This window comes from Roseivirga spongicola (genome assembly GCF_001592965.1).
GTDB lineage: Bacteria > Bacteroidota > Bacteroidia > Cytophagales > Cyclobacteriaceae > Roseivirga > Roseivirga spongicola.
Genome location: NZ_LRPC01000001.1, coordinates 865,072 through 922,742, shown reverse-complemented (window position 1 = coordinate 922,742; position 57,671 = coordinate 865,072). Strand labels below are relative to the sequence as shown.

General features: G+C 40.3%; 55 protein-coding genes (2 of these 55 only partly in view). 28 read left to right on the top strand and 27 right to left on the bottom strand.

Annotation, left to right across the window (positions count from 1 at the left end; all coding sequences use genetic code 11):
* Positions 1–246, bottom strand: partial view of a pyridoxal phosphate-dependent decarboxylase family protein gene (locus AWW68_RS04165; protein ID WP_317038744.1) — the start only. Its footprint begins 1,287 nt before the window's first position; the window shows 246 of its 1,533 coding nt (coding positions 1–246); its start codon is at positions 244–246; its stop codon lies off the left edge, out of view.
* On the opposite strand from AWW68_RS04165, the gene AWW68_RS04160 reads away from it, so the two are divergent.
* Genes AWW68_RS04160 through AWW68_RS04150 form a run of 3 tightly spaced genes read left to right on the top strand, consistent with a single transcriptional unit; the run spans position 218 to position 2,068 of the window.
* Positions 218–811 carry a LemA family protein gene (locus AWW68_RS04160; RefSeq protein ID WP_068216889.1) on the top strand — a complete coding sequence of 198 codons (594 nt, stop codon included), beginning with the start codon at positions 218–220 and terminating at the stop codon, positions 809–811. The genes AWW68_RS04165 and AWW68_RS04160 overlap by 29 nt on opposite strands.
* The gene (locus AWW68_RS04155) at positions 811–1,251 is read left to right on the top strand and encodes a TPM domain-containing protein (RefSeq protein ID WP_068216887.1); all 441 of its coding nucleotides are present in this window, start codon (positions 811–813) and stop codon (positions 1,249–1,251) included. The genes AWW68_RS04160 and AWW68_RS04155 overlap by 1 nt, the downstream gene beginning before the upstream one ends.
* A 1-nt stretch (position 1,252) precedes the next feature.
* On the top strand, positions 1,253–2,068 hold the full coding sequence (locus AWW68_RS04150; protein ID WP_068216885.1) for a TPM domain-containing protein: 816 nt from the start codon (positions 1,253–1,255) through the stop codon (positions 2,066–2,068).
* Between the two features lie 238 nt (positions 2,069–2,306).
* Here the strand turns inward: AWW68_RS04150 and AWW68_RS04145 are convergent, their stop codons facing one another.
* Both AWW68_RS04145 and AWW68_RS04140 read right to left on the bottom strand, forming a co-directional pair.
* Positions 2,307–2,975: a LytR/AlgR family response regulator transcription factor gene (locus tag AWW68_RS04145; protein WP_068216883.1), complete on the bottom strand. Its 669-nt coding sequence runs from the start codon at positions 2,973–2,975 to the stop codon at positions 2,307–2,309.
* Positions 2,972–4,489, bottom strand: coding sequence for a sensor histidine kinase (locus tag AWW68_RS04140; RefSeq protein WP_068216880.1), 1,518 nt, complete (start codon positions 4,487–4,489; stop codon positions 2,972–2,974). The genes AWW68_RS04145 and AWW68_RS04140 overlap by 4 nt, the downstream gene beginning before the upstream one ends.
* Positions 4,490–4,649: 160 nt before the next feature.
* On the opposite strand from AWW68_RS04140, the gene AWW68_RS04135 reads away from it, so the two are divergent.
* On the top strand, positions 4,650–5,066 hold the full coding sequence (locus AWW68_RS04135; RefSeq protein WP_068216878.1) for a VOC family protein: 417 nt from the start codon (positions 4,650–4,652) through the stop codon (positions 5,064–5,066).
* Positions 5,067–5,103: 37 nt separating this feature from the next.
* On the opposite strand, the gene AWW68_RS04130 is transcribed toward AWW68_RS04135, so the two are convergent.
* From AWW68_RS04130 to AWW68_RS04120, 3 genes are read right to left on the bottom strand one after another with little or no spacing between them, the layout of a single operon-like run.
* On the bottom strand, positions 5,104–5,802 hold the full coding sequence (locus tag AWW68_RS04130) for an ABC transporter ATP-binding protein (RefSeq protein WP_068216876.1): 699 nt from the start codon (positions 5,800–5,802) through the stop codon (positions 5,104–5,106).
* Between the two features lie 11 nt (positions 5,803–5,813).
* Positions 5,814–7,289: a DUF5687 family protein gene (locus AWW68_RS04125; protein WP_068216874.1), complete on the bottom strand. Its 1,476-nt coding sequence runs from the start codon at positions 7,287–7,289 to the stop codon at positions 5,814–5,816.
* Positions 7,290–7,299: 10 nt separating this feature from the next.
* Positions 7,300–8,205 (bottom strand): M20/M25/M40 family metallo-hydrolase, encoded by a 906-nt coding sequence (locus AWW68_RS04120; RefSeq protein ID WP_084375565.1) that lies wholly within the window; start codon positions 8,203–8,205, stop codon positions 7,300–7,302.
* A gap of 135 nt (positions 8,206–8,340) precedes the next feature.
* On the opposite strand from AWW68_RS04120, the gene AWW68_RS04115 reads away from it, so the two are divergent.
* Together AWW68_RS04115 and AWW68_RS04110 are read left to right on the top strand one after the other, a co-directional pair.
* A complete protein-coding gene (locus tag AWW68_RS04115) occupies positions 8,341–9,342 on the top strand; it encodes a hypothetical protein (protein WP_068216872.1) in 1,002 nt (333 codons plus the stop codon).
* Between the two features lie 81 nt (positions 9,343–9,423).
* A complete protein-coding gene (locus AWW68_RS04110) occupies positions 9,424–10,968 on the top strand; it encodes a M20/M25/M40 family metallo-hydrolase (RefSeq protein WP_068216871.1) in 1,545 nt (514 codons plus the stop codon).
* 267 nt (positions 10,969–11,235) lie between these two features.
* On the opposite strand, the gene yjjX is transcribed toward AWW68_RS04110, so the two are convergent.
* From yjjX to AWW68_RS04095, 3 genes are all read right to left on the bottom strand, one after another.
* Positions 11,236–11,769: an inosine/xanthosine triphosphatase gene (gene yjjX / locus AWW68_RS04105; RefSeq protein WP_068216869.1), complete on the bottom strand. Its 534-nt coding sequence runs from the start codon at positions 11,767–11,769 to the stop codon at positions 11,236–11,238.
* Entirely contained in the window at positions 11,756–12,931 is a 1,176-nt protein-coding gene (locus AWW68_RS04100; RefSeq protein WP_068216867.1) for a UDP-N-acetylglucosamine--peptide N-acetylglucosaminyltransferase SPINDLY family protein, read from the bottom strand. The genes yjjX and AWW68_RS04100 overlap by 14 nt, the downstream gene beginning before the upstream one ends.
* A gap of 261 nt (positions 12,932–13,192) precedes the next feature.
* Positions 13,193–16,498, bottom strand: coding sequence for a WD40/YVTN/BNR-like repeat-containing protein (locus AWW68_RS04095; RefSeq protein ID WP_068216865.1), 3,306 nt, complete (start codon positions 16,496–16,498; stop codon positions 13,193–13,195).
* Positions 16,499–16,684: 186 nt separating this feature from the next.
* Here AWW68_RS04095 and AWW68_RS04090 point away from each other — a divergent pair, with 186 nt between their 5' ends.
* Entirely contained in the window at positions 16,685–17,734 is a 1,050-nt protein-coding gene (locus tag AWW68_RS04090) for a PA0069 family radical SAM protein (protein WP_157717521.1), read from the top strand.
* Between the two features lie 153 nt (positions 17,735–17,887).
* Complete coding sequence (locus AWW68_RS04085) at positions 17,888–18,136, top strand: ribbon-helix-helix domain-containing protein (protein WP_068216863.1); 249 nt, start codon at positions 17,888–17,890, stop codon at positions 18,134–18,136.
* Between the two features lie 14 nt (positions 18,137–18,150).
* Here AWW68_RS04085 and AWW68_RS04080 read toward each other — a convergent pair whose 3' ends face one another.
* The 3 genes from AWW68_RS04080 to AWW68_RS04070 form a co-directional block, all read right to left on the bottom strand.
* Positions 18,151–20,574 carry a hypothetical protein gene (locus tag AWW68_RS04080; RefSeq protein ID WP_068216861.1) on the bottom strand — a complete coding sequence of 808 codons (2,424 nt, stop codon included), beginning with the start codon at positions 20,572–20,574 and terminating at the stop codon, positions 18,151–18,153.
* Entirely contained in the window at positions 20,561–21,085 is a 525-nt protein-coding gene (locus AWW68_RS04075) for a hypothetical protein (RefSeq protein ID WP_068216859.1), read from the bottom strand. The genes AWW68_RS04080 and AWW68_RS04075 overlap by 14 nt, the downstream gene beginning before the upstream one ends.
* Positions 21,086–21,148: 63 nt before the next feature.
* On the bottom strand, positions 21,149–22,693 hold the full coding sequence (locus tag AWW68_RS04070) for a glycine--tRNA ligase (RefSeq protein ID WP_068216857.1): 1,545 nt from the start codon (positions 22,691–22,693) through the stop codon (positions 21,149–21,151).
* A gap of 293 nt (positions 22,694–22,986) precedes the next feature.
* Between AWW68_RS04070 and AWW68_RS04065 the strand changes: the two genes are divergently transcribed.
* The gene (locus tag AWW68_RS04065) at positions 22,987–23,532 is read left to right on the top strand and encodes a DUF2911 domain-containing protein (RefSeq protein ID WP_068216855.1); all 546 of its coding nucleotides are present in this window, start codon (positions 22,987–22,989) and stop codon (positions 23,530–23,532) included.
* A 49-nt stretch (positions 23,533–23,581) separates the two neighbouring features.
* Positions 23,582–24,061: a hypothetical protein gene (locus AWW68_RS04060; RefSeq protein WP_068216848.1), complete on the top strand. Its 480-nt coding sequence runs from the start codon at positions 23,582–23,584 to the stop codon at positions 24,059–24,061.
* A gap of 10 nt (positions 24,062–24,071) precedes the next feature.
* On the opposite strand, the gene AWW68_RS04055 is transcribed toward AWW68_RS04060, so the two are convergent.
* On the bottom strand, positions 24,072–25,280 hold the full coding sequence (locus AWW68_RS04055; RefSeq protein ID WP_068216846.1) for a bifunctional alpha/beta hydrolase/OsmC family protein: 1,209 nt from the start codon (positions 25,278–25,280) through the stop codon (positions 24,072–24,074).
* A gap of 311 nt (positions 25,281–25,591) precedes the next feature.
* On the opposite strand from AWW68_RS04055, the gene hemH reads away from it, so the two are divergent.
* On the top strand, positions 25,592–26,611 hold the full coding sequence (gene hemH, locus AWW68_RS04050; RefSeq protein WP_068216844.1) for a ferrochelatase: 1,020 nt from the start codon (positions 25,592–25,594) through the stop codon (positions 26,609–26,611).
* 590 nt (positions 26,612–27,201) lie between these two features.
* On the opposite strand, the gene AWW68_RS04045 is transcribed toward hemH, so the two are convergent.
* The 4 genes from AWW68_RS04045 to AWW68_RS04030 form a co-directional block, all read right to left on the bottom strand.
* Positions 27,202–27,504, bottom strand: a complete 303-nt coding sequence (locus AWW68_RS04045; protein ID WP_068216842.1) for a hypothetical protein — start codon at positions 27,502–27,504, stop codon at positions 27,202–27,204.
* Positions 27,504–28,643 carry a cysteine desulfurase family protein gene (locus AWW68_RS04040; RefSeq protein WP_068216840.1) on the bottom strand — a complete coding sequence of 380 codons (1,140 nt, stop codon included), beginning with the start codon at positions 28,641–28,643 and terminating at the stop codon, positions 27,504–27,506. Before AWW68_RS04040 ends, AWW68_RS04045 begins: the two co-directional genes overlap by 1 nt.
* A gap of 10 nt (positions 28,644–28,653) precedes the next feature.
* Positions 28,654–30,039, bottom strand: coding sequence for a phosphoglucosamine mutase (gene glmM, locus AWW68_RS04035; protein WP_068216838.1), 1,386 nt, complete (start codon positions 30,037–30,039; stop codon positions 28,654–28,656).
* An 81-nt stretch (positions 30,040–30,120) separates the two neighbouring features.
* A complete protein-coding gene (locus AWW68_RS04030; RefSeq protein ID WP_068216837.1) occupies positions 30,121–30,351 on the bottom strand; it encodes a hypothetical protein in 231 nt (76 codons plus the stop codon).
* A gap of 85 nt (positions 30,352–30,436) precedes the next feature.
* On the opposite strand from AWW68_RS04030, the gene mazG reads away from it, so the two are divergent.
* The 4 genes from mazG (at position 30,437) to AWW68_RS04010 (ending at position 34,685) form a co-directional block, all read left to right on the top strand.
* On the top strand, positions 30,437–31,246 hold the full coding sequence (gene mazG, locus AWW68_RS04025) for a nucleoside triphosphate pyrophosphohydrolase (RefSeq protein ID WP_068216835.1): 810 nt from the start codon (positions 30,437–30,439) through the stop codon (positions 31,244–31,246).
* Positions 31,243–33,012, top strand: coding sequence for a chloride channel protein (locus tag AWW68_RS04020; RefSeq protein ID WP_068216833.1), 1,770 nt, complete (start codon positions 31,243–31,245; stop codon positions 33,010–33,012). The genes mazG and AWW68_RS04020 overlap by 4 nt, the downstream gene beginning before the upstream one ends.
* Before the next feature lie 636 nt (positions 33,013–33,648).
* The gene (locus AWW68_RS04015) at positions 33,649–34,062 is read left to right on the top strand and encodes a TlpA disulfide reductase family protein (RefSeq protein WP_068216831.1); all 414 of its coding nucleotides are present in this window, start codon (positions 33,649–33,651) and stop codon (positions 34,060–34,062) included.
* A gap of 11 nt (positions 34,063–34,073) precedes the next feature.
* Entirely contained in the window at positions 34,074–34,685 is a 612-nt protein-coding gene (locus tag AWW68_RS04010) for a thioredoxin family protein (RefSeq protein WP_068216829.1), read from the top strand.
* Positions 34,686–34,732: 47 nt separating this feature from the next.
* Here the strand turns inward: AWW68_RS04010 and AWW68_RS04005 are convergent, their stop codons facing one another.
* The 5 genes from AWW68_RS04005 to fumC all read right to left on the bottom strand — a co-directional run bounded on the left by AWW68_RS04005 (position 34,733) and on the right by fumC (position 40,906).
* Positions 34,733–36,268 (bottom strand): GH3 auxin-responsive promoter family protein, encoded by a 1,536-nt coding sequence (locus tag AWW68_RS04005; protein WP_068216828.1) that lies wholly within the window; start codon positions 36,266–36,268, stop codon positions 34,733–34,735.
* Positions 36,269–37,000 (bottom strand): LPS export ABC transporter ATP-binding protein, encoded by a 732-nt coding sequence (gene lptB, locus AWW68_RS04000; protein ID WP_068216826.1) that lies wholly within the window; start codon positions 36,998–37,000, stop codon positions 36,269–36,271.
* Between the two features lie 10 nt (positions 37,001–37,010).
* On the bottom strand, positions 37,011–38,714 hold the full coding sequence (gene recJ, locus AWW68_RS03995) for a single-stranded-DNA-specific exonuclease RecJ (protein ID WP_068216824.1): 1,704 nt from the start codon (positions 38,712–38,714) through the stop codon (positions 37,011–37,013).
* Between the two features lie 87 nt (positions 38,715–38,801).
* Positions 38,802–39,458 (bottom strand): hypothetical protein, encoded by a 657-nt coding sequence (locus AWW68_RS03990; RefSeq protein WP_068216822.1) that lies wholly within the window; start codon positions 39,456–39,458, stop codon positions 38,802–38,804.
* Between the two features lie 47 nt (positions 39,459–39,505).
* A complete protein-coding gene (gene fumC / locus AWW68_RS03985; protein WP_068216820.1) occupies positions 39,506–40,906 on the bottom strand; it encodes a class II fumarate hydratase in 1,401 nt (466 codons plus the stop codon).
* A 291-nt stretch (positions 40,907–41,197) separates the two neighbouring features.
* Between fumC and AWW68_RS03980 the strand changes: the two genes are divergently transcribed.
* The 3 genes from AWW68_RS03980 to AWW68_RS03970 all read left to right on the top strand — a co-directional run bounded on the left by AWW68_RS03980 (position 41,198) and on the right by AWW68_RS03970 (position 43,988).
* On the top strand, positions 41,198–41,914 hold the full coding sequence (locus AWW68_RS03980) for a LiaF transmembrane domain-containing protein (protein WP_068216819.1): 717 nt from the start codon (positions 41,198–41,200) through the stop codon (positions 41,912–41,914).
* A gap of 281 nt (positions 41,915–42,195) precedes the next feature.
* Positions 42,196–43,251 carry a sensor histidine kinase gene (locus AWW68_RS03975; RefSeq protein WP_068216817.1) on the top strand — a complete coding sequence of 352 codons (1,056 nt, stop codon included), beginning with the start codon at positions 42,196–42,198 and terminating at the stop codon, positions 43,249–43,251.
* Positions 43,248–43,988: a LytR/AlgR family response regulator transcription factor gene (locus AWW68_RS03970; protein ID WP_068216816.1), complete on the top strand. Its 741-nt coding sequence runs from the start codon at positions 43,248–43,250 to the stop codon at positions 43,986–43,988. Before AWW68_RS03975 ends, AWW68_RS03970 begins: the two co-directional genes overlap by 4 nt.
* 163 nt (positions 43,989–44,151) lie before the next feature.
* Here the strand turns inward: AWW68_RS03970 and AWW68_RS03965 are convergent, their stop codons facing one another.
* Positions 44,152–45,162 (bottom strand): Fic family protein, encoded by a 1,011-nt coding sequence (locus tag AWW68_RS03965; RefSeq protein ID WP_245660205.1) that lies wholly within the window; start codon positions 45,160–45,162, stop codon positions 44,152–44,154.
* A 284-nt stretch (positions 45,163–45,446) separates the two neighbouring features.
* Here AWW68_RS03965 and AWW68_RS03960 point away from each other — a divergent pair, with 284 nt between their 5' ends.
* The 8 genes from AWW68_RS03960 (at position 45,447) to AWW68_RS03925 (ending at position 52,838) form a co-directional block, all read left to right on the top strand.
* Positions 45,447–47,612 carry a TonB-dependent receptor gene (locus tag AWW68_RS03960; RefSeq protein WP_068216812.1) on the top strand — a complete coding sequence of 722 codons (2,166 nt, stop codon included), beginning with the start codon at positions 45,447–45,449 and terminating at the stop codon, positions 47,610–47,612.
* 11 nt (positions 47,613–47,623) lie between these two features.
* Positions 47,624–48,058 (top strand): DUF2141 domain-containing protein, encoded by a 435-nt coding sequence (locus AWW68_RS03955; protein WP_068216810.1) that lies wholly within the window; start codon positions 47,624–47,626, stop codon positions 48,056–48,058.
* 185 nt (positions 48,059–48,243) lie between these two features.
* Positions 48,244–48,888 carry a tetratricopeptide repeat protein gene (locus AWW68_RS03950; protein WP_068216807.1) on the top strand — a complete coding sequence of 215 codons (645 nt, stop codon included), beginning with the start codon at positions 48,244–48,246 and terminating at the stop codon, positions 48,886–48,888.
* 15 nt (positions 48,889–48,903) lie between these two features.
* Entirely contained in the window at positions 48,904–49,593 is a 690-nt protein-coding gene (locus AWW68_RS03945; RefSeq protein WP_068216805.1) for a hypothetical protein, read from the top strand.
* A gap of 20 nt (positions 49,594–49,613) precedes the next feature.
* Positions 49,614–50,648, top strand: coding sequence for a sensor histidine kinase (locus tag AWW68_RS03940; RefSeq protein WP_068216803.1), 1,035 nt, complete (start codon positions 49,614–49,616; stop codon positions 50,646–50,648).
* Entirely contained in the window at positions 50,645–51,403 is a 759-nt protein-coding gene (locus tag AWW68_RS03935) for a LytR/AlgR family response regulator transcription factor (protein WP_068216801.1), read from the top strand. Before AWW68_RS03940 ends, AWW68_RS03935 begins: the two co-directional genes overlap by 4 nt.
* A 41-nt stretch (positions 51,404–51,444) precedes the next feature.
* The gene (locus tag AWW68_RS03930; RefSeq protein WP_068216799.1) at positions 51,445–52,173 is read left to right on the top strand and encodes a hypothetical protein; all 729 of its coding nucleotides are present in this window, start codon (positions 51,445–51,447) and stop codon (positions 52,171–52,173) included.
* Positions 52,174–52,229: 56 nt separating this feature from the next.
* Complete coding sequence (locus AWW68_RS03925) at positions 52,230–52,838, top strand: YkgJ family cysteine cluster protein (protein WP_068216797.1); 609 nt, start codon at positions 52,230–52,232, stop codon at positions 52,836–52,838.
* Between the two features lie 52 nt (positions 52,839–52,890).
* Here AWW68_RS03925 and AWW68_RS03920 read toward each other — a convergent pair whose 3' ends face one another.
* Genes AWW68_RS03920 through AWW68_RS03910 form a run of 3 tightly spaced genes read right to left on the bottom strand, consistent with a single transcriptional unit; the run spans position 52,891 to position 56,099 of the window.
* Positions 52,891–53,109, bottom strand: coding sequence for a hypothetical protein (locus AWW68_RS03920; RefSeq protein WP_068216795.1), 219 nt, complete (start codon positions 53,107–53,109; stop codon positions 52,891–52,893).
* A gap of 56 nt (positions 53,110–53,165) precedes the next feature.
* Positions 53,166–55,502, bottom strand: a complete 2,337-nt coding sequence (locus AWW68_RS03915; RefSeq protein WP_068216793.1) for a M1 family metallopeptidase — start codon at positions 55,500–55,502, stop codon at positions 53,166–53,168.
* Positions 55,503–55,517: 15 nt separating this feature from the next.
* Positions 55,518–56,099, bottom strand: coding sequence for a HupE/UreJ family protein (locus AWW68_RS03910; protein WP_068216791.1), 582 nt, complete (start codon positions 56,097–56,099; stop codon positions 55,518–55,520).
* 95 nt (positions 56,100–56,194) lie between these two features.
* Between AWW68_RS03910 and AWW68_RS03905 the strand changes: the two genes are divergently transcribed.
* Complete coding sequence (locus AWW68_RS03905; protein WP_157717519.1) at positions 56,195–56,686, top strand: DUF6702 family protein; 492 nt, start codon at positions 56,195–56,197, stop codon at positions 56,684–56,686.
* Positions 56,686–57,528, top strand: a complete 843-nt coding sequence (locus AWW68_RS03900; protein ID WP_068216787.1) for a DUF3298 and DUF4163 domain-containing protein — start codon at positions 56,686–56,688, stop codon at positions 57,526–57,528. Before AWW68_RS03905 ends, AWW68_RS03900 begins: the two co-directional genes overlap by 1 nt.
* Here AWW68_RS03900 and AWW68_RS03895 read toward each other — a convergent pair.
* Positions 57,506–57,671, bottom strand: partial view of a 2'-5' RNA ligase family protein gene (locus AWW68_RS03895; protein ID WP_068216784.1) — the 3' portion only. It continues 389 nt past the right edge of the window; 166 of the gene's 555 nt are visible here — the last part of the coding sequence; its start codon lies off the right edge, out of view; its stop codon occupies positions 57,506–57,508. The genes AWW68_RS03900 and AWW68_RS03895 overlap by 23 nt on opposite strands.

The window sequence follows — 57,671 nt, the reverse complement described above, 5'->3', positions numbered from 1 at the left end:
TTGCTTCAGAATATCTCCAGGTTTTACCTGAGACATTACTGGGTAATCTTCAACCGACTCAAAGTAATCGGCCATCCAGTCTACCAATTCGTGTGCATGTTTTCTGAAAGATTGAGTATCCATTTCTCTACGCTTATCTGTCATATTGTCCGATAACAAAGTTAGCACATATGTTGCAGGCTGTAAGCCGTAATTTCTATCAAAACCTAAATAGACAATGAAGAAAAAATGGATTGTGCTGATCATTCTAGTGGTGCTAGTTTTGATCGGTTATTCGAGTATAAAAGGCACGTATAATACAATGGTTCAGCAAGACGAGGGAATTGGAGCCGCTTGGGCTCAAGTTGAAAACCAATATCAAAGACGTTCTGACCTTATTCCTAACCTTGTGAATACCGTAAAGGGTTATGCCGATTTTGAGCAAGAGACACTTACTGGAGTAATTGAAGCTAGAGCAAAGGCTACTTCCGTAAATGTGGACCCTTCAAACCTTACTCCTGATGCTATTGCTAACTTTGAGCAAGCACAACAAGGATTGAGTGGTGCTTTAAGTAGACTTTTAGTATCTGTTGAGCGTTACCCTGACTTAAAGGCGAGCCAGCAGTTTCAGCAATTACAAGTTCAGTTAGAAGGAACGGAAAACCGTATTGCGGTAGAAAGAAGAAACTTCAACGAGCAGGTAAGAGGCTACAATACTTACATCAGAAGCTTCCCGAAAAACTTGTACGCTAATATGTTTGGCTTCGACCAAAAAGGATATTTTGAATCTACTGCAGGAGCAGAAACAGCACCAGAAGTAAGTTTTGACTAATGGCAGAAGCACATTTTACATCAGATCAGAAGAAGAGAATTAAAGCAGCCATTGAAGAGGCTGAGCTAAATACCAGTGGCGAAATTCGCGTGCATCTAGAAAACCATTGCAAAAAAGACAATGTGTTGGACAGAGCGGCTCAGGTTTTTGCTCAGCTTAAAATGCATGAGACCGAAGCCAGAAATGGCGTGCTCATCTATATGGCTATTAAAGACCATAAGTTTGGCATTATTGGCGATGGCGGTATCAACGCCAAAGTGGAGCCAGACTTTTGGGACATCACCAAAGAGAAAATGGTGAAGCACTTTAAGGATGGAAAGTTTACCGAAGGCCTAGTGGATGGCATTCTATGTGTTGGCGAAAGGCTGAAAGAATTCTATCCTTACCAAAAAGACGACATAAACGAATTATCGGACGATATCTCATTTGGCAAAGACTAATATGCGGAACTTACTAGTAATACTTCTTATATCCATCAGCAGTTTAGGCTTTGCACAAAGCGGAATTCCAGATGCACCAAACCCTCCAAGGTTGGTCAATGATTTCACTAATAGTACGCTTTCTCAACAAGAGCTTCGTGCCTTAGAGAATAAGATGTTGGGTTATGAAGACTCTACTTCTACCCAGGTTTCGATTCTAATTGTTCAGTCTTTGAATGGTTACGAAGTTGTTGATTTTGCTCAAAGAACAGCCGAAAAGTGGAAAGTAGGTACGGCCAAAGACAATGGGATTTTCATTGTTGTTTCTATTAATGATAGAATGGCGGCCATTGTATCTGGCTATGGAATGGAGGGCTCTATAACCGATGCAGCTACTTATACCATCCGTGAGGAGTACATGAACCCTAGATTTAAAGAAGGCAATTTTTATAAGGGTTTAGACGATGCTACCGATGTCATTTTTGAATTAGCTTCTGGCGAATATACCGCAGAGCAATTTGCTCAAAATAGAAGAAGAGGTAATGATGGAGGAGGCGGTGGCTTCCGCTTCTTTATTGTATTTTTCTTCTTAGTATTTATTCTTCCGGCAATTTTTGGTAGAAGAAGAGGCAGAGGTATCGGAACTCGTGGTATTCCATGGTGGGCCTGGATGATGATGGGTAACTCCATGGGCAGAAGAAGAGATGACGACTGGGATAACTTCCGCGGTGGCGGAGGAATGTTCGGTGGTGGTTCTGGCTTTGGCGGTGGAGGCGGAGGCTTCGGTGGTTTCGGAGGCGGCTCCTTTGGCGGAGGCGGTTCCGGAGGCAGTTGGTAAGCCAGTCCATTCGTTGATCAGGAAATTAGTTATTAGGGCTTCGCTGAATAGTGAAGCCTTTTTTGTTTCCCCCTATGGCAAAAAGTGCTTACCCTTAAGAATGTTGAGCCTGATGACCTTCCGTCTATGTCATACCGAGTGAGGCTAGAATCCTATCGATGTAGAAGGACAAGTATAGCTTGATCAGATGCTTCCCCCGATACTTCGGGGCCTCAGCAAGACTTACTGGAACGGTTCTTTACTTGATAACTAGAGCCCTCAACCTGTCGTAACCTTCAGTATTAATTGGCACTTGGTGTTGCCCAATTTTAGCCTGGTGCTTTTCCAGCTTTTCCACGAGCTGAGAGTTAATGATAAATGACCGATGCACCTGAATGAAGCTCTCTGGTATTTGGCTCAAAACTTCCTCAAAAGTCATTCTGGTGAGTGTGCTACGCTCCTTTTCCACCAACTTGAGATAGTTGCCTTCTCCCTTAATAAAAAGCAAATCCTGAAAGTTGATGCGTATGTACTCGTAACCAGACTTTACAAAGAAGTAGTCTTCCTTCGCCTGTTTTAGACCCTCTTTCACTTTCATAACAGCTTTCAGAAAGCGACCAAATTCGAAGGGCTTGAGCAAATAATCTGCTGCATTGTGTTCATAGCTTTCTACAGCATATTCGGAATAGGCGGTTGTAAATACGATTTGAAACTTAGCATCGGTTGCTTTTAGCAAGTCGAGGCCAGAGATATCTGGCATATTGATGTCTAAAAAGATCAGATCTACTTTATTGTTTTGCAGAAAGTCCAAAGCGGCAAAGGCATCGGTAAATGACTCTTCTAGTTGCAGGAAAGGGATTTTGGAAGCATGTTCTTCCACCACCTTTAAGGCAATAGGCTCGTCATCTATAGCAATGGCTCTAATCAATTGAGTTCAATTTTAAGGTTGGCTTCAAAGCTTTCTTCATTCTCAAATAGCTGGAAAAGGTGCTTGTCTGGATAGAGCATGGTAAGCCTTTGCCTTACATTCTCCAGCCCAATACCGCTCTCTTCTTCCGTAGATTTCGATTTCTTATGATTGCTGTTTTTCACGTTCAAATGAATGGCCTCTTTGCTACAACTCAATTTAATCTCAATCCATGAATTATGATGCGCACTGACCCCATGCTTAAAGGCATTTTCAATAAAAGGAATAATAAGCATAGGAGTTATTTTACCCTCACAAGCTGTGTCTATCTCATACTCTAATCTCACTTTTTCATTTCCATCAACCCTTAATTTTTGAAGCTCAATATAGTTTTCTACGTATTCAAACTCCCGGCTGATTTCAGTTTTGTCTTCCACATTTTCGCGCAGCATAAAGCGCATCATTTCACTGAGTTTTTGAATTCCTGTCGAGGTTTTCGGACTGCTTTCTTCCAATGCCAAGCCATAAAGACTATTTAGTGAATTGAAGAGAAAGTGTGGGTTGATTTGCGATTTGAGGTTTGAAAGTTCGGATTGGGTGTTTAGTGACTCGAGCCTATTGACTATAAGCTTTTGATTGATTTTGTATCCTACAAAGCCAGAGAGTAGAGGAATTAATCCGATAATTAAAAACACATAGAGTATCCAATCATTTATGTTTGTTAGAAATTCATCTCCAAACGAAACCTTTCTAAAGAGTGTAAATACTATAAGAGTCAAACATATACCTAAATATAGCTCGTAAACTTTCCAGTAACTGAGAGCTTTAACTTTGTCAATTTCTTTAGCCAAATAAACAATTAGTGTTAGACCAAGTAAACACAAGAAGCTTGACCAAAGTAATACCTGCCAAGAGATATACATTTGTAGTTGCAGATTACCAGCAAAACTCTCTAGAGTGATTAATATAAGAAGAGCTATTGGAAGAAAGAAGTTGATAAAGATACTCGATTTTGGTAGCTCAAATAGTTCTCTTAAAAAGCTGGAGTTTCTAATATATGTTCTTTCGATTCTGTACATCGCCATTACCAGAAAGAACAATGAAACAAACTCAATTGAATTTCTAATTACCAAATGCGTAAATAGAGAGTATTGATTAGTAATAATCGGGCTGGGGTATTTGAGAAAATAATATGGATTTATTAATTGGTCATATTGGGCCAGTAAATAGCCAAACAAAGCAGATGGAAGTAAGAAAATTAGGTATGCCAGATATAACCTCTTATTTATCTCGAATTTTTTGACGAGGTGATAAAAGGTTACCCCAATCAAGATTAGAATTAGATCGTGTGTTAAAAGTTGAACAGGTAGAATGTCCCAATATTTACTTGCTAGTTCAGGGCTTTGTTGGAAAAACTCGAATGATCGCTTTGCATATTGTGAATAGATTGAATTTATATCTACAAGAGCCTTTTTAATGACGTATAGAATGGCAATAGAAAGAACTATGCCTCTGAACACTTTTATTCTACTCATCTTTTTATTTCAACATTAACCAATCACCATTCTTCCTTCCACTTAATGTGACCAACCACACTCTAAAAGTGACGAATTTCTAACAATGCTATGCTGAATATAATTAAGTCGTAAATTCACCCCCATTCAACGAATAACCAATTATCTAACTGACCAAATAATGAATACTCCTTTTCACCTAGCATTCCCTGTCAAGGACATTGAATCTACCAGAACCTTTTTTGGCGACTTACTCGGCTGCGAAATTGGTCGCTCTACCGATAAGTGGATCGACTTTAACTTCTTCGGCCATCAACTCAGTGCGCATGTTAAGCCAGAAGAACTGGCTCAAGCCAATACCAATGCTGTTGATGGTAAAAACGTACCTGTCCGTCATTTTGGAGCTGTTTTAGAGTGGAATCAATGGCATGAGCTTTCAGAAAAGCTTAAGCAGCACGGCATCAATTTCGTTATAGAACCATACATCCGTTTTGAAGGAGAAGTTGGAGAACAAGCCACTATGTTTTTCTTAGACCCAAGCGGAAATGCACTGGAGTTTAAGTCGTTCAAAGACCCGTCTCAGATATTTGCTAAGTGACAAAAAAGTGACCGTATAGAAGACCTTCTATGCCTCGTTAGTAAGCCGCAAAATAGTCTTCCAGATCTTTAAGCGTTGAGCTGCTCGTTTTAATGTCTTGCTTTACTTCGCCTTTTTCTAAGAGCACTATGCGCTCACAAACCTCTGTAACATGGTTAAGGTCGTGGCTAGAAATTAGCATTGTCAGCTGATGGTTCTCTTTCCAGTCTCTCAGTAAGTTTTTCAGTCTAATCTGAGTGGTTGGGTCTAAGTTGGCAAAAGGTTCATCGAGCAATATTACTTCTGGTCGGCCCATCAATGCAGCAGCTATACCAACCTTCTTCTGGTTACCTTTAGAGAGGTCTCGAATGTATTTATTTTGGCCAATAATTTCGCCATTGAATAGAGCCTCAAATTGAGAAAGGAACTCCTGTAAGTCTCCGGCAGAATAATCGTGGAGGCTAGCAACAAACTCAAAATATTCATCTGGAGTGAGGTAGTCAATTAAGAATGATTCATCCAAAAAAGAGCCAGTGTAGTACTTCCAGTCTTCTGTTTTCTTTACGTCTGTACCCTGGCTAAGTACTTCTCCTTCCGTTGGCCTTACCAAGTCCAGAATCATTCTGAAAAAAGTAGTTTTACCAGCACCATTATTTCCGACTAGGCCAAAGCTTTCGCCTTTTCCAACTATCAATTCAGGAATATTCACAACGGTTACTCCTTTGTATTGCTTTCTAAGTCCTTTTACTGTTATCATAATCGAAATATTTATTGTGCTCGGAAACCCGCTGCTATTTTATGTCTGTTTTTAATGAAATTTTTTGTGATAAAGTCTAGCCATTTGTCTCTCAGCAAAAAGCCAATTAGACCTAAAACCCCAAGTAATAGAAGCCCATACTCACCAATTCCTAAGATCAGGAATGGAGCATAAATGACGTAAGGCAAAAACATTACTGGCAAGGCTATTAGAAATTGAGCGGCCCCAACTCCTTCATAATTGAAAGCTGCCCTTTTGCTTAAGTCAATTTTCTTTGGGTTGAAGAGTGCAATGCGCATAACAAAGAAAACATTCACCCCAATATTAAAGAGGTAGGCGGCCAGATTGATGAAAATAATCTGCGCCCCGAAATATCCATAGGCTAAAGACAGTACAAATGAGATAGTAGAGGTAGCAAGAAACAGGTAGTACTTAGACTCGAAATACTGCCTGAACTTTACTTTTCTAGTCAGTACAAAATCGAAGTAGCCACTTTCCCAGCTGAGCAAAAACTGACCATACTGAAGAAAGAAAGTACCGGTAATGAAAATTCCTACAAACAAGAAAATCCAGTTCATTTGCTGATACTGCTCTTCTGGATAGAAAATAAGTCCATAAAGCAACAGAAAGCCAGAAATCATAAGGGCACTTCTTGGGCGCTTGTGTCTGATTATCAGTTTCAGTTCCAAAGCAATCATTTCTCCAATTCGGCCAAACCTTTTCAGGAAAGCGAAATCGCCAGAGATCTTTGATTTTTTCTTCTTGGTTGAAATTTCTTCTGGATAAGTATTATTCACCAAAAAAGAATAATTGGCTCTGTAACTCACAAACCAGAGAACAACAGGAATAAGCGCAAAGGCAGGTTGCTCTATAATTGAACCAAATAGGTCTGAAGAAATAGTAGAAAGTGATAAGAATCCGTAATAATCTAGCCCACCAACTACCGAGAAAAGCCCAGCAATAATGAGTACTAGGTTGGGCTGTTCATTCAATTTCTTCTTAAAGAGTATAGTGAGAAAGTGAATGGTAAATGCTAAACCAAAAATCATTACCAACCAGCCAAGTGTGGCTGTGGCTCCATGGGTCGTCAATACTTCTCTAAATGCAAATGGGGTAAACAGAAGTATTGAAATAAGATTGAAAACACTGACCTGACTTTTTCTGAGCATAAAGTGCACAATCTTGCGCTTTGGCATAGGCAAGTGCAAGTAGGGCTCAATAGCCAATACAGGAACATTTTGAAGAAAGAACCTCATAAAAAACTCTACTGCGAAATAGTAGATAATAAGCCCATTAAGTAGTTGAATGGGTTCTTTGTCTGGAGCTAGAGAGTCTAAGATTTCGCTGAGAAATATACCCAACACAAGCACATATATGGACAATACCACCCCAGCAAAGCCAAGAAAAACGTTGGCTACTAGGTTTTTAGCCCATACGGGCGACCTAAACTGTTGCTTGAAAGAGTGGCTAATTAAGGTTCTTATCATGTGAATGCTATTAGTTCAAAGAAGAGTCTAGTGCGAGAATACAGTCTAGAATGGCGTGGGTAGCCTTTATATAAAAGTCTTGATTTACGTTCTCAAAAACGTCTGTAGGTTTATGATAATGCGCATGGTCTTCTACTCCAAAATAGAGGAAAGGAATCCCTCTTTTGTGAAATGGTCCGTGGTCAGAAGAGTTAGTCCAGTCATCACTACCAAGGTCTGGAGTATCGTGACCTAGCTTTAGTTGCAGAGGCAACACATTTACGCTCTCAACTATTGGCTTCAGGTTAGGGTAATGTGAGGTGCCAGCTACATAAAGCTCATTTTTGTCATTCATGCTGATCATGTCCATGTTAATGTTCAGCTTAATCATGTCTTGCGGAATGCTTTCATCGTTAAGAAATGCCTTGGCACCTTGCAAGCCCATTTCTTCGGCATCTAGAGCAGCAAATACCATTGTGTGTCTTGGCTTATTACTTTTGAAGTATTCAACCATGGCCAGCATAGCCGCAACACCAGAGGCATTATCATCGGCACCGTTATAAATTTGTCCGTTTCTTACCCCTAAATGATCGTAGTGAGCGGTAATAACAAAGGCAGTTTGCTCCTCACCTTTTATGTAAGCCACAATATTTTCAGCCTGAATAGTGTCACCACCTCGGCTTACGAAGTTAAACGGATGCCTAAAATCGTCTTGAAGACTTTTAGCATTCATATCTTCTAGCTGCTTTATTATAAACCTTCTGGCAGCCTCTGCTCCATTGGTTCCAGTTCTTCTGCCTTCGGCAGCATCGTGAGAAAGCTTTCTTAAGTCTTCTAGCATATACTCTGTGTCTAGTCTATCTAATTGAGAAAACGCTGGAATAGAAATGAGACAAAGCAGAAAAGAAATGAGAATGAAATTTGAATACCTTTGCATCGTTGTGACAGTTATAGAAAGCTATTGCTATCTGGTTGTGGACTAGTTTAGTCTTAAACTTAATCAATACCTTAAGAAGATTTGCGCTCACTTACTCACAAAATTATTCTTCTTCTCTTGGCCTTTGGTTGCTCTATGTCTTTACAGGCGCAGAGCGATATTGACCAGTATTTGAACAAGTTAGGCCTTAATCAGGCCTTATATCCTCCTCAAGATATTCTGAAGACCAAAAGCTTGGTGCTTCTTTCTGTGCCGATGGACGAATCGCCAAGCGAGTGGCAAGAAATTCTAGATGAAATGCAAGCCTTCTTTGCAGAAGTAGGCGTAGATGCAGTAGCATATTTTCCTGTAGATAAGTATGATGCATCTCTAAATGATCCTCTACCACTCCCAGATTTTACTTTTTCTAGAGGAATAGAAAACCTTATTATTCTTTCGGCCAAAGAGGCAGATGGTCCCATTTTCTTAGCCATTACACAGTTTAATAAAGAAGAAAGCATGTGGAATAAAGGTGCTTCAGCTTTTGCCAGGCTCACTTCAGACTTAAGCACAGTATGGCAAGAGCTGAATACTTATTTTAAAACTGATCAGTTTCAAAGAACCAATTTGTTGGTGAATGAAAACCCTGAGTTTTTCTATTCAACCATAAAGCCAGGTGTTATAGGTAGGTCTGTGCCTCCACAAGTTGCGGAGTTTAAAATAGCTATGAGACCCATAGTCAAACAGAAGTATGAGCAGTTACCCATCTTTAAAGTTCAGCATGCTTATATGTTTGAAGAAGATTCGCTCATGCAGCAGATCAACTTGCAGAACCAACAGTTTCAAATGCTTTCAGCAGACTCTACCAATACAATGGAGCTTGTTGCTAACAATGAGAATGATGCTACGCTAAGAAGGTCAGGCTTTATTTATGAGTTGAAGATGCTTAAGGCAAAAGAAAAAACGCTAAATGAATGGATTCCCCTGCCTGAGGATAGCACACCCTCTGAAAAGACAGTCTATAAGTTCTACTTAGACGACCTTAGAACCAATACCATTTTTATAGGAAAAGAATGGGACGCTTCGGAAAATTGGTTCGAGGCACTCAATGCTTTTGTAGCTCAAATTCAGAAGGCCGCAGCATCAAACGGCAATTGAGACTGAATTCTTTCCATACATCCCAAAAAAAGGGACACTCAATCTTGACATTGCTATATTGTGAGCAAACAAACTTTAAGAATGAGGACGATAAAACTATTTTTTGTGTGCATGTTCTTTTGCACGTTCGCAGCATTTGGGTTTCAGAATACCCAATTAGACTACAATGCTCTCTACAAAATTAAAGATGAGGGCCTAAACAACAGTCAGGTAATGGACATTGCCTGGAACCTTACCGATAGAATTGGTCCAAGACTAACAGGTTCTGAAGGCTTAAAAAATGCTTATGACTGGACTTCTGGCCAATTTAAAGAGTGGGGCCTCTCTAATGTTAAAGTTGACCCTTGGGGTGACTTTGGAAGAGGATGGGATGTAAGAAAATCTTACGTAGCTATGACTGTTCCTTATTACCAAGCGATTATTGGTATTCCAAAAGCATGGACTCCAGGTACCAATGGCTTAATTAGCGGAGAAGCTGTTTATGTAGACGCTCAGTCTGAAGCCGATTTGGCAAAATTCAAAGGTAACCTTAAAGGTAAAATTGTTTTAATGCCTACTAGCGTTGAGGCAAAAACTACTTTTGAAGCAGATGCTAGAAGATTTACTGACGAACAGCTTGAAGGAATGACTAGCGAGAGAGTAAGCAACTCTAACAGTGTGTTCAGTCAAAGAAGAATTTCTGACTTCAGAAGAGCAGCTCAGTTGAGAAATGCTGCTTATCAAATGTTTAAAGATGAAGGTGTAGCTATGATTCTTAACACTACCAGAGGTGGTGGTCAAGGTACTTTCTTTACTTCAAACGGTTCTAGAAACGATCCTGAAGCATTGCCAGAAATGGAAGTTGCTCCAGAGCACTACAACAGAATAGTAAGATTACTATCTAAAGGTGAAAAGGTAATGGTAGAAGCCGATACCAAAACTGAATTCCATGAGTCTGATGAGAAAGGCTACAATGTTTTGGCTGAAATTCCAGGCCAAGACCCACAATTGAAAGACGAAGTTGTAATGCTTGGTGCTCACTTAGATTCTTGGTTTGCAGGAACAGGAGCAACAGATAACGCAGCAGGTTCTGCAGTAATGATGGAGGCTATCAGAATTTTGAAAGAGTCTGGTGTTCCGTTGAGAAGAACAGTAAGAGTAGCACTTTGGAGTGGTGAAGAGCAAGGTCTTTACGGTTCTAGAAACTACGTTCAGAGTGAGTTTATGAAAAATGGTCAGCCGAATGATAACCACGCTAAGCTTTCTGCTTACTATAATATGGATAACGGAACAGGTGCCATTAGAGGTATTTACTTACAAGGAAACGAGGCTTTAAGACCAATCTTTAAAGAGTGGTTCAGCGCATTTGAAGATATGGGTGCAAACACTGTAACCATCAGAAATACTGGCGGTACAGACCACCAAGCATTTGATGGTATTGGCCTTCCAGGTTTCCAGTTTATCCAAGATCCTATTGACTATGGTACAAGAACTCACCATACAAACATGGACCTTTATGAGAGACTTCAGGGAGCAGACCTAAGAAAGAACGCTATCATTGTGGCTACTATGGTTATGCAAACTGCCAACATGGACGAGAAGCTTCCTCGTAAGCCAAAGGTTTTTGAAACTTCTAGACGTAGATAAGATGTTTCTGTTTGACCACCGGTCAGATATAGAATTTAATATTCAGGATGCCATCTCTAAAAGGGATGGCATTTTTATTGGTCACAAAAGGAGTTAAAACTATGCACTTTAGTGCATTTCCCTTTAGCTTCTAAAAAGCATCCTAGAATTTACGGTGTACGCCCCGATAATGCTCGGGGTTTGATTGACGTTAATTCTAAGTCGGGCATTCAAAACGACTTTCAGTTGCCTCTAAAACTATGGTGCTTTCAGCCCATAATGGTTTATTTAATAGAGCTCTGTATTTACAAAAGGGATAAGCGCCAGAATAACAGCTGGTTCGTAGTATTGAGCACGATTAATTAGGTCGTGAGTGAGTATACCTACTGCACCGCTTTTCTGTTTAGAGTTAGAGCGGTCAAACACCATATCGTCTGCAACGCCTAGCTCAATACCCTCATGTATTAATGCCTGAATTTTAGGAGGAAGGTCAAAGCTAGCTGTTCTGGCTTTACCGTTTCTGTCTTTAGAAATAATATAGACCCACGCAAAGGCTTCCATAGTTGATGATGGTTCGGCAATGCCACCCTCAATACCTATCCAAAAGTCTGCTTCAGGTTCAGAGGCTTTTGCATTTTCAGCTCGGTTTTTAGCACCTTCAAGTGTTTCAGCATCTGTCATTGGCTGGTCTGCCACACCAGATGCAACGGCAATACCTCGAGCTAAGATTTTTGATTTTGGAAATACCTTGGAGAAGCCCTTTTCGGCACATTCAATCTTCACAGGGTTTCTAGAGGCTACAATGAGTTTAATTTCCTCCATTAATTTGATTGAGTTTTTCTGTCATTTCGAGCCTTTCGTAGTACACCTTCAGGGCCTTGATTACATTTTCATCTTCTGGTTTTGCCTGTTGCGCCTTCTCCATGTAAGGTAAAGCCCTGCGCGTCCAGTCATGACCTAATTGTTCAGTCTCTTTGCCCCTCATTTCATACTCTTCCTTGCTCATTAGGTTTACGCGCACGTAAACTCTATTGGCCTGTTCGTTGATCATTACCGAGTAATTATAGTTGGCAGTAAAGTCTTCAGGAAAGCTATTGAGGTACCTTTCATAACTTCTAGATGCCATTTCAAAATATTGCTCAGAGCGCTCTGGCTCCCCGTTTAGGTAAGCATCTTTAAATACTCTATCATAAAGGTCGGCTTGTCTAAGTACTAGTTGGGCATTATTTGGGTTTCTCTGAATTGATGTTTTTAATACCGATTCTGCCGCATCGAATCGCTTCAACCTGATTAGAATTCTTATTTCCTGAAGTATATAAGGCAAGTGGTTCGGGTATTCAAACAGCGCCTCTTCTACCACATCTAGTTGCTGAGCATCGGGTAAGTTGAGCAGTTGCTGACAGATAATTAGGCCATTGTATGCATTCTTTGTTAACCTTGATATATCTCTCAGGGCCATATAATTATCTATAGCTCGCTGATATTTACCTGAGTTTTGCAGACTGAGCGCTGCATATAAGTAGCCTGTGGAGTCGGCAGGTTTAGCAATCTGAGAAACTTCAAAGAACTCTGAGGCTTCTATAAACTTGCTAGACTGGAACTTGGTAATTCCAGCATTCACATAGTCGGCCCAGAGTATTTCAATTTGGTTGTTGGCCAAAATGTGGAGGTTATTAGTGGGGTCTGTTAGTCTTTTGGTATTCTGGTAGGCATCTACCACCTCGGCAACAAAAGCCTTTTGGTCAGACTTTATCTCTTTAAGCGCTTGATCAGTAGACTTTAAAATTTCATGGTAAATTCTGGCCTTAGTGTACCAAGCTCTCGGATTTTCATCGGCCTGATCGCTTTCAAATGCCTCATCTATTGCGGCTTTGGCCTCCAGATAATTCTTATCATTCAGGAAAGTATTGGCAACAGAAATAAGATCTTGGGCATGAGAGTGCTCAGTTAATAGACTAACTAATATGATGACGACATATTTCAATGATCCAGCCCTTTGTCGTTAAGACAAATTTAAAAGTTTTACGAGACTCTAATAAAGTTGAGGGTTAAAGGAGAACTAAAGATACACTTTATATATAGACGCTTGCATGTAAAAAAATGTATTTAGCGTCAATTTTCCGTTAACGGAAAGTTGGGTGTACATTTAATTCCTTTCTCTCGAAAGTTCTACATATTCCTGATAATCCAAAAAGAAAAAGGCCTCATTTCTGTGAAATGAGGCCTTTTTTAATTCGTTCTAAGTTTATTTTTTCCAGTTGGGAAGCGCTCCTGGTAATAACGGAGCCCCCATTGTACCTAACTTGCTATCCATAGCTTCAAATTTGGGTTGAAGCGCTTTTACACTTGATAAAACTGGAGCGAACTCATCGGCAGCAATATCATAGTTTCTGATTGAAGTTCCAGTTACATTAGAAAGCGAACCGAAGATGTCGTAAGCAGCATTTTGAGCTCTTTGCCTTACGCTATATTCCTGATCCATATCTAATCTTCCAACGTCTGAATCTCCATTCATGGCAATATTTACCGCTTCAACCTCCTTCTCTAGAGCTTCAATTTCAGCTAGTAAATCTAAAGACTCTTGAATAGGGAATGCCTTAGCAGCCGCTTTGTAGTTGGCAATTTTGCCAGACATCTCTGACAGTACACCTCTGGTGGCATTCATAGCAGACATTAATGACGCTGCTTTTTTCTTGAATTCTGCCATGGCGTTCCAATCGTCTGCAGGAAGAATTTGATTATCGAGTTTAGATACCTCAAAACTAACCCCAGAAACTAATTCGCTTAACTCTCCTTTTACCACCTGGCTCATGCTGACGGTATAAGTACCTGGAACAACGAAAATACCAGTAGAACCTAAGCTTGAGCTAGGGTTAGCTTGTCTTGAGTTTACACTAGAGAAGTTCATGTAGGTCATGTCCCAAACAACTTGCCCCATACCTTTTCTTAACGGGCTTCTCAACTCACTCACAATGTCACCAGTTTGGTCTTTTATGGTGAAGATAAGGTAAGAGGCTGGCTCGTTTTGCTCTGCTTTATATTCCTCTAAAGTTGGATAAGGTATGTTTTCTCCATTTTTAAAGGCGGCAGATTCCCTTTTACTTCTTTCAGATTTAAGGCTGCTTACACCTTCTTTTAGGTAATACTTAATGATGGCGCCAGTTTCTGGGTTTGGTGCTGAATAGTGCATTTCGCCTTGGAAACCGTGCTGCCTAGAGCCTAATGAACCTAATGGCATCCATGTGTTGAACATTTTAGCCTCAGCAATGTCGAAAATGTGAGCCTCTTTTTCTGGAAGTGCTGGGGTAAGTTCTCGCATTGCGCTGTAGTCATCTAATACATAGAAACCTCTACCAAAGGTAGCTAGCACCAAATCATTCTCCCTTTCCTGAATAGCCATATCTCGAACGTTAGCGGTTGGTAAACCAGCTTTTAATGGCTTCCAGCTATCACCACCATCAAGAGAAACATGAACTCCATATTCTGTCCCCGCAAAAAGGATATTGGCATTTACATGATCTTGCTCCAATGCGTAAACAGCACCTTCAGGCAGGTTGTTGCTAATGTTTTTCCAGGTTCTACCCTTATCATTACTCACATAAACATAAGGTGTAAAATCTCCACTCTTATGGTTGTTGAAGGCGGCATAAACCGTATTTACATCATGTTTAGAGGCAATTAGGTCATACACATAAGTATTGGCAGGAACACCCGGAAAGCTGTTGATCTTGAACCAATCTGCACCGCCATTTTCCGTTACGCTAATTTGTCCATCGTCAGAACCAGCATAGATCAAACCTTCCTGAAGTCTAGATTCGTCTAAGGCTACAACTGCTCCATACCTAGAAGTAGAGCCGTTTTTAGCAACAGCATCCATAGGCCAAATTTTACCCATAATTGGGAGCTGATTTCTATCTATATTTTGGTCTAACTCATCGCTGATAACCTCCCATGAATCACCACGGTCTGTACTTTTGAATACTTTATTGGCAGCATAGTAAAGCGTTTTAGCATCGTGTGGACTTACCATCAATGGTGAATCCCAGTTGAAGTTATATTGCTTTTCACCCTTTCTAGGTCTAGGGATAATGGTTACCGACTCACCGCTTTTAAGGTCGAACCTGCCCAAGCCACCATTTTGCGATTGTGCATAAACGATGTCTGGGTTTTCAGGGTCTGGAACCGACTCAAAGCCATCTCCACCTTGCGTTACTTTCCAATCGGCCGTGATGATACCATGAGCCGATAAGGTTTGAGATGGTCCGTGCAAGCTGTAGTTATCTTGCGTTCCTCCCATAATGTTGTAGAAAGGTTCAGCATTATCTACAGATACTTTATAGAACTGCGTAACAGGAATATTTGTGAAGAACTTCCATGTTTTACCTTGGTCGAAAGACTCATATACTCCACCATCTGAGCCTTCAAGGAGGTGTTTGTTATTAGCAGGATCAATCCAAATAGCATGATTATCCCAGTGCTTACTCTGCTCACCTAGTTGACTAAAGGTTTTTCCACCATCATTTGTCACCATAGTAAAAGTATTCAAAGAGTAAACTCTATCTACATCTACTGGGTCAGCCACAATTTCTTGATAGTAGTTTCCGCTAGTAGAATGGCTGCTCATTTTTTGCCAAGAAGCACCGCGGTTTGTACTTCTAAAGAATCCACCTTGTCCATTTTGTGCTTCAACTATGGCATAAATTACCTCAGGATTGGCCGGAGAAATATCCATGCCAATTCTTCCTTTATCGCCACCTGGTAAACCTCTGTTTATCTTCTCCCAGTTGGCACCAGCATCTGTCGATTTGTAGATTCCAGACTCTGGGCCACCACCAAGGTATGTCCACTGGCGTCTTCTTCTTTGGTGAGCAGTTGCGTAAAGCACATCTGGGTTTCTCGGATCCATGTGCACTTCATTCACACCAGTGTGTTCACTAATTTCCAGTACCAAGTCCCAGGTTTCTCCTCCGTCAGTAGTTTTATAAAGACCTCTGTCTCCTCCGCTGCTCCATAGTGGACCAGTGGCAGCCACATAAACTACATCAGAATTTCTTGGGTCGATAGCGATCATACCAATATGCTCAGATTTTTTCAGTCCCATATGGTTGAACGATGCACCGCCATCGATAGACTTGTAAACCCCGTCTCCGTAAGAGACAGATCTCTGATTATTATTTTCTCCAGTTCCTACCCAAATAACATTGTGGTTATTCGGGTCCATGGCTAATGCCCCGATAGAGTAACTTCCGTAGTTATCGAAAATAGGGTCAAAAGTGGTTCCTGCATTAGTAGTTTTCCAAACACCACCTGCAGCTGAGGCTACATAGAATTCGCTTGGGTCGTTTGGGTTTACCGCAAAGTCTGCGATTCTACCTGAAGTTAGGGCTGGCCCTACACTTCTGAATTTGAATCCATTGAGAGAAATACCAGCTAGTGGGTCTTTCTTATTCTCTTCCGAGTTCTTTTTACTTCTTCTTTGGGCTAGCAGGTCGGGGCTCATCAGGCCACAGCACAATAAAACCAGCACCATAATTTCTAGTCGTTTTTTCATGGGTCGATTCGTTTGAGTTTCGAATTTGAATGAGGTTTTCAAGATAGTCGTTACCGATAAATAATTCAGGGCACTCATCAAAAAAGCCGATTTGCACCAGACACTCTTTCGCAAGATTTTAGTATTCACAGGCTATGATATTTAGATGAATACTATTTAATTTAGTATTGCTAAAAATTATAGATAATGATAAAAGGAAGAGGGGCTCAGACTCAGGTGAAGAATAGGTTCTTAATGCATGAATATGTGCAAGAACACTTAGAGGGAATAGATGAATATGATGATGGTGCACCTCCAACTAAGTACATCCCCATTTTTCCTAAAACTATTGTCAACAAAGTAGAAAGCCCAGATGTTGGGATGGAGTTTTCTATGAATCCTTATCAGGGCTGTGAACACGGGTGTATTTATTGTTACGCCAGAAACTCACATGAATACTGGGGCTACAATGCTGGTTTGGACTTTGAAAGAGTTATCCTTTATAAGGAGAATGCTCCTGCTCTACTTGAAAAGTACTTTCAGAAGCCCAAGTACCAACCGGCAACTATTGTGCTTTCTGGCAATACAGATTGCTATCAACCCATTGAACGAAAGTTGGGAATCACCCGAAAGCTCCTTGAGGTATTTTTGAAGTATAAACATCCTGTTGGCATCATCACCAAAAATGTGTTAGCAACCAGAGATGCCGATATTCTTTCCGAGTTGGCCAAGGATAATTTGGTCACTATTATTTTCTCCATAACCACAATGGATGAAAAAGTAAGAAGGAAACTTGAACCCAGAACCGCTACTACACAACAGAAGCTAAGGGCTATTGAAACATTAAGCCGACTTGGAGTGAACTGCAATATTATGATCGGGCCGATTATTCCCGGTCTGAATGATCACGAAATCCCAAATATTATGGAGGCAGCTTCAAAGGCTGGTGCTAAGAGTGCCAGTTTTACCATGGTGAGGCTGAATGGTCAAATCGGCCAGGTTTTCGAGCATTGGGTGGAAAGGGCTTTTCCTGACAGAGCAGATAAAATACTCAACCAGATTAAAGGTGCGCACAATGGAAAGCTGAACGACAGTCGTTTTGGAGCCAGAATGCGAGGTGAAGGGCTGATGGTAGAATCCATTCATCAGCTTTTTGCTGTGAGCAAGGCGAAGTACTTCGGCAACACTCATCACAGACCTCCTTTAAGAACCGATCTATTCGTGAAGACAAACAGGGGGCAAATGGGGCTTCTTTAAGGGAGTAGCTATTATTGAGTACAGCGTATTGAGATTATGAGCTATAAATAATCAGTTTATAGCTCATGAAATGGTGCTTTTGTGAGCTATAAAGCCTTTAACTTTATTATTTGTCAAATATTCAAAAGTATTCAGAATTATGTAGATTAGATTATGGCGAACTTCAAAAGCATAAATGTGCCTCTTACTGATGAAATGAAGCGTTTTGTTTCAGAGCAAGCTGGTGATGGCACTATGTATTCCACCCCAAGTGAATATGTTCGCGATCTAATACGGCATGATCAGGAGAGAAAAGAAGCAGAAGCACTTCGAGAGTCAATTCTGGAGGGATATCAAAATATTGTCGAGGGTAGGTTAACTGTCTTTACTGGTAACCTAAGAAGGGATATTGGTTTGAGATAAAAGCTTACTAAGGCTTAAAATTCTATTTTAATTGTTTTCGTTGCCCCAAGGTTTTGAGCTGGAACATATTTCAAATAAGCATAGATTTTGATCCAAACCTTCTCCATTAAGATGTCATCAATGGATTTACCCGTTTCTTCAGCCTCTCGTTCCAACCAAACTGGACTTTCCTCAAGGATTTTCTGTTTTGCCTCTGGATCGATAGGTAAGTCGAATATTTGAGCATTTATAAATTCGCTATTGTAATGAGCTTCTTCTGTTTCTTTTGTTCGAAGCACCTCAATACTACCTAAGTCAGATTTGTTGAACAAAATGACCTCGTTTTGATCTTTGAAAGGGTCAATATACCAGAAGATCGGAACATTATTGAGCAGCCCGACAAATCGATTTTTAAAGGATTCGAACAGACCTTTTTCAACTTGATAGTTAGGAATAAAACCTTCTATTTTTCTCATTAGACTGGAAGGGTGATAATTTCGGAATAATACTATTTCGAAATCGGATTTTTCAAGTGAGTCAACGAAGACGTTGGATTCTTTTATTACTTCAAACTCTCGAGAGGAGTGCTTCTCAAAGGATTCTTTAATCTTCCTAAATAACAAAAGGTCAAGGGTAGAGCGTATTTTTTCTGAGAAATACTCTATCGTGCCATACGTTGGGACAGGCCAATTGGGCAAAAATGATCTTCTGAAATGTACTTCATTAGTATAGACTCCTATATGTCCCTTTTTGTCATCAAATTCAGTCAATTCTTGTGAGTAGTTGACCTCAGCAAATTCTGAAATTAGCTTTAGAAAAATGGATTTGTCGCTGAGGTTCTGTTCTATACTAACAATCAAATTTTGGAATACTCCCTCTGGAATCTTGGTTAGTTGTTCTAGGTCTTGTAAACTGCTTTTAACGACCCTAGATATTTTACTAAGGAGCGCAGATATTTGTTCTAAGTTTTTTTGTGAGAAATTCTTCTCTTTCCATCTCTGATTCTCATTCTTTATCATCGAATCTAACCTCTCCAGTCTATATTCATATGACTTCAATTCCTCCGCATTTTTATCATCAAAGTAACCCTGAATAATGTTGTCATTCTTGACGTAAAACTTGTATTCATATTTCAGTACATATTTCAATGAAAACAATATGAGAATGTTTATTAGGTGATCAGTCTCATATTTATCAGAAGAGAAAATCAGTTGATTGTTAGTTTGAAGATGGCGATTGAGAAAAAGATTTAGCGTTTGATCTAACTGAATGGGAGCATACTCTGGAGACGACCAAGATGAACTGAGCTTATGAGGAGTATTGTTCTCGAATATATAGTTTACAAAATCGAACCTATCTTGGCTAATTGAGTAAAGTAAAAGAAGAAAAAGGGTGTTTTTTTCTAGGTTAGCTTTGTATACTATTGATAACCTAGCCTTCTCTTTCTCAACTTTCCAGTTATTCTCTTCTGACTTATATACATTGATCCAATCAGTTTTGAAAAATTCTGCTACCTGATTTCTGTAAATATCCAGAGACTCCAAGTCATCTATTTTTGATTCATCAATGTATTTAATCTTGGTAATGAGCTTGTCCCTTTCTTTAAAAACCATATCAGTTAACACCCCCAGACCGACTTTATGTGCTTGATCAAAATGAATTTCATCAAGTAGATTTGTGAAATCCGATGATAAGGGTATTCTGTGTTTTGAGGTTATCGATTCAATGTATCTTTTCTGAAGTATCAAATCTTCATCAAAAGTTGATAGTAACATATTGAATATATGACCTTGAACAAGACTTGAATATTTAGGTGGAAATGACTCCTTAAAGATTAGGTCTATAGAATTGAATAAGTCCGCTCGCCAAATAAACTCTAATTCAATTTTACCCCTTTTTAATTCATAAGCTTGATTTTCGAAAATCCAGAATAACCTCCTTAATACAGATTGTGTCTCTATTTTTGATTCTTCCATTTGCGACACGTAGACCATTAAGTTGTGATAAATCTGGCCAACCAAGATGTCTATAGAATAGCCTCTAACATTGCGAGCCTTATCCCAAATAGAGTAAAAAAGTTGTAGAAGCTTTTCCAGAAAGGATTTGGAATCTCTTCTACGACCACTTAATCCAAGGTCTATTTTTTGGTCTATTAATCTAGGAGGTTCACGTTTGATCGGTCTTGAGGAAACACCGATCTGCCCACTGCTGAGTAAATCGGAAAAAGAAAGTCTTTCAACTGGGTTCTGCTCAATGAGCCTTGGTTGAAATTCTCGTTCCGGATCGAAAATTTCAAAAAAAAGACTTTCGTCTTTGTCAATAAGTTCAAATAGTTTCTGAAGTCGCTTATCAAGCCAATCAATCGTATTAATTACGGTTTCATAGTCTCCTTCAGCTAGCTTTAATACCAGTGCTTTGGTTATTCTTTCAAATGATTTGTAAAAATCAAGATTGGCCATTCAAGAGTTGGTCTACTTTATTCTGCTCTTTTTTGATTAATTCTCCACTAAAGTCAGAAATATATTTTTCCATGAAATTGATGAACACCCAGAATCTTTGAATGAACCAAAAGATTATGATGACAATAGGAAATTCTATAACTCTGTTGGAGCCAGTCCATGAGATCAGCACAACTAATCCCATGATGGCCATTCCTTTTTTGAGGTGTTTATAAGGTTTGCTATCAAAAATTAGCTCTCCAATTTCCCCCTCATTGAACGCCTCTTTTGCCGAATGGCTAACTAGCTGAATAGAAAGTGGTAAAGCAATTGCCACTATAGAAGCCAATACGGTCGCTGAAATTGGTAATATAAGGTTGTTGTCTGAAAAGACTTCAAAGTGGACTTCAGGAGGAATACCAAGTGGAACCGAGAAAATTAGTATCAATAGAAAGATCACAATCAAAACCGTAATTGAAGAGATTGTTATAAGAAGTAGCTTTAAAATATTGAGGAATAGTTTGATGTTCATTGTAGGTTCAAATTAAGATTTTTCTACAAATCAATCTTGAATCCTAGAACATAAAACTAAATATTATAGCTTCCTTAACAATCCCTCCAACGAGCAGCTTTCTTTCAACTTAGCTTTTAATTCATCGATAGAAACACGGATTTGAGATAGATCATCTCTATCTCTAATGGTTACTGTGTTGTCTTCCAAAGTGTCATAATCTACTGTAACGCAGAATGGAGTACCGATGGCATCTTGTCTTCTGTATCGCTTACCGATAGCGTCTTTCTCATCGTACTGACAGTTGAAATCGAACCTCAAGTCTGAAAGAATTTCTCTAGCTTTTTCAGGCAGACCATCTTTCTTCACCAACGGAAGAACCGCTACTTTATAAGGAGCCAAAGCTGCAGGAATTTTCATCACAGTTCTTTCGCTGCCATCTTCTAAAGTCTCTTCAGTGTAAGCCGAAGACATTACAGCCAAGAACATACGGTCGAGACCAATTGAAGTCTCAATTACATAAGGCACGTAAGACTTATTCTCTTCATGGTCGAAGAACTGAAGCTTCTTACCCGAAAGCTCTTCATGCGCTTTTAAGTCGAAATCGGTTCTAGAGTGAACCCCTTCTAGCTCCTTGAAGCCCATCGGGAAGTTAAATTCTACATCAGTAGCAGCATTGGCATAATGCGCTAGGTTTATATGATCGTGGAATCTATAGTTGTCTTCACCTAAGCCCAAAGCTTTGTGCCAAGCAATACGCTTAGCTTTCCAGCTTTCGTACCAAGTCATTTCCTCACCTGGCTTCACAAAGAATTGCATTTCCATCTGCTCAAATTCTCTCATTCTGAAGATGAACTGACGAGCAATAATTTCATTTCTGAAGGCTTTACCAATCTGCGCAATACCGAAAGGCAACTTCATTCTACCGGTTTTTTGCACGTTTAGGTAGTTCACAAAAATACCCTGAGCCGTTTCTGGTCTCAAGTAAATTTTGTTGGCACCTTCTGCTACAGAACCTAACTCTGTTGAGAACATTAGGTTGAACTGGCGCACATCGGTCCAGTTTTTAGATCCAGACACTGGGTCAGCAATACCAAGTTCTTCAATCAATGCTTTTACATCGGCTAAATCTCCTTTAGCAAGGCTGCTTCCTAACCTAGTTTCAATCTCATCGATTTTATCTTGGCTGCGCTTTACGTTAGGGTTAGTAGCTAAAAACTGTTCTTTGTCGAAGGAATCGCCAAAACGCCTCTGAGCTTTGGCTACTTCCTTTTCAATCTTGGCTTCGTACTTTTTGATCACGTCTTCAATCAGTACATCGGCACGATAACGCTTCTTAGAATCTTTGTTATCAATCATTGGGTCGTTGAAAGCATCTACGTGACCAGACGCTTTCCAAGTACTAGGGTGCATGAAAATTGAGGCATCTATACCTACAATGTTCTCATTCATTTGTACCATGGCTTTCCACCAATACTCCTTGATATTATTCTTTAGCTCAACTCCATTTTGGCCGTAGTCATAGGCAGCCGCCAAACCATCGTAAATTTCACTTGAAGGGAAAATGAAGCCATATTCCTTTGCGTGACTAGTAATTTTCTTGAGCAGATTATCGTCATTCTGTGCCATGCCGCAAAGATATGTAAATCACTTTCAACAAAGCCAATGGGAGTTCAAAAATGAAAAACATGAATAAACCTATAATTCGGCAGAATATGGCTCGTTTCTGGTGAGCACTTTTTTGAATTGAATATATTTAGGGTACTGAATGAAACCAGTTATTTAAGATTATCAGATTTTTAAACTGTTTTGACCTTATCTCTAAAGGGATAACAGCTTAAAAATCTCACAACTCCCTTTAAGGATGGGCTAAAGCGTGTGATTTGAAAATGTGATGGTTTCATTCTTTTTGAAAGAGTAATATGAGCAGACGACTTCTATACATTTTAGGGGCAATATTCTTTTTGGTTTTGGCTATTGTAGGCTTCAATCAGTACAGATTATACCAAACCAAACAGTATAGTCCGGAAGAAACTGCTGAGTATATCAGCACCGATGTGGCGGTGAAGGTTTTTTACAACAGACCTTCTAAAAAAGGCAGAGTCATTTTCGGAGACCTGGTTCCTTATGGTGAATGGTGGAGAACTGGAGCTAATGAGGCTACCCAAATTGAACTAACACGCGATATTCGTTTCGAAAATGGAGAGACCCTTTCTGCAGGTAAGTACTCGCTGGTTACCATTCCTAATGCCAACGAATGGCAGGTAATTTTCAACTCAAAAATTCCAGATTGGGGAACAGACTACGACCCGCAGTTTGATGTGTTAAATGTAGTAGGTCATGTAGAACGTCTGCCGCAAACCGTAGAGGTTTTCACCATAGATTTTACTGAAGAAAATGGTCAGCCCAGACTTACTATGGCATGGGATAATACCAAGGTCACTGTTCCTTTTTGGCCCTCTGATTAAACCTTGCTGCGCTTTAGGCATCAAAGAAGCGAACAACAACAGCAAGAAGATGAAAACATTTATCGAAATTATTGCAATTGCCATCATGGTCGTGGCATCTCAAATGGCCTTCGGTCAGAGCAAAGAAAAAACACTTTTAAGAACGGAACAGCTAGCAGCTAGGCTAGAGTTGAATGATACCCAAAAGGCTCAGTTAGATAAAGAATTCAAGGCTAATGAAGAAGCCAGAAAGCAAAGAGCCGAAAAGTATAGAGCACTGCGTGAAGAAATGAAGCGAGATGCTTTTGTGGAACGACAGGCACAGCACGAAAGACTAAAAGAGATTCTTACTCCTGAGCAATTGGAGAAACTTAAAGCCATGAAATCTGAAGGTCAACGCAGAGGAAAGGCCAGATTTCAGGATCGCAGAGGTGAGCGAATGGACAGAGCTAGAATTGAGCAGTTCAGAAAACGCAGACCAATGATGTATAAGCAGCGAATGGAAAGGCTGAAAGAAATGAAAGAAAAAGAAGAAGGAGGAGGCAATTAAGCCTCCTTTCTTATTTCAGTTTGGTGTGAACAGTTAGTCCGTTGGTTAGAGTTTTGTGCACTGGGCATTTATCTGCAATCTCCAAAATGCGTTTCCTTTGCTCCTCAGTTAAATCTCCGCTGAGCTCAACATATCTATCTATTACCTCAATTTTACTGTGCTCGCCAAGGTCTTCTGCATCTTCCGAATGACGCTTTTCTCTACTCAGATGTACTTTCACTTCATCTAACGGCCACTTTTTATGTTTGGCGTACATCCTAATAGTCATGGCAGTACAAGCTCCTAGAGACGAAACCAATAAATCGTAAGGGGTTCCTCCCAAATTGGTTCCTCCAACATCTTTAGGCTCATCGGCAAGTATGAAATGCCCGTTAGCCATTATTTCGGTTTGCAAACCGCGATGTGCTTCATTTCTCACTACTACCTGTTCGTCTGTTTCTAAGGCACGAACTTCTTCGAAACTTACATACCTAGCTGCCCAAGCGGCTATAACTTCGCCCGCATATTGCGCATCTTCAGATTTGCTGAGTAAATGATCTGCACCATCGAGAGATATAAAACTTTTAGGATGCATGGCCGAAGTATAGATTTTCTCAGCGTTGCTTACATCTACAGTATCATCTTGAGGTGAATGCATAATGAGTAATGGCTTTTTGAGCGTCTTGATTACATCGGACTTTTCGTATTCTGCCAAATCATCTACAAACTGCTTCTTTATAGTGAAGGGTCTTCCCCCTAAAGAAACGGTGGCCTCTCCTTTCTCTTTAATTTCATCGATAGATTCTTGAAACAGGTGTTTTACGTGAACCGGATCTGAAGGTGCTCCAATTGTAGTGATGGCTTCGATATTTTTAAGCTTCGCAGCTGCCATTAATACTGCAGCACCTCCTAAAGAATGACCTACAAGCATTTTTGCTGGACCATAATTTTCTTCTAAATACTCGGCAGCAACAATTAAATCTTGCACGTTACTAGAGAAATTGGTGTCTTCAAATTCTCCTTCACTTTCACCTAAGCCCGTAAAGTCGAAACGAAGAACCGCAATGCCTTTGGAGGTCAGCCCTCGGCTAATGTGTGTAACCGCAATAAGGTTTTTAGAACAGGTAAAGCAATGTGCAAATATGGCGTAAGCACGAACCCTTCGGTCTGTGGGAAGTTCGAGTTTCGCGGAGAGTTGCTCTCCGTCTTGATTAGGAAATTTGAGCTTGATGGTTTTCATTTCAAAAAATTAGTGGCTTGTATTTTAAAGTCTTTTCTGGTTAAAAAGTTTCATTATTCTGTAAGCCAACCGACTTGAATGTACTACCTCAAGTAAGGGTAATTGCTTTGAACACTGTTTTATGAGCAACTACCTTTTTAAGGCACTCTCAGCAAGGGTTAAAAACTCAGCGATTGGAGGAGATTACTGAACAACCTTAAGAGTGTTATAAATCAGAAGCTACCCATTGGGTGGCTTCTTTCATTTTGGCTTTCCTTAGCGCTTCTAAACAAATATCTTTGCACTCGGTTTTTCCTGAAGAATAACAGCAAATGGCAAAAAATACAATTGGGGTTTTACTAGTAAACCTAGGTACTCCAGACAGTCCTTCTACTGGCGATGTAAGAAAGTATTTGAAGGAGTTTTTAATGGATGGAAGGGTAATTGATATTCCTGTTGTGCCCAGAACAATGCTTGTAAAAGGCATTATAGCTCCGTTTCGTGCACCAAAAAGTGCGAAAGAATATGCTAAACTTTGGGAAGATCGTGGTAGCCCGCTGAAGTTCTATGGCTACGATGTCCGCGATATGCTTCAAGAAAAGTTAGGCAGTGACTATAAAGTAGCTCTTGGTATGCGTTATCAAAGCCCGAGTATAGAAGAGGCTTTGGAAGAACTGAGAGCAGTGAATGTAAGCCGAATTATAGTTGTTCCGCTTTTCCCTCAATATGCTTCTGCTACAACGGGTTCAGTTTCTGAGAAGGTGAACAGTATTGTGAACAAATGGCAGATAATTCCTTCCATTACGCATATCAATCAGTTTATGGATCACCCGAAGTTCATTGAGGCTTTTGCTGCCAATGGACGAGAAATGATGAGTAAGCAAGATTATGATCACATCATTTTCAGTTATCATGGAGTTCCGGAAAGGCATATAAAGAAGGGTTCAGTCGGTAATCAGTGTCAGCTGAGCACCTGTTGTAATGTTTTCCATGAGAGAAACAGATATTGCTACCGCGCACAGTGTTTCTATACTTCGCGTCTTTTAGCTGCTGCTTTAGGCTTGAAGGAAGATCAGTACACTACTACATTCCAATCTCGATTGGGTAAAGACCCGTGGATTCAACCCTATACGGATGAGTTTTTAAAAGAGCTTTCTGAAAAAGGAAAGAAGAAAGTGCTAGCCTTTTCTCCAGCATTTATTGCCGATTGCTTAGAAACTACTCTAGAAGTTGGTGAGGAATTCAAAGAGGAGTTTATGGAAGCTGGCGGAGAGGTTTGGGACCTAGTTCCGAGTTTAAACGATTCTCCTGTTTGGGTAGATTGCTTGGAAGATTTAGTAAGGAAGTCTTAATATTTGAGGTCATTCAGAGGGAGGCCTCAAGCCGACCGAAGAATCCCCAAGTGTACTGTACCAGACGAGGGAGATTCTTCAGTCGCCTCATCCCCGATCTTTCTCTTTCTGAATGACGCGATTAATTGGCCAGAGCAATTTGCTTAGTAATCAGAGCAGCATCGGTAAGTCATGCTGTTCCCGAGGATTCGGGAGAAGCATCTTATCAAGCTATACTTGCCTTGCTACATGGATAAGATTCCTCGCTCACTCGGAATGACATAGACGTGAGAGCATCAGGCGTAACAGCTTTTATCTAATGAAAACCTCTTGTATACCTTGTGTATCTACCGAAATCAGCATCTGTAAGTCTTGCTGAGGCCCCGAAGTATCGGGGGAAGCAACTTATCAAATCTTACAGATTTTTCATCGAGGATAAGATTCTTCACTGTGTTCAGAATGACTTAGACGAGAGAGCATCAGGCACAACAGTTTTTGAAAGGCACATTGTTATTAGGCATTCTGTTAAGTAACCAAAGCATCATCGGTAAGTCTTGCTGAGGCACGAAGCATCTTATCAAGTTAGCAAGACCTTCTTTGAGGTATGACGACTAGTTAGCCAGAGCAATTTGCTCTATTCTGAGTAGCTCTAAGCTGCTATTACAGCTTGCTGATTCTGTGAGTAGTTCCACTTTTGCTCTAACCTGAAGGCCGTCTTCCTGATAGCTTGGTGGTAAATATGAAGGCTTATACTGTTGGCCGTTGAACAAAAGAAGCCAAGCGCAATCTTCAAATCCAGGTACATCTCGAACATCCTCAACCGTGGCTTCAACCTCTACAATATCGATATCATTATCTGAACAGCTCAGGCTGCCAAGTAAGAAGAAAAGCAAAAGGAATGCTCTTTTAGCCATTATACCGCAACTGGTGATAAAATCTCTACCAATTTCTCTACGGTATAATCTACTTCTTCGGCCGTGCTATACTTGCTAAATGAAAAACGAATGCCTTGCCTGTTCGGGTCGGCTTTTATGCCATTCAATACATGAGAGCCAGTGTTTGCTCCACTAGAACAAGCGCTTCCGCCAGAAGCAGAAATTCCGTTAATGTCTAGGCTGAACAACAGCATACCGTTGTTTTCGTGTGGAGGAAAACTCACATTCAACACAGTATACAAACTACTTTCAGGGTTAATGTCTCCGTTAAATTGAATATCCGAGAAGTTCGCTTTGAGCTTTTCAATCATTCTATCTTTTAAAGACTGAACATGACTGCGGTGTTCGTCCATGTGAGAATAGGCTAGCTCCAACGCTTTGGCCAAACCTACAATTCCGTATACGTTTTCGGTTCCACCTCTGCGGTTTCTTTCTTGGCCACCACCTTCTATGAATCGGCCGATTTTACGGCTATTGCAAACTCTTAGGAAGCCTACACCTTTAGGTCCGTGGAATTTATGTGCTGCACCCACCACAAACTGACAGTTCAGTGACTTGAGGTCGTGCTTGAAGTGGCCCATGGTTTGGACAGTATCAGAATGGAAAGTAGCGCCATATTCTGTCGCCATTTCTCCAATCTTCTCAATGTCGTTTTTGGTGCCTATTTCGTTGTTGGCGTGCATGATGGTCACCAAAGAGTTTGGGTTGTTTTTCAACAACTCTTCTAGGTGATCCATATTAAGGTGGCCTTGAGCATCTAACTCTACATAGCTCGCTTTCACCTTGCCTAATTCTACCAACTTGTCTACCGTATGACCTACCGCATGGTGCTCAATTGAAGTGGTAATGATGTGCTTTACATCATAGGCATTCACCATTCCATTGATGGCTGTATTGTCTGCTTCAGTACCTCCAGAAGTAAAGAATATTTCTGCAGGAACCGTGTTTAGCAATTCAGCTACTGTTCTTCGGGCGTATTCAATTTTAGTTCTAACCTCTCGGCCATGGGCGTGAGTAGATGATGGATTTCCATACATATCCAGCATCAAAGGCTTCATTACTTCGAATACTTCCGGGTCTAGCGGAGTAGTTGCAGCGTTATCGAAATAGACTTTCATAGGCTAAAAATTAGTTGGCCACGATTTCTCGTATATCAGACATTATCTTCTGAGCCAAGTGTTCTGCTGTAGCAGCCGACTCAGATTCTGCATATATTCTAATGATAGGCTCTGTGTTCGACTTTCTCAAGTGAACCCATTCCTTATCGAATTCAATTTTTACACCATCAACTGTGTTGATAGGTTGTTTTTTGTATTGCTCCTTCATTTTGGTCAATACCTTGTCCACATCAATTTCAGGTGAAAGTTCGATTTTATTCTTTGAGATGTGGTAGCTTGGGTATTTCGCTCTGAGCATTGAAACTCTCTTGCCAAACTTAGCTAAGTGAGTTAAGAATAGCGCAATACCTACCAATGCATCTCTTCCATAATGAAGTTCAGGGTAAATGATACCTCCGTTGCCTTCGCCACCAATCACAGCACCTATTTCCTTCATTTTCACTACCACATTTACCTCGCCTACAGCAGAAGGCTCATATTGGCAACCATACTTCTCAGTTACATCTCTGAGGGCACGCGTTGAAGAAAGGTTCGAAACGGTATTTCCTTTAGTCTGGCTCAGCACATAATCTGCCACAGCAACTAGGGTGTATTCTTCTCCGAATACACTTCCAGACTCGTCTACAAATGCAAGACGGTCTACATCTGGGTCTACCACAATACCTAAGTCGTATTTACCACTTTCTAGCATGGAGCTAATTTGCCCTAAGTGCTCTGGTAACGGCTCAGGGTTATGAGGGAATTGACCATTTGGCTCACAATAAAGTGGTTCAACAGTTTCAACCCCTAAAGCTTTCAACAATGGCAATACTGAAATACCTCCTGTAGAGTTAACAGCATCTACCACAATTTTGAACTTAGCTTTTTTGATGGCTTCTACGTCTACCAAAGGCAGGGCTAAAACCATCTCAATATGTTTTTGAATGTAAGAATCGTTGGTAGTTACTTTTCCAAGCTTCTTAACATCGGCAAATTTGAAATTATCTTTTTCAGCAATCTCTAGAACTTCTTTCCCATCATCTCCGCTAATGAATTCGCCCTTATCATTTAAAAGCTTCAAGGCATTCCACTGAACAGGGTTATGGCTGGCTGTTAGAATAATTCCTCCACCAGCTTCTTCTAAAGGAACAGCTATTTCTACGGTTGGAGTTGTTGAAAGACCGAGGTCTACAACGTCTATTCCTAAGCCAATAAGTGTGGAAGAAACCAAGTCGGATATCATTTGGCCAGAAGGTCTGGCATCTCTACCAATAATGATCTTCTTTTTGCCTGTTTTTGCTACTACCCAAGATCCGAACGCAGCAGCAAATTTTACTGCATCTACAGGGGTTAAGCTTTCGCCTACGGCACCACCAATGGTTCCTCTAATTCCAGAAATCGATTTTATAAGTGTCAATGTCCTATTGTTTACTCAGGGATAAAATTAAAAAAAAGCACCTAACAATAGGGCTTTAAAAAGTCGGTATGAAAATATGGTTTACTTGAATTGAGCCAAAACCTTGTCAACCTCATTGTCTGGGTTTCCACAAGATTCTCCTTCTTTCATTTCCTTTCCACAGAAGCCACATTTTACTCCTTCTTTGTTCAGGAATGGGCTTTGCGAAGCACATGTGCCTTTAAACTCACCGTTTTTTATCAACAGAAGTCTTACAGACATCCCCACGAAAAACAGCCCTATCAATACCAGTGTCAGAATTAACGTTGTCATAATCGACTTATTTGGTGCAAATTTAATATTACTGTTTGCATAACACTACCTTTGTGCCAGAAGTTTCTCACCACTAATCAGACGTATGATTATCCCCCCGAAAGACGAACGTAGAAAGGAAAAACTAGAGGCTTTTAACCGCCTGCTTACTATTATGGACGAGCTAAGGCTTAACTGTCCGTGGGATAAGAAGCAGACGTTAGAATCTATCAGGCACTTAACCATAGAAGAAACTTACGAACTGTCTGATGCCATTCTCAACGAGAACATTGAGGAGATGAAGAAAGAGATTGGTGACTTGATGCTGCATATGGTTTTCTATTCTAAGATTGCCGATGAGCAGAAGGCTTTCGATGTGGCCGATGCGCTCAATTCCATTTCTGACAAGTTGGTTCACAGGCATCCACATATATATGGAGATGTGGAGGCCAATGATGCTGAAGCGGTAAAGGCCAATTGGGAGAAAATTAAGCTGAAGGAAAAAGGCAATAAATCTGTATTAGGCGGTGTGCCGAATTCATTACCCGCTTTAGTAAAAGCCATTCGAATTCAAGATAAAGCTAGAGGAGTTGGCTTTGATTGGGAAAAGAAAGAACAGGTTTGGGAGAAGGTTGAGGAAGAAATGCAGGAGTTCAAAGAAGAATTCAATGCAGAGGCCGAAGTCATAGATAAAGAGAAAGCTACTCTAGAGTTTGGTGACCTGCTTTTCTCTCTAGTAAATTATGCCCGATTTATAGGCATAGACCCTGAAGAAGCCTTAGAAAGAACTAATCTGAAATTCATTAAGCGTTTTCAGTATTTAGAGACAGAGTCGAAGAAAGACGGCAAGAACATCAGTGAGATGAGCCTCGAAGAAATGGATGTATATTGGGAAAAAGCCAAGCAACTTAAATGAGCTTTAAGAGACTACTAGGTAAGTTTTTAGTCTGGCGGATTCGCCATTTGAGCACCAGAAACTTTGTGATCATGGTGGGTGGTCTCGTAGGCGTTGTTGGTGGTATTGCTGCGGTAACTCTGAAAAGTGCAGTTCACTTTATTCAAGAGCTCATTAAGCATATTAATGTAGATTACTCTTACCTGTTTTTTCCTGTATTCGGTATTGTTGTTACCGCTCTTATTGCCCGGTACATGTTCCGAGAGCAACTTGGTCATGGTATTACTTCCATTCTTTTTTACATCTCTAAGAAGTCTAGTATCATTCACAGGAATAAGATGTTCAGCCGAATGATCACCTCAGGAATCACTGTAGGCTGTGGAGGTTCGGTTGGTTTGGAGGCTCCAATTGTGGTAACAGGATCTGCCATTGGCTCTAACATAGGCCGATTGATGCACCTCAACTACAAGCAACGAACCTTAATGATTGGTTGTGGGGCGGCCGCTGCAATTTCTGGAATATTTAACTCGCCAGTGGCGGGAGTCATCTTTAGTATTGAAGTAATTCTGACAGATGTTACCATTGCTGCCTTTATACCGCTGCTCATTGCTTCGGTTCTGGGCTCATTGATTTCCATGCTTCTACTAGGAAAAGATGTGCTTTTCTCTTTTGAGCTTACCGATCCGTTCAGTGCGGCAGATTTTCCATTCTATCTTCTATTGGGAGCTATTTGTGGTCTAGTCTCAGTTTATTTTTCCAGAACCACCCTCTGGACAGAGAAAATTATAGGTAAAGTGAAGTCGGTCTTTCCTAGGGCTATTATAGGTGGGCTTGCCCTTACCGCTGTAATCTTTGTTTTAGCACCGCTTTATGGTGAAGGCTATGACTCCATCAAACTTTTACTTCAAGGCCGAGTGCAAGAAATTGTTTCTTCTAGTGCCTTGTTCTCCCGTTTTCAAGATCCATGGTTTATTGTGGTGTTTGGATTGGCTATTATTTTAATGAAGCCTATAGCCACTGGTTTAACGATTGGCGCGGGAGGAAATGGTGGAATTTTCGCACCATCGCTCTTTATTGGTGGAATTACAGGCTTTGTTTTTTCTCAGACCAATAACCTGCTTGGTCTGAATCAAGGCTTATCTATTAGCAATTTTACCTTAGTGGGTATGTGTGGCGTAATGAGTGGCGTACTGCATGCACCGCTTACTGCCATCTTCCTTATTGCTGAAATCACCAGTGGCTATACACTATTCTTACCCCTTATGCTCGTGTCGGCCGTGGCCTATAGCACCAACAGTTATTTTGAGAAATACTCCTTCTACACCGCTAAGCTGATTAAGTCTGGAGACTTAATTCCTTCTCACGATAAAGACAAGCAAGTACTAAGTTTAATCAGTATTGAAAAGATGATTGAAAGAGACTTGCTCACCATTCATCCATCGCAGACATTAGAAGATTTGGTTAGCCTCATCAAAAAGTCGAGAAGGAATATTTTCCCTGTCGTGAATGAGAATGACGAGCTAAAAGGTATCATTACCCTTGATGATGTCCGTGAAATAATGTTCAATTCAGATTCTCAAAAAAGTTTAATTGCTGAATCCTTAATGCACCGACCCCCAGAAACAGTGCAATCCGATGAAAAAATGTCTGAGGTGATGGCAAAGTTTGAGAAAACTGGTGCTTGGAACCTACCAGTTATCGATCACGGTAAATATGTAGGCATCGTTTCTAAGTCTAGAATCTTCAATGCCTACAGAACCAAGCTCAGAAGGCAGAATAAAGAGTGAGTCGCTTCTAGCTCTTTAAGTCGCTCTATTTCAATGGGCTAATAATGGTCTAATCCGCTGCTTATTGAATTCTTGCTGAAAGTTATCAACAGAAATTGACTTTGAAGAAAAGGGTATAACTTGCTGATATTCAGTTGTTAATATTGGATAGGTGGAAAACTGTGGATAAATATTGGAAAATGTGGAAAAAAACAGAGGTATTTTTTTGAATCTTTTTTTTGTCTAAATATCGCTCTAGAATTTGGGACAATAGCTCCTTATAACTGTTTAATTTTTGGTCCATTAGCTTAAACGATTTTGGATTTTCAGCTTATTCCTAATAGGCCTTCAGTGGCTTGTAGGCTAGTCAGTTCAAACTTGTTCCATGTTAAGACAACATTAACTCGAAATCATACAATCTCCCATCACTGATTACATAGTGGTAATTTTCAGTTTACATTAAACTGCCTTGGATGAAATTGTCATGAAATAATACAATTCTGAAAATGATTGTATGAACATAGAATTTAGGGCTTCTACTCAGCATTTTATGAACGGTCTAACTTTATTATTCCCTTCGCGTTTAATTTGGGCATGCGTTACTTCGGTCTCATACTTTTGTTTGCGCTAGTAACTTCCTGTTCAGAAAAGCGGAGAATGGAAGTTGTTAAGTTCGAAGCCCTCCAAGACATTATGGAGACCAATTCTGAAAAAGTTGAGGTTATTAATTTTTGGGCCACTTGGTGTAAACCTTGTATTGCTGAGATTCCTTATTTCCAAAAACTACACGAAACGAATGACGAAGTAAGAGTAACGCTGGTTTCACTAGATTTTGCAGATGAGTTTCAAAAGAAGGTGATGCCATTTGTAGAGAAAAACGGCATTTCGGCAGATGTCATTCTGCTCGATAATATTGATTACAATTCATGGATAGATAAGGTAGACCCATCTTGGAGTGGGGCTATACCAGCAACTTTGGTGATCAACCATAAAAATGGAAAGCGAAAGTTTGTGGAAAAGGAGTTGGAAGAAGGGGAAATAGAGTCAATCGTAATGGAATTAACTGATTAAACTATAGAACCATGCAAGCCTTAAAAGCATTAGCGCTTACGGGAATTCTACTGTTGTCCAACTTTGGAAGCAAAGAGAATGGCCTTGGTGTTGGCGACAAAGCAGCCGACTTTAACCTAAAGAATGTAGATGGTAAAATGATATCTCTTAGTAGCAATAAGGCGGCTAAGGGTTACATTTTGGTTTTTACTTGTAATACCTGTCCTTATGCCAATATGTATGAGCAGAGAATAATAGACTTACATAATAAGTATGCAGGCCAAGGCTACCCTGTTTTAGCTATACAGCCGAATGATACAGGAAAGTCTCCGGGAGATTCTTTCGAGAATATGCAAGCAAGAGCAAAAGAGAAGGCCTATCCCTTTCCGTATGTCATTGATGAAACACAGCAAACCACTACTACTTATGGTGCTACTAATACACCACAGGTATATGTTTTGAATAAGGTTTCGGACAATAATTTTAGAGTGGAGTATATTGGCGCTATAGATAATAACAGTAGAAATGCATCTGCTGCCAGCAAGCATTATGTTCAAGAGGCAGTAGATAGCCTGATTGCTGGGGCCGATGTATCTACAAAAAGCACGAAAGCTATTGGCTGCACTATTAAGTGGAGCAATTAACCAATCAGAGTTTACTTGATAAGAAGGGCGGTGTCAACCGCCTTTTTTTATAGGCTCAGCTCTGAGTTGCTGATAAGTTTTAGAATATCATCCAGATATTCTCTGGTATTAGAAAGGCGGGGCACTTTGTTCTGACCACCAAGCTTTCCCCTTCTTTTCATCCACTCGTAGAAGGTGCCTGGTTGCGCCATGTGTACAATTGGTAAGCCTAAGGCTAAACTTTTGTGTCTCTTGGCATCGTAATCTGAGTTGATTCTACGAAGTGTTGCATCCAAAACTTTTGTAAACTCCTCTAAGCTGCTTGGCTCTTGTTCAAATTCTACAATCCACTCGTGAGAAGCTTTTTCTTCGCCTCCAAAGTATTTAGGGGCTGCAGTAAAGTTGTTGATCTGAGCGCCAGTTTGTTCACATGCTTCAGAGATCGCGCGTTCAGCGTTCTCTACTACTACCTCTTCGCCAAAGGCATTGATAAAGTGTTTGGTGCGGCCAGAAATCTTGATTTTATACGGGTCCGTAGAGGTGAAAACAACTGTATCACCAATCATATACCTCCAAAGGCCTGCATTAGTAGAAATAAGAATGGCATAATGCTCGCCAACTTTCACTTCATCTAAGCCAATCACTTTTGGGTTCTCCTTGTGTATTTCAGGATAAGGAATGAACTCGTAGTAGATTCCGTAATCCAGCATTAGTAGCATGTCGTCAGAATCAGGTTCAAACTGAATTCCAAAAAATCCTTCAGAGGCATTGTATGTTTCCATATACCTCATTTTATCTGAAGGAATCAGCTTCTGGAAAATGCTTCTGTATGGCCCAAATGCCACTGCTCCATGAAAGAAGACCTCTAGGTTTGGCCAGACCTCCGTGATGTCTTTGGCTCTTTTTAATTCTATTATTCGCTGAAGAAGAACTATTGTCCAGGTTGGTACTCCAGAAATGCTGGTAACATTTTCATCCATGGTTACCTCTGCCATTTTCTGAATCTTAGACTCCCACTCATCCATTAGCGCAATGTCTAATGTTGGAGTTCTAACAAAGCGTGTCCAATAAGGCAGATTAGACATGATTACTGCTGACACATCGCCATAGAACGACTCACTATTGCTATCGTGTTGGTTTACTTGTTGGCTGCCACCAATGGTAAGCCCCTTTCCATCGAACATTTTAGTGTCTGGAAAATGATTGCAATAAATGCTCAAAAGGTCCTTTCCACCTTTAAAATGGCAATCTTCTAATGCTTCATAAGAAACAGGAATGAACTTGCTACGAGCATTGGTGGTGCCAGAAGATTTAGCGAACCACTTCACATCTGAAGGCCAGAGCAGGTTCTGCTCTCCAGCCATGTTTCTTTCTATATATGGGCTTATTTCTTCATAGGAAAACACTGGAATCATTTTGCGGAACTGTTCCACATTGTGAACATCGGCAAAACCGTAAGTACGACCGAATTCAGTGTTTCTAGCCGTAGTGACTAGCTTTTTGAACAACTCATCCTGAACATCATGAGGGTATTTCATGAAGAGTTCAATTTGGTGCATGCGTTTCTTCATGACCCAAGTAAGGATGGAGTTGATAATGGCCATTTAGATTTTTCTTTTTAGCTCGAAGTGTTGGCCAAGATACACTTTTCTTACCTGTTCATCAGCAGCTAACTCCTCTGCAGTTCCAGCTTTGAGTAGTTTTCCTTCGAACATCAGGTAGGCCCTATCGGTAATTGAAAGTGTTTCTTGTACGTTATGGTCTGTAATTAGAATTCCGATGTTTCTGTTTTTGAGCTGAGCCACAATGCTTTGTATTTCTTCTACCGCAATAGGATCTACTCCTGCAAATGGCTCATCTAATAGAACAAAACTCGGATCTACGGAAAGTGCTCGGGCAATTTCGGTTCTTCTTCTTTCTCCTCCGGAAAGTACTCTACCGAGGTTTTTCCTTACATGAGTTAAAGAAAACTCTTCTAATAGAGACTCCATTTTCTCTTTCTGCTCGGCCTTGCTGAGTTTGGTCATTTCTAACACAGCCATAATGTTTTGCTCTACCGTAAGCTTTCGAAAAACCGAAGGTTCTTGTGCTAAATAACCAATGCCCATTTGAGCTCGCTTAAACATGGGCAGGGGTGTAATGTCTTCTTTATCGAGATGAATTCGCCCTTCATTGGGTTTTACAAGCCCTACAATCATGTAGAAAGTGGTTGTTTTACCAGCACCATTGGGGCCTAAAAGTCCTACTATTTCTCCCTGGTTTACCTCAACAGATACGCTGTTAACAACTTTTCTCTTTTTATAGGTCTTAACCAGATTGTCAGCAATGAGCTTCATTCATTAAAATTTAGTCGTCAAACTTGATGTCTTTGACAAAGAGCTGAAGGGTTTTGTGCCCTCTAAAATCATTTTCTTCTACCGTAAAGGCCATCTGAAATTTCAGTCCGCAATTTACAAGATCGTAATATTCGCCCAAGCCAAATCCTATGGCATCGTAAGCAACATTAGTGCCTTCTTGTTTTGCAGTGAACTTAAGGTGCTGTTCTTTCAAAAGTTTAACATTTGTAGCCTGAATTTGCTCTGTCATGAATACGGGCTGCATGTTCTGAGGCCCGAAAGGAGCCATCTGATTTACCACGTTGAAAAACTTCCGATCAATTTCTTCTAAGCGAATAACGGTGTCAATATAAAGCGAAGGAATGAGTTGCTCATCCGTAATTTGGCGAGCCACCACTTCTTGGAACTTCTTTTGAAATGCTGCCACATTATCTACAGACATGGTTACTCCTGCCGCATACATGTGCCCGCCAAATTGCTCTAGCAAGTCAGAACATTCGGAAATGGCGGCATAAACATCAAAACCGTCTACAGACCTTGCCGAGCCAGTCACTTTATCGTTCGATTCAGTAAGAATTACGGTAGGGCGATAGAATTTCTCTATACAGCGAGAAGCCACAATTCCAATAACTCCTTTGTGCCAATCTTCTTTATATAAAACGGTAGCCTTAGCATGTGTTAGACTATCGTTAGTAGTAATCATCTGGATGGCCTCTTCGGTAATGGTATTGTCAAAGTCTCTACGAACATCATTCTTGGTGTTCACCATATCAGCCAGGAGGTTGGCTTCTTCTTCGTCTTTTGCCAAAAGTAAAGCCACGGCAGAACCTGCATGATCCATTCGGCCAGCTGCGTTGATTCTTGGGCCTATGCCGAAAACAATTCCCGAAATGGTCAGGTCGCGGTTTCCTTTACATAAATCGATCAGTGCTTTTAGCCCAGGCCTAGGAGACTGATTTAGTTTCTTCAATCCGAAATAGGCTAATACTCTATTCTCTCCTGTAATAGGAACAATGTCTGAGGCAATGGAAACAGCCATTAGGTCTAGAAACTGATATAGTTCTTCAATCTCAAAACCGCTTTGCAGACAGAAGCCATGAAGTAGCTTAAAGCCTACCCCACAGCCAGAAAGTTCTTTGTATGGATAATTACAGTCTACCTGTTTTGGGTCTAATACAGCATAGGCATTTGGAGTCTCCTCTCCAGGTGTGTGGTGATCACAAATGATAACATCTATGCCCAGTTCGTTTGCTAGATCTACTTTTTCTAGCGCCTTTATGCCGCAATCTAGTGTTACAATAAGTGAATAACCGTTCTGAGATGCATATCGAATACCATCTTCCGAAACACCGTAACCCTCTTTATATCTGTCGGGAATATAGTATTCTAGCTTTTGATAAAACTTAGAAAGAAAGCCGTAAAACGTGGCCACTGCGGTGGTGCCATCTACATCGTAATCTCCATAAACCAAAATGCTTTCTTCGTTGGCAATGGCCTCCGTTAAGCGATTGACCGCCCTGTCCATGTCCTTCATTAAGAAGGGGTCATGTAGTTGGTCTAAAGTTGGTCTAAAGAAAGACTTGGCTTCGTTGAAAGAGCTTATACCCTTTTGATTAATCAGCTTGGCCAGTGTATGGCTCACGTTTAATTCTTGCTGAAGGGTATTTATAGCGTCACCATCAAAATCCTCATTAAAAATCCACCTCTTCTGCATTCTCTAAATTTAAAGGATATTCAGGTTTATTGTATAAAAAAAGCAGTGCCTGTGTTAGACACTGCCTTTAGTAATGTAAAAATATTATTAGTTAGAGCCAGAAACTCCTGGTAAAACGTCTTTTAAAGGCACTCTTTGACCATCTCTGTAAGGAACAATCCAAGCATCTTCAACGCCCATTTCTCTTAGGTATCTCTTTAGCACGTTTGCGTCTTCATAATTTCTGAAGTTGCCAATTACGTACTTTCTCAAGTCGTCTGCGCCTTCTTCAGAAAACTCCTTAGATGAATTAGCATACTTCTCTAAATCCATTTTTCTGAAGGCTCCTACCTGAACTTTGAAAACCACTCCAATTGAGAAGTCTTCACCATTGATCAGATCTGGGTTATAGGCAGGTCTTTTTGATTGGTCAGCTTTAAGCTTTTCAATCTCATTTTGAGCCGCTTGATAAGCTGCCTGCATTCTAGTTACCTGCTTTTGAAGGTCGCTGATTCTCTCGTCTTTGGAAGAAACTTGAGACTCTAAGCTACTGATATCACCCTCCATGCTGGCAATCTCTGCTTTTTGGCTAGTGTTTTCTTCATAAAGAATCATGAAGTCTTCTGGAGACATCTTCTTCTTTTTCTTCTTCCACTCTCTTTTTTCCTTCTTAGTCAATGGTCGATTTTCAGAAGTTTGAGCTATGGCTACGCTAGCCACCATAATTCCCAAAATCAGAGTAAATAATGCCTTTTGAGCTTTCATAGGAGTTGGTTTATCAAATTCTTTGTGTACAAATTAGCTTATTCTTATCAGCTTTTCAAACTACCAATCATATCCTCAGGTCTTACCCATTCATCGAATTCATCGGCAGTTAAATAGCCTAAGTTCACTGCTTCTTCTTTTAGAGTAGTCCCATTTTCGTGAGCTGTTTTGGCAATTTTCGCAGCCTTTTCATAGCCAATTTTGGTGTTCAATGCAGTAACCAACATTAGCGAGTTATTCAGGTGTTGTTGAATGCTTTTGTGGTTTGGCTCTATTCCAATAGCACAATTCTCTTCGAACGATACACAAGCATCACCAATCAAACGAGCAGACTGTAAAACGTTGTATGCCATTACCGGCTTAAATACGTTCAGTTCGTAGTGGCCTTGAGTTCCGCCAACGGTTACGGCAACATCGTTACCCATTACCTGAGCACAAACCATGGTCATGGCTTCGCACTGCGTTGGGTTTACTTTTCCTGGCATTATAGAAGAGCCAGGTTCGTTTGAAGGAATAATGATTTCACCAATTCCTGAACGAGGGCCAGAAGCTAACATTCTAATGTCATTGGCAATTTTATTTAATGAAACAGCAAGTTGCTTTAAAGCACCATGAGTTTCTACAAGTGCATCGTGCGCAGCAAGTGCTTCGAATTTGTTTTCTGCAGAAACGAATGGAAGACCAGTAAATTCAGCAATTTTCTTTGCTACCAAATCAGCATAACCTTCTGGAGTGTTAATTCCCGTTCCTACCGCTGTACCACCAAGGGCAAGTTCAGAAAGGTGATCTAATGTATTTCTCAATGCTTTCAACCCGTGATTTAATTGAGAAACATAACCAGAAAACTCTTGACCTAAAGTAAGCGGAGTAGCATCCATCAAATGAGTTCTACCGATTTTCACCACTTTCATGAAAGCTTCAGATTTAGCTTTCAAAGTGTCTCTTAGCTTTTCAACACCCGGAATGGTAGTTTCTACCACCATTTTGTAGCAGGCAATGTGCATTCCTGTAGGGTAGGTGTCGTTAGAAGATTGAGACTTATTCACATCGTCATTTGGGTGAACCAAACTTGTGCCTTCTCCTAGAGTGTTACCAGCAATTACATGAGAACGGTTAGAAACCACTTCATTCACATTCATGTTCGACTGTGTTCCAGAACCTGTTTGCCATACTACTAATGGAAACTGATCGTCATGCTGACCATCAAGAATTTCGTCACATACTTTAGAAATAAGGTCTCTTTTCTCTTCACTTAAAACACCTAATTCGCAGTTAGTATGAGCAGCTGCTTTTTTAAGGTAAGCGAAACCATATACCACCTCCAGTGGCATACTGGCTTCAGGACCAATTTTGAAGTTGTTTCTTGAACGTTCGGTTTGAGCACCCCAATACTTATCGGCAGGTACTTTTACCTCACCCATTGTGTCTTTTTCTATTCTGTATTCCATAGTGTTCTGTATGTTTTTCAGAGGAAGCCAAAATTAGGCATTGAAAGCCTGTAATTGAAAGGAATTCAATCTTATTCACCGATAACTACTTAAAGGGTAAAAGTTTTGGTCGAACCGTACTGACGTTTACCGAGGCGGGGCGTTCGTTTACCGATTTCTCTAGTCGTTGAAGTACCCAACAAGCGTACATTTGAGTAGTCAAAAACAAAAAACAACGATTTGGATCAAGGTTTGGTCGCCTGAAGCCCAAAAGTCAAAAACTCAAAAAACAACAACGAAAAACTCAAAATCATGGATTCTCAAATGAATAGACGTGTTTTAATTGGTGCCCTCTTCTTGATAATTGGAGCGGTGCTTACGCTAGATAACCTAGACATATTCGATTTTCACTTACCTGGGTATTTGTTCAGATGGCATACCTTCTTGGTTGTGATAGGTATTTTCATTGCAACGGTTAGAGAAAAGTTGGGTGTGGGTATAACCCTCATTATAGTAGGAGGAATCTTTCTGCTGAACGACATGGCCGATTATTATTGGTGGGACTTTGACTTCAGAGATATTTTCAGATTATGGCCTCTGGTGTTTGTGGCAGTAGGTGCCTCATTGATACTGAAGAGAACTAGCCATAACAGGGATTACGAAAAAAAAAACATTGACGGAAGTCACGACCTCGACTACGTTGACGAACTGGCCGTATTCGGAGGAGCAGAGAGAATGGTCACCTCAAAGCAATTCAAGGGCGGCAAACTCACTTCAATATTTGGAGGAACAGATTTAAATCTGATGAACGCAGATCTTAACCATGGCACGAATGTTTTGGATGTATTTATTCTGTTTGGCGGCTGCGATATTCGCGTACCTTCTGATATGAACGTGAAAGTGAAGGTTACCGCAATTTTTGGTGGGTTCTCTGACGAAAGAAAGATGATTGCAGATAACGAAGCCAACAACGGTAAAGAACTCATTGTACAAGGACTGGTCCTCTTTGGCGGTGGTAGTGTAAAATAAACCACTATGGGCTGAAAGCGCACCATAGTTTTAAAAGCAACCGAAAGTCGCTTTGAATGGCGGACTTAGAAAATGTACGATCTTAGATTTACGATTGACGTCAATCAAAATTCGTACCTCGTAAATTCCTGGATGCTTTTTAGAAGCTAAAGCGAAATGCACTGAAGTGCATAGTTTTAACTCCTTTTGTGACTAATAAATAAGAGCCTCTCAAAAGGAGAGGCCTTTTCATGAAACAGGTTTCTAAATTTTACTAAATTCCGCCTTCGGGCGGTTTTTTTATGCAGCATCCTTTCCTCAAGAACAGAAACTTTATTCCATACATTACCACTTGGGTAATGATTGCTGCCGTTTTCGGTTTTGCACTTTATAATTTCTATGGCCTAACTTGGCAAACAGCACTTATAGACTCTTTGGTGTTTAATGCTCTGTTTATGGGTTTGGGCTTAGCCTATTGGTTCAACGTTCGCTATAGCACTTTCGATAAATCACAGTTAATCAATCAGGTGATTAGTCACTTGGCTGCTGCGGCCATTTCCATTTTGGTTGGCGTTTTCCTTTTTAAGATGATTGTTACGCCAATGGTTAAAGAAGAGTATTACGAGACTTTTGTGAAAGACTCTATGCCGTTGCGTGGTGCTCTTGGAGTACTTTATTACGCTATTGTAGTACTCATTTACTACCTTATTCTCTACTATGACGACCTGAACACAAAGTCTCAGAGACAGGCCCAGTTAGAAACCATGCTCAAAAGTTCTGAGCTTGAAATGCTGAAGTCTCAGATTAACCCCCACTTTATCTTCAATAGCCTCAACTCAATTTCTTCGCTTACCATGATTGCGCCAGACAGGGCGCGCGAAATGGTGGTAAAACTTTCAGATTTTCTTCGATACTCTTTGGGAAAAGAGAATGACCAGATGAATTCGGTGGAGGATGAAATCAATAACATCATGCTTTATCTGGATATTGAGCGGGTAAGATTTGGTGATCGGTTAAAAGTTGAAAAAGAGGTTGCCGAAAATGTAAAGGATCACAAGTTACCCAACCTGATATTGCAACCGCTTTTCGAGAATGCCATTAAGCATGGTATCTACGAAAGCTTAGAAGAAATAACCATTCAGTTGAAAGCTTGGAAAGATGGCAACTTGTTGAAAATTCAGGTAAGTAATGAATACGATCCAAATGCAGTATCCAGAAAAGGCAAAGGTATTGGCTTGAAAAATGTTCGCGAAAGGCTGTCGCTCATTTATGGAGTGAGCCAATTGGTGGAGGTTAGCAAAACAGATGGTATTTTCACGATAAGGTTAGACATTCCTCAAACTATAGCAGACTCATGAAGGCAGTAATTATAGACGATGAAAATTTGGCAAGAGAGCTTATTAAGGCTTATCTCAAAAAGTTCGATCAGGTAGAAATTATTGCTGAGTGTTCCGATGGTTTTCAGGGGTTAAAGGCTATTCAACAACATAATCCAGATTTGATCTTTCTCGACATTCAAATGCCGAAAATCACTGGGTTCGAGATGTTGGAGCTTATTGAAAATCCGCCTGTGGTTATCTTCAGCACTGCTTTCGATCAGTATGCCATTAAAGCCTTCGAGCTAAATGCCACTGACTATCTGCTGAAGCCTTATTCTGAAGCTCGTTTTGAAGAGGCCGTTAAAAAGGCCTTAGCTAAAATAGGTCAGAAGGAAAGCAACCAAAAGGAGTTGGAAGGCTTAAAAGAAACTAGGTCTGAGCAAGAAAGTCTAGACCGTATTGTGGTGAAGACGGGAAACAAAATTCAGATTCTAGCGCTTAATCAGGTTCATCACTTTGAGGCGCAAGACGATTATGTGGCCATTCATTCTGATCAAGGTAAGTTTCTGAAACTAATGCGTATGAAAGCGCTAGAGAATGGTTTACCCACAGGAGACTTTGTGAGAATTCATCGGTCTCATATTGTCAATGTAAAGCATATTGAAAAGCTGGAGCTTTATGAGAAGGACTCTTACATTCTCTACCTCAAAAACGGTCAGCAACTACCCGTTAGTAGAAGCGGTCATGGCAGGTTGAAAGAGGTTTTGAGGTATTAGACTCTACTTACCTCTCTCAAAATCATAATCATTTTGGAATTGAATCCAAAATAAACATAATCATTTTGGATTTTGAGTCAATTTGAACTTAACATGTATAGAAAATCGCAAATTCTATACATGTCGTTAGTGACGTGTATAGTTTTGATATACTTTCTATACATTACTTAACCCCTTCGCTTAGAAGTTTAAAGAGCTCAATGTTAACGTAGTAATTCGAACGACCAAGCTTTTGCTTATTGAGAATGCCCATTTCCGTTAAGATATTCAAGTAACGCGTTGAAGTAATTCTTGAGATATGTAGGTCTTTCTGAAGCCTGTCTATCTTGGTATAAGGATGTCGGAAAAGGTTGTTGATCAAGTCTTGGCTATATATTCCTGATTGCTCTTCTCTAATTCTCTTTTTAGTTGAAAGCATTAATGATTTAATGGCTTTGATTAGAATAACAGTCTCTTTTGAAGTCTCTTCTACTGCTTTGAGCATAAATATAACCCAAGGTTCCCACTCGTTAGAGACTCTAGTAGATTGTAGTAGTTCGTAATATTCAGGTCTGTTTTTAATTATATACCTACTGAGATACAAAACAGGTAGGTTGAGCAATCCTTCATTGATAAGGTATAGTATATTGATGATTCTTCCTGTTCTGCCGTTGCCATCAAAGAATGGGTGTATGCTTTCGAACTGATGATGAATAATAGCCATTCTCACCAATGGGTCAGCATCGTAGGCTAAGTCGTTATTGATGAACTTTTCAAGGTTGCTTAGCAGCTCTTGAATGGTTTGAAAGTCTTGTGGTGGGGTGTATACAACTTCTCCTGTAAGATCATTTTTTAAGACAGTTCCGGGTACTTTCCTCACTCCAGCACTATTCCCTTCGATGATTTCTTGAATTTTCAAGATACTATTAGTGGTAAGGATTCGATCTCTTCGAATGGTATCGAATCCATATTTAAGAGCTTCTGCATATCGATGTACCTCTTTGGCAGAAGCTGAAGCAAAATCCTCTTTATCTACTTCAGATCTATACAATTCATCGTGAGTAGTGACAATATTCTCGATGGCGGAACTGTCTTTAGCTTCTTGCAGAGAAAGAGTGTCTATAAGGATCTGTTCATTCGGGATGGTGCTAGCTGCTCCTTTGAGTTCGGCTAATGACGCCCTTGCCTCGGTCAAAAGTTTAAGAACTTTCCGAGTTTCTATTCTTTCTAGAGGAACGTTTGGGGGCAGGAAGGGTAAATTCATATGTATAGAAATTGAATAAATATATACATATCAAACTTAACATGTATAGAAAATCGCAAATTCTATACATGTCGTTAGTGACGTGTATAGTTTTGATATACTTTCTATACATGTTGAACTTTACAACTCATCTTCTCAATTCTACAGTTCGGTAAGACTTATTTAGTAAAGGACTGAGTTCGCAGCACCTTTGGTTTATCAAAAGCCCAACGGTCATGCAAAAACTCATCAACTTATTTCTAATGCTTGTTTTGTCAGCACAGGCATTTGCTCAAACTCAAATCAAAGGCGTGGTTCGGGATGGTCAAGGTCAAACCATTCCCGGAGCCAATATCTATCTGAAAGACACCTTCGATGGAGCCGTTAGCCAAAATGACGGTTCATTCACTTTCGAGACTTATGAAGAGGGAAGCCATATTCTGGTGGTTAGCTTTATTGGCTTCAAAACGCTTGAAAAGCCTGTTCAGGTTGAAGAAAAATCAATTACTCTGGAGCTTAAGCTCGAGGAAGAAATTAATAAAATAGATGGTGTTACCATTACGGCTGGTTCTTATGAAGCAGGTGAAGTAAAAAAGAACACTGTACTTAAGCCGCTCGACATTGCAACTACTGCCAGTGCAGTTGGTGATATTATGGGAGCCATCAATACCTTACCAGGAACAGCCACCGTTGGCGAGTCGGGCAGACTATTTGTCCGTGGTGGCGAAGGCTACGAGACCAAAGTATTTATAGATGGACTTGAGGTTAGAAATGCCTTTGGAGCTACTGCACCTAATGTGCCAACTCGTGGTCGTTTTAGTCCTTTTCTCTTCAAAGGAACCTCTTTTAGTACTGGAGGATATTCTGCAGAGTATGGTCAGGCATTGTCTTCGGCTTTGGTACTGAACTCCAACGATATGCCAACCCAGTCTCAGGCAGATATTTCTATAATGTCTGTAGGTGGAGATGTGGCTTACACCAAAAAATGGGATAAAACGAGTGTGTCTGGTAAAGTGCTCTACACCGATTTCAGGCCATATCAGAACTTAATTAAGCAGCGATTCGATTGGGAGGAAGCACCAAGTTCTGTGGGTTCTGAGTTTGTAATCAGGCATAAGGTGAGTCAAACAGGCATAGTTAAAGTTTACCTGAATACTGATAGATCGAGCTTTTCCATCAAGCAAGAGAATATTAATCGGAACAATGTTAAGGACACTTTCGACCTTGAGAATAGATATTTCTATTTGAATGCTAGCTATAAAGATATTCTCAATAAGCAGTGGTCAATAAAATCTGGCGTTTCTGTTACCAATAATAAAGATAACCTGAGCTTAAACCGTAATGGACTGTTTGGCCAAGAATTGGGCATGCACTCGAAGCTTGCGCTTCAGTGGGATGCTAGTGAAAAACTATCAGTAAACATGGGGGCCGATTGGTTCAGCAGAGAGTATTTGCAAAGAACCAATCCCTTAAACGAGAGTCCGTTTAAGACAAGCTTTAAAGAGAACATCATGGCCAATTTTGTGGAGGCCGATTATTATGCGTCAAATAGATTTGTGGTAAGAGCGGGTTTACGGAGCGAATACACTTCACTCACCGACCAGCATTTTATGAGCCCAAGGGTTGCCATGTCTTACAAATTGAATAATGAAGGTCAGTTTTCGCTGGCATATGGTCAATTTGTACAGGCTCCTCAAAACGAATACAGTATTGTACAACCGGCTCTTAAGCCAGAAAGAGCCACCCATTATATTCTTAATTATCAACATATTAAGAACGATAGAATATTCAGAGTCGAAACGTATTATAAGGATTATGAAGACTTGGTAAAGTTTGAGGTGGAAAGAGACTTTGATCCGAATAATTATAACAACAATGGTTTCGGAAGTGCGAAAGGGTTAGATGTTTTCTGGAGAGATAATAAAACCATCAAGAATACGGATTATTGGGTGTCTTACTCCTACGTAGATTCTGAAAGGGAATATCAGAACTTCGATCAGTTAATGACTCCGTCCTTCCTATCGGCACATAACTTTTCGGTAGTGGTAAAACATATGATAGACCCGATCAGAACCCAAGTAGGGGCTTCGTACAACTTTGCTTCTGCTCGCCATTTTCATAACCCTAACCAAGCTGGCTTTCAGAACAGCAGTACACCAGCTTATCACGATGTGAGTTTAAATGCGGCAGTATTGCTCAAGCAGAACATCATCCTTTATATGTCTTCGTCCAATATATTCGGAAGAGAGAACATTTTCGGATATGAATATGCAGATCAGGCCAATGATCAAGGTGTTTTTGAAAGTAGGGTAATAGGTCAGGCAGCTAAGCGATTTGTATTTGTAGGGCTGTTCATAACTCTAACAAAAGATAAGCAAACTAATCAATTAGATAATTTATAAAGTCAAATAACATGAAAGTATTATTAACAACGCTATTAAGCTTAGTACTGATTTTGGGTAGTACAAGCCAATCGAAAACGGTTTCTATCACTGTTCAAGTTGATGGATTGAAAAACAAAAATGGATATGTAGCCATCGGGCTTTTCGATGGCTATGGAGACTTCCCTGAAGGTGATGGTTTCGCCTCAAAATATGTGGAGGCCGATGGCTCAAGTGTAGAGGTTACCTTCGATAAGCTAGAACCAGGAGAGTATGCCATCGCTGTACTTCACGATGAAAATGGAAATGAGGAAATGGATTATAATGAATATGGTATGCCAGAAGAGGGCTTTGCATTCTCGAATAATGCCATGGGTCAAGATGGGCCTCCAAGTTTTGGTGATGCCTCTTTCGAAGTGAGCTCGGATAAGGTAGTTTCTATTGATATGGTCTACCTCTCTTACTAAGAGAAACCTTTGACGAACTTTAAGATAGAGCTACAGCTTAGGCCTCGGCTCACGAGAGTATCATGGCTACAAGTTCGTCAAAGTTAATACTAACTACAGTTCATCTGCTAAACTCTACAGTTCAGTCAGACTCTTTTCTTCACCTATTTTTAAGACAATACTTTTAGCTCACAAACTCAAGAACAATGAAAAAACTAGTAGTAATAATCGGAATTTTAGTAGCAGGTTTAACCGTAAACGCACAAAGTCAACAAGCCTACATAGGTGCCATGAGCAAAGGTTTACAGTCAATGGGAGAAGCCCGAACTATGGAAGACTGGCAAGGAGTTGCTGGCCAATTCGAGCGCATTTCTGCTAAGGTATCAGATCAATGGCATTCTCATTATTATGCTGCATTGGCTTACATTAACATGTCTTTCAGAGCCAATGATGTATCGGAAAAAGATAAACTTACAGACAAAGCTCAGGAATATATTGACGTAGCCAAAAAGATAGCTCCAAACCACTCAGAGGTTGTGGCTTTGCAAGGCTTTAAGTACATGATCGAACTTTCTGCCGACCCTGTAAGCCGTGGTCAAAATATGTCACCAATGGCTATGCAACAGTTTGGTAAAGCCCTAAACATCGATCCAAACAACCCAAGGGCTAATGTTTTTCTTGCTCAAATGGAAATGGGGATGGCTCAATTCTTCGGCTCTCCTACCGATAAAGCCTGTGAAAAGGGACAAAAGGCACTAGAACTCTTCAATGCTGCTTCAAAGGAGCAAACTTTAGACCCAACTTGGGGTAAGGAAACTGCGGAAGAATTAGTTAAGCAGTGCGGTAAATAATTACGCTAAGTAAGAATGGCAGATGCACTGATTTTATCTCATGTGGTGGCTGGAGTCACCACTTTGATTTCCGGACTTTTAGCTGCGTTTTTTGGTAAAAAGGGTGGGAAGTTGCACAGACAAGTAGGTTTGGTATTCTACTGGTCTATGTTCTGGATTTTTATCTCAGCATTGCTCATCATAAGTTTTGTAAGATTCAGTGCGTTTCTCTTGGTCATCGCAGTATTTAGTTGGTATATGACTTTCTCGGGAGTACGGGTGCTCAAACTCAAGAAGACTATGATGGCTAAGCCAGTCGATTGGACCGCTGCCATCATTACCTTGCTATCGGGTCTGTTTTTCATAGGCATGGGCTTCAGCTATCAACTAAAAGCTGAATGGTCTTCTGTGGTAGGATACTTATGCTTTTTCTTCGGCATATTCACTGCTCAGACCGCTTGGGAGAATATTAAAGGCTTTAGAAGAGGTGCCAATCAAGAAAAAATGTGGTGGTGGTTCGCCCACATGAATTCCATGTGTGGTGCTCTAATAGCTAGTATTACCGCCTTTACAGTGCAGAACGGAGAAATTTTTAAGCTTCCTTCTGAAATGATGTGGCTACCTTGGGTGGTACCTACTATCATCGGAAGCCCACTAATAGCCTATTCAATGAATAAATACCGTAAGAAATTTAAAGTGGGCAAATACGCTGCTCTCAACAATTGAATTTTATTTAGTTTTAAACAATGAGCTTTCGAGAAACTGTCAGCTGGAAGAAAATCTTCAAAATGACCCTTCCTATTTTCCTCTTTGGGGCAGTCACTAATACTTTATTTTGTGAAGACTGTTTCTCTAGCTGGGAAGCCCTAAAGAATGAAAGTTTCTCAATGGTCTTTTCAGGCTTAATGTGGGTGTTCCTTTGGCAGGGAAACGGATTGGTTTCGGATTACATTTCATATAGAATTTCTTGGTTAGAGAACCCTACCAAAAGGTTTATCTGGGGCAGTATTGGCGTTATTCTTTATTCACCTGCAGCGGTACTTTTTCTCTATCTAATGTCTTGGTGGTTGGTCGATATTCGTATAACGGGTTTAGCGAGTATCATGCTTATTTCCATAGGCATCACTTTTATAATTAGCTTTTTCCTTAATGCGGCAGAGTTTCTTAGAAATTGGAAACAAACGGCTTTAGATGCCGAAAGACTGAAGAAGGAGCAAATGGCTTCTAAGTATGAGTCGCTCAAAAATCAGGTAAACCCGCATTTTCTTTTCAACTCGCTGAATGCGCTAACCAACTTGGTTTATGAAGACCAAGATATGGCAGCGGACTTTATCAGGCAGCTTTCGAAGGTTTACAGATATGTGCTCGAAACTAGGTCTAAGGAGTTAGTGAGCTTGGAAACCGAAATGAAGTTTGTAGACTCTTACCTTTTCCTTCAAAAAATAAGGTTTGATGAAAAGCTTAAGGTTGAAGCTGATGTAGTGGGCTTTGAAAAGCGAATGATTCCGCCTTTGGCGCTGCAAATGTTGCTTGAAAACGCTATTAAACATAACACCATTGCCAAGGATGAACCGCTAACTATTAAAATCTTTGTTCAAGGTGAAATGCTTGTGGTTGAGAACAACCTGCAGATAAAGAATATTCCTACGGAGGAAAGCTCAGGAATGGGCTTGGCTAACATTAAAGCACGCTATGAATTCCTAAGCGATAAGCTTGTAAATATTGAAAAGACGGACCAAGTATTTAGGGTCGAACTTCCACTTTTAACTATTTCCGAATGAAAGTATTAATTGTTGAAGATGAATCGATGGCGGCCAAAAGGTTAACCAACCTTTTGCTAAAGCTAGAGCCAGACATTGAGATTCTCGATCAGTTAGACTCGGTGAAAACCGCTGTAAAGTGGCTTTCTGCTAATGAGGCAGACCTTCTGTTCTTCGATATTCAGCTGGCTGATGGATTGAGTTTTGAAATCCTCAACCAAGTGAATATTCAAACCCCAATTATTTTCACCACCGCTTTCGATGAATACGCCATCAAGGCTTTTAAGGTGAATAGCATTGATTATCTGCTCAAGCCTATAGATCCAGAAGAGCTGAAGCATGCACTGGAAAAGTTTCACCAGAATTTCAGGCAACCAGAGCCTCAGCAACCCAACATGGCTATGCTAGAGCAGGCTATGAAAATGCTGACTAAGCAATACAAAGAACGTTTTGTGGTAAAGATTGGGGAGCATATCCATACTATTCCGGTGAGTGATACCGCTTATTTCTTCAGTCAGGATAAGGCTACTTTTCTAGTCACAGAAGAGAAGAAGCGATACATAATAGATTACACTTTAGAAGAAGTAGAAGGCCTTATTGATCCACAAGACTTCTTCAGAATCAACCGAAAGTATCTGGTTTCTATGCGTGCCGTCAAAGACATAGTCAGTTATACCAACAGCCGTTTGCGCATTATTCTTCATCAATCAGACGAAATGGATGCGATTGTCAGCCGTGAAAGAGTACAAGACTTTAAAAAGTGGTTGGATCGATAGATATCTGTAACTTTCGACTAATCATTTAGGTTAATCAGTTTATGTATAAAAAGTTCGGATTCTCAGTTCTTCTTTCTTTAGTCCTCCCTTATTCATTTGCTCAGCAGCCTTCAGGCACTTGGGTAATGGCTCATATTAAGGCCAAGCAGCCAGTGCTTTCTGCTACTATGGAGCAAGGAGAGCTTACTTTCGATGAAGGTGACCCCTACGATTCTTCTGAGGTTTATACTCCAGGTTTAATGGTAATTCAGTTTGAGTCTCAAAGAGCTGCTATCAGCCATTCGTGGGATGGTAATGAATCTTGGCAATGGCAATTGCAGCAAGATAGCCTATTGATGTTCGGTGAACGAGACACGCTTTATGGCTCTTATTCTCAAGATCAGATTATTCTAAGTAGCACTGTTGATGCAGTGCCTACAGAATACACCTTCTTGAAGGTAGAAGATAAACTTAAGCTAGAAGGTGTTGAAGCGAAAACCAAAGCGGAGTTCAAAATTCCTGATCACCCTTTCGATAACCTTCAGCTAACTTTTCAGCAAGATACCGTACTGGCCGAAACCAATAATATCAAAGGTCTAGAGCTCTACTTAACAAACATTGGTCCGCTTCAAGTTATTGAGTACACTTTTGATAGGGACTACAGTAAGGTTGAACTTGGCATTGTTTACCTCTTTAGAGACAAGCGAAAAAAGTACAAAGGCCTCTTCTATCCGGTGGTAGATGACTTCAAAAAACCCAAACCACAAGTGTTAGAAATAGACCTGAAATAATTATTTCAAGGCGAGAATCTTCAATTCATTTTCCACTTACTTTTGCGCCTCTTTTTATGTCGGTGGTTCGCAAAGTGAGAGCAGTAGAAAAGGTTTTTACAGCTCTAGATGTAGAAATCAAAAGTTTTCAGAATACATCTCAAATAAGGTGTTTGGAAGGTTGTGGCAAATGTTGCTTCAAGCCAGATATTGAAGCTACTCCTTTGGAATTTCTACCCTTGGCTTTCGACCTATTTCTTACCAAAAGAATTGATGAAGTGCACGAGCAGCTGGTTTCAGGTGGCCAAGCTCACTGTCATCTGTTTACACCTAAGCCGCTAAGTCTAGACAGGGGCTCTTGCGGTCAATACATTCACCGAGGACTTATTTGTAGACTCTTTGGCTACTCAGCTATGAAAGACAAAGATGGTTTACGTAAATATGTTACCTGCAAAACAATTAAAGAATCTCAGGCCGAAAAGGTTGAGGCTGTTCAGAATGAATTGAACAATGGCTATGAAATTCCGATGATGAGCGACTTCTACTTTCAAATTCGCTCTATAGACCCGGACTTGGGAACAGTCCGCTACCCAATCAACCTGGCCATGCGCAAAGCTATTGAGTATGTGCTGGCTTATTATGCTTATCGCAGGCGGCCTTCTATGAGAAGAAAGCTGAGTGCTTAACAGTTTTCCATGTTGGGCGATTCTATGGGAAGGAACATCGTCTGGGATGATCCTACTTTAGGTCGGGATTGAAAAGGTGGGGCTTAGCGTAATAAGATGCTTCCCTCGATACTTCAGGGCTTTTGCAAGACTTACCGATGATGTTCTGGTTACTGAGCAGAGTGCCTAATACCAATGTGTCTTTCAAAACTGTTGAGGCTGATATTCTTCCGTCTAAGTTCATCTGAGAGTAGTGAAGAATCTTATCAATCACATAGCACAGGAAATGCATAAAAAAAGGCTTTGACACTAGTGCCAAAGCCTTTATAAAATGATTATTACGTATTCTTAATTACCTCCGTTGGCTCTTTGCATTGGGTTAGAGCCTGTAGACTGGCCTCTTGCAGCACCACCGCCAAATCTGAATAATTCAAATCTAGATGGCTTGCTAGATCTTGGGAAGTAGTTGTTGTCTTCGTTAGTATCTGCTGTTTCTCTGTAAGGGTCAATTCTGATTTGAGCAACTTCCTTGTCTTTCATAAACGCTTTAGTCACTTTATCTTCATCTTTTCTCCAGATATACGCAGGTATTTTCTCTACTTCTTTTGTGCCATCCACATAAGTCCACTCAATAATGATTGGCATTACTAAGCCTCCTTTGTTAGAGAAGTCTATTTCGTAGAAGTTTTTATCGCCACCAAGTAGAGCTCTTTCTTCGGCAGAAAGTGAAGCGCTAAATCTCTGGTAAGCTCTTTTAGATTCTTCTGTTACTTCAAACTCATCGTAAGAGTAGTAGAAATCTTGAAGTCTAGTGTCTTCTTCAACATAGAACTTAAGACCTTCTTCTCGGTTTCTGCTATCGGCAATATCTGTGTTTCTCAACTCATCTTCTGCCTTAGCAATTGGATTTTCTATCTCTGGGTTTTGAGTATTCAGTTTGTACCATTTTACATCGTCTATAGCAATATCAACATTATCTATAGTGAAGTACCAACCTCTAATGAACCAGTCGATGTCTACAGCAGAAGCATCTTCTAGCGTTCTGAAAAGATCGTCTGGAGTTGGGTGCTTAAATGCCCAACGTTTAGCGTACTCTTTGAAAGCAAAGTCGAATAGTTCGCGACCCATAATGGTTTCACGTAGAATATTCAAGCCTGTAGCTGCTTTAGCATAAGCATTGCTACCAAAACCAATAATGTTTTCAGAGTTGGTCATAATTGGCTCTAGTTGATCTTTAGGCAATGCCATATAAGGAGCAATGTTAGCCGCAGGGCCTCTTCTGTGAGGGTAGTTGTTATCAAACTCCTGCTCGGTTAGGTACTGAACAAAAGTGTTTAAGCCCTCATCCATCCAAGTCCACTGACGCTCATCAGAGTTTACAATCATTGGAAAGAAGTTGTGACCTACCTCGTGAATGATTACACCAATAGCGCCATACTTAGTACCTTCTGAATAAGTGCCATCAGGTAAAGTTCTACCATAGTTGAAGCAAATCATTGGGTATTCCATACCGTTAGAAGCTTCTACAGAGATAGCCACTGGGTAAGGATAAGGAATGGTGTACTTAGAGTAAGTCTTAAGCGTATGAGCTACAACTTTAGTAGAGTATCTTTCATAAAGGTTGTAAGCTTCTTTGGCGTAGTAAGACATGGCCATTGGGTGGTCTTCTCTACCTTCAATGTCGGCAGCCATAGCGTCCCACACAAACTTTCTAGAAGAAGTCCATGCAAAGTCTCTCACGTTTTCTGCCTTATAGTGCCAAGTTTTGGTTTCAGAAGTACCTTCTTTTTCGTTCTCTTTAGCCTCTTCTAATGTTACAATTTTAACAGGCTCAACGAATTCTTTCTGAGCTTGTTCCCATCTTTTTTGCTGTTCGGCTGTAAGCACGCTCTTGGCATTTTGCAATGCACCAGTAGAACCTACAATGTGGTCGGCAGGAACAGTCATTTTTACATCATAGTCTCCAAAAGTAAGCGCAAACTCACCTCTTCCTGTAAACTGCTTATTGTTCCAGCCTTGAAAGTCTGAGTACACAGCCATTCTTGGGAACCAACCCGCAATAGTGTAGATGTAGTTGCCATCTTCAGGGAAATATTCATGGCCACCTCTGTTACCAGAATCGTCTCTTGGAGTAGTGTTATACCACCATCTGATGCTGAAAGATATTTTATCGCCAGGCTCAAGAGTTTCAGCAAGGTCAATTCTCATCATGGTTTGGTTGATGATGTAAGACATTGCAGCTCCTTTAGCGTCTTTTACCTCAGTAATGTGAAAACCCCAATCATTATCATGACCATCGAGGCCATCAATTTGGCCATAAGTCATTCTAGGGCGAATGCTACTTGGGTCGAACTTGTAAGAATCGTCTTCTGGATTGTACTTGTTCTCGTCTAATGCAAGCCACAGATAATCTAACGGATCTGGAGAATTGTTGTAATAAGTGATGGTTTCATAACCATCAAGTCTCTGATTTTCATCGTTGAGAGTAGCCTCAATTTTATAATCAGCTTTTTGCTGCCAATACTGAGGGCCTGGAGCACCAGATGCACTTCTGTAGACACTCGGGTCGCGAAGCATACGTTCTAGTTGTTCGAAACGCTTACCATGGTTGCTTCTTTCTACCTGAGCAAAAGCACTTCCGCCCAAAATAAAAGCTGCCACCAAAGCATAGATTATTCTCTTCATAGTGTATTTAGTTAATTACCAAAATTTAGTTTCAATCATTATAGTGATGGCAATACCAGCTACAGCCGAGCTTACCACGAGTATCCAGTCTCTTTTCGACACATTGAACAACCCTACAAAAACGAAGGAGATGATTACGAAGAAGAGCACAATAATTAATTGCCCTAATTCTAACCCTAAGTTAAATGCCAAAAGAGGTGTGAAAATATTTTCTTCGCGGCCTAAAAGACTTTTCAGATAATTTGAGAAGCCTAAGCCGTGTATTAAACCAAAAAAGAGTGCGTAGAAGTAGTTACTGCTAAATTTAGCAGGGCCAGAACCATGCTTTTTTACTAGGTTAGAAAAAGCAGTAATGAAGATGGTGACCGGAATTAGGAACTCAATAATATCGGTTCTGAAGTTCACTAAATTCAGGGTGCTTAAAGCCAATGTAATGGAGTGCCCAATGGTAAAGGCTGTTACTAGTATCAATATCTTTTTCCAGTCTTGCGCCTGGTAAATGGCACATAGAGCTATTACAAAAAGTATATGATCATAGCCCTGAACATCTAATATATGTTCGTAACCTAATTGAAAGTAAGTAGAGAATTGGCTCATTCTTTGCGAAAAATAGTCTTAGCAGTAAATCACTGTTTGCAATAATATTGCAATAATAAAGTTTAATTTTGAACCTGCATAGTAAGGAACCCAGCATGCCGACAAAACTTATGTATTTGGTCTTTTTTTTGTTTTCAGCAGTTTTTCATCCTTTTCATGTAAGTGTAATGGATGCTGAATACAATCCGCAAAACCAGTCTTTGCAAGTAAGCCATAGGCTATTCTTAGATGATTTGGAAGATGCGCTTACCGACTATCACGGTATAGAATACATTGATACCGTTGAACCGAAAGATCCGCAACAGCTAGACAGTCTTATTGCCGAATATTTAAAGAACAAGGTGTTCTTTGTGGTAAATGGAGCTGATAAAAGCTTTGAATACATTGGTTCAGAAGTAGAGGGCGATGCTCGCTGGTGCTACTATCAGGTAAATAAAGTGAGTGCTCTAAAAGAGGTTGAAATTACCAATGTAGCTTTAATGGATGTTTTCGATGATCAGCAAAACATTGTGCACCTTAAGGCCAACGGAAAAATTAAGAGCTACAAACTAGATAAAGGCGATAAAGTAAAAACCTTCACCTTCTAATGTTAAGAAAATCACTACTACTCACGGCTTTCTCACTTTGCTTATTCGGGTGCTCCTTTGGAGATAAATCTAAAGAGCAGGAAAATCAAGAGCCTATTGCTGAAGCAATACCTCGTTTTGTGGAATATGAAATAGAGAAAATTAGTGAAGAGCTAGGGCCTTGTAGTACTGACACTACAAGCCGAAAATGCCTCATCATAAATATTGAATACCCAAAAATTACAGGCATTGTAAGCCAACAGGTAATGGAAAAGCTGAATGAAAACATTCAGAATGATATTCTCAGCTCTACTTTTCTATCGGATAAACCCACTACTTTCGATGAACTTAAAAGTGAGCTAGAAACGGACTATAACACCATCATTAAGGATTTTCCAGAGTATGCCAATGCTTGGAATTTAGAGGTTAACTCAGATATACTCTATCAAGATTCCCTATTTATAAGTTTGGCGAGCACCGTTTATTCATATACTGGTGGGGCTCACCCAAATTCTGGTCAAATGTATAGAAGCTACGATTTAAGAACTGGTGAGGCTATTGGTTTGGCAGATATTCTTAGAGAAGGTTATGAGGAAGAGTTGAATCAGGTGGCTGAGATTGAATTCAGAATGACTAAAGAGATACCACCAACCGAATCTTTAGAAGAACGAGGGTACTGGTTCGAAAATGATAGGTTCGAGCTCACAGAGAATTTCGCCATTATAAATAAGAGTCTGATTTTCTATTTCAACCCTTATGAAATAGCACCTTACGCAATGGGGCCAACGGAATTGGAATTGAAGTTAACCGACTTTGTAAGCCTCATTAAAGAGGGTGGAGTTATTGAGAATTACAAAAATTAAACTCCCTGTAAGCATCCCAGCTTTTACCATTGTGTTTGAGTAGCCAGAAACTATTTACCTGAAAAGAGGCCTTGAATGCTCTCTGCTCAAACTCCTTCCATGCTTCTAAAAACATGGGCTTGCGTAAATCGCGAAAGGCAACT

Bases quoted from the DNA above. Each gene is read 5' to 3' on its own strand.
- AWW68_RS04160 (WP_068216889.1), top strand. From the start codon at position 218: ATGAAGAAAAAATGGATTGTGCTGATCATTCTAGTGGTGCTAGTTTTG.
- AWW68_RS04155 (WP_068216887.1), top strand. From the start codon at position 811: ATGGCAGAAGCACATTTTACATCAGATCAGAAGAAGAGAATTAAAGCA.
- AWW68_RS04150 (WP_068216885.1), top strand. From the start codon at position 1,253: ATGCGGAACTTACTAGTAATACTTCTTATATCCATCAGCAGTTTAGGC.
- AWW68_RS04140 (WP_068216880.1), bottom strand. From the start codon at position 4,489: ATGAGTAGAATAAAAGTGTTCAGAGGCATAGTTCTTTCTATTGCCATT.
- AWW68_RS04135 (WP_068216878.1), top strand. From the start codon at position 4,650: ATGAATACTCCTTTTCACCTAGCATTCCCTGTCAAGGACATTGAATCT.
- AWW68_RS04130 (WP_068216876.1), bottom strand. From the start codon at position 5,802: ATGATAACAGTAAAAGGACTTAGAAAGCAATACAAAGGAGTAACCGTT.
- AWW68_RS04125 (WP_068216874.1), bottom strand. From the start codon at position 7,289: ATGATAAGAACCTTAATTAGCCACTCTTTCAAGCAACAGTTTAGGTCG.
- AWW68_RS04120 (WP_084375565.1), bottom strand. From the start codon at position 8,205: ATGCAAAGGTATTCAAATTTCATTCTCATTTCTTTTCTGCTTTGTCTC.
- AWW68_RS04115 (WP_068216872.1), top strand. From the start codon at position 8,341: ATGTCTTTACAGGCGCAGAGCGATATTGACCAGTATTTGAACAAGTTA.
- AWW68_RS04110 (WP_068216871.1), top strand. From the start codon at position 9,424: ATGAGGACGATAAAACTATTTTTTGTGTGCATGTTCTTTTGCACGTTC.
- yjjX (WP_068216869.1), bottom strand. From the start codon at position 11,769: ATGGAGGAAATTAAACTCATTGTAGCCTCTAGAAACCCTGTGAAGATT.
- AWW68_RS04095 (WP_068216865.1), bottom strand. From the start codon at position 16,498: ATGAAAAAACGACTAGAAATTATGGTGCTGGTTTTATTGTGCTGTGGC.
- AWW68_RS04090 (WP_157717521.1), top strand. From the start codon at position 16,685: ATGATAAAAGGAAGAGGGGCTCAGACTCAGGTGAAGAATAGGTTCTTA.
- AWW68_RS04085 (WP_068216863.1), top strand. From the start codon at position 17,888: ATGGCGAACTTCAAAAGCATAAATGTGCCTCTTACTGATGAAATGAAG.
- AWW68_RS04080 (WP_068216861.1), bottom strand. From the start codon at position 20,574: ATGGCCAATCTTGATTTTTACAAATCATTTGAAAGAATAACCAAAGCA.
- AWW68_RS04075 (WP_068216859.1), bottom strand. From the start codon at position 21,085: ATGAACATCAAACTATTCCTCAATATTTTAAAGCTACTTCTTATAACA.
- AWW68_RS04070 (WP_068216857.1), bottom strand. From the start codon at position 22,693: ATGGCACAGAATGACGATAATCTGCTCAAGAAAATTACTAGTCACGCA.
- AWW68_RS04065 (WP_068216855.1), top strand. From the start codon at position 22,987: ATGAGCAGACGACTTCTATACATTTTAGGGGCAATATTCTTTTTGGTT.
- AWW68_RS04060 (WP_068216848.1), top strand. From the start codon at position 23,582: ATGAAAACATTTATCGAAATTATTGCAATTGCCATCATGGTCGTGGCA.
- AWW68_RS04055 (WP_068216846.1), bottom strand. From the start codon at position 25,280: ATGAAAACCATCAAGCTCAAATTTCCTAATCAAGACGGAGAGCAACTC.
- hemH (WP_068216844.1), top strand. From the start codon at position 25,592: ATGGCAAAAAATACAATTGGGGTTTTACTAGTAAACCTAGGTACTCCA.
- AWW68_RS04045 (WP_068216842.1), bottom strand. From the start codon at position 27,504: ATGGCTAAAAGAGCATTCCTTTTGCTTTTCTTCTTACTTGGCAGCCTG.
- AWW68_RS04040 (WP_068216840.1), bottom strand. From the start codon at position 28,643: ATGAAAGTCTATTTCGATAACGCTGCAACTACTCCGCTAGACCCGGAA.
- AWW68_RS04030 (WP_068216837.1), bottom strand. From the start codon at position 30,351: ATGACAACGTTAATTCTGACACTGGTATTGATAGGGCTGTTTTTCGTG.
- mazG (WP_068216835.1), top strand. From the start codon at position 30,437: ATGATTATCCCCCCGAAAGACGAACGTAGAAAGGAAAAACTAGAGGCT.
- AWW68_RS04020 (WP_068216833.1), top strand. From the start codon at position 31,243: ATGAGCTTTAAGAGACTACTAGGTAAGTTTTTAGTCTGGCGGATTCGC.
- AWW68_RS04015 (WP_068216831.1), top strand. From the start codon at position 33,649: ATGGAAGTTGTTAAGTTCGAAGCCCTCCAAGACATTATGGAGACCAAT.
- AWW68_RS04010 (WP_068216829.1), top strand. From the start codon at position 34,074: ATGCAAGCCTTAAAAGCATTAGCGCTTACGGGAATTCTACTGTTGTCC.
- AWW68_RS04005 (WP_068216828.1), bottom strand. From the start codon at position 36,268: ATGGCCATTATCAACTCCATCCTTACTTGGGTCATGAAGAAACGCATG.
- lptB (WP_068216826.1), bottom strand. From the start codon at position 37,000: ATGAAGCTCATTGCTGACAATCTGGTTAAGACCTATAAAAAGAGAAAA.
- recJ (WP_068216824.1), bottom strand. From the start codon at position 38,714: ATGCAGAAGAGGTGGATTTTTAATGAGGATTTTGATGGTGACGCTATA.
- AWW68_RS03990 (WP_068216822.1), bottom strand. From the start codon at position 39,458: ATGAAAGCTCAAAAGGCATTATTTACTCTGATTTTGGGAATTATGGTG.
- fumC (WP_068216820.1), bottom strand. From the start codon at position 40,906: ATGGAATACAGAATAGAAAAAGACACAATGGGTGAGGTAAAAGTACCT.
- AWW68_RS03980 (WP_068216819.1), top strand. From the start codon at position 41,198: ATGGATTCTCAAATGAATAGACGTGTTTTAATTGGTGCCCTCTTCTTG.
- AWW68_RS03975 (WP_068216817.1), top strand. From the start codon at position 42,196: ATGCAGCATCCTTTCCTCAAGAACAGAAACTTTATTCCATACATTACC.
- AWW68_RS03970 (WP_068216816.1), top strand. From the start codon at position 43,248: ATGAAGGCAGTAATTATAGACGATGAAAATTTGGCAAGAGAGCTTATT.
- AWW68_RS03960 (WP_068216812.1), top strand. From the start codon at position 45,447: ATGCAAAAACTCATCAACTTATTTCTAATGCTTGTTTTGTCAGCACAG.
- AWW68_RS03955 (WP_068216810.1), top strand. From the start codon at position 47,624: ATGAAAGTATTATTAACAACGCTATTAAGCTTAGTACTGATTTTGGGT.
- AWW68_RS03950 (WP_068216807.1), top strand. From the start codon at position 48,244: ATGAAAAAACTAGTAGTAATAATCGGAATTTTAGTAGCAGGTTTAACC.
- AWW68_RS03945 (WP_068216805.1), top strand. From the start codon at position 48,904: ATGGCAGATGCACTGATTTTATCTCATGTGGTGGCTGGAGTCACCACT.
- AWW68_RS03940 (WP_068216803.1), top strand. From the start codon at position 49,614: ATGAGCTTTCGAGAAACTGTCAGCTGGAAGAAAATCTTCAAAATGACC.
- AWW68_RS03935 (WP_068216801.1), top strand. From the start codon at position 50,645: ATGAAAGTATTAATTGTTGAAGATGAATCGATGGCGGCCAAAAGGTTA.
- AWW68_RS03930 (WP_068216799.1), top strand. From the start codon at position 51,445: ATGTATAAAAAGTTCGGATTCTCAGTTCTTCTTTCTTTAGTCCTCCCT.
- AWW68_RS03925 (WP_068216797.1), top strand. From the start codon at position 52,230: ATGTCGGTGGTTCGCAAAGTGAGAGCAGTAGAAAAGGTTTTTACAGCT.
- AWW68_RS03920 (WP_068216795.1), bottom strand. From the start codon at position 53,109: ATGCATTTCCTGTGCTATGTGATTGATAAGATTCTTCACTACTCTCAG.
- AWW68_RS03915 (WP_068216793.1), bottom strand. From the start codon at position 55,502: ATGAAGAGAATAATCTATGCTTTGGTGGCAGCTTTTATTTTGGGCGGA.
- AWW68_RS03910 (WP_068216791.1), bottom strand. From the start codon at position 56,099: ATGAGCCAATTCTCTACTTACTTTCAATTAGGTTACGAACATATATTA.
- AWW68_RS03905 (WP_157717519.1), top strand. From the start codon at position 56,195: ATGCCGACAAAACTTATGTATTTGGTCTTTTTTTTGTTTTCAGCAGTT.
- AWW68_RS03900 (WP_068216787.1), top strand. From the start codon at position 56,686: ATGTTAAGAAAATCACTACTACTCACGGCTTTCTCACTTTGCTTATTC.